Genomic DNA, 57,209 nt, shown 5'->3' on the forward strand with positions numbered 1-57,209 from the left:
GTCGACGGCATGCATCACCTCTTCTATCAGCACAACCCTGCTGGCCCGTACTGGGGGAACATCGCCTGGGGTCACGCGATCAGCGAGGACCTCGTGCACTGGCAAGACAAAACCATTGCGGTGGCGCCGTCATCGACGACCGTCGCGCCCGATGGTGTTTGGAGCGGAAGCTCGGTCACCGCCCCCAACGGTGAACACCTGCTATATCTCACTGCCGGAGATTTCGGCCGGCGCCCTGACCAAACGGTGGCGGTGGCCCGCCCGGCCGGTAGTGGCTGGGCCGTTGATGAACACCCCGTGCTCGAGATGCCGACCACCGTGCCCGGCTCCGCCGAACCCCTCGTGACGGGCCAGTTCCGTGACCCCTTTGTCTGGCGCGACGGGGATGATTGGTTCCTCCTTGTGGGCGCAGGCCTTGAAGGACGCGGCGGCGCGGCCCTCCTGTTCCACTCGCGCGACGGCGATCGATGGGAGCAACAGGAGCCGCTGCTTGTCGGCGACGTTGCCCGATACCCGGCGACGGGTGTGATGTGGGAACTCCCGGTGCTTCTGCCGATCGGCAACGGCAAGGACGGACGGCGCCGGCACGCTCTTTTCATCGCGCCCTGGTGGGCAGGCGAGAGCGAGCATCACCTTCAGCACGTCTGGCACTGGATCGGCGTCTGGGACGGCGCGTCGCGACGATTCACTCCCGATGATCCGGCGCCGAGGGAGTTTGACGGCGGCGGCCATCTCACCGGGCCGAGCGGCACCGTTCTTCAGGATGGACGCAGCATCTTGTGGAGCATCGCGCAAGACAAGCGAAGCCTGGACGAGTATGCCGGGAGTGGATGGGCCCACAACGCCGGCTTCCCGCTGGAACTCGGACTCCACGCAGACGGTGCACTTAGCGTGAAGCCTGTCGCGGAGCTCGGTTTGCTCCACGAATGCCCCGTCGGACCCGATCACACCATCACGGATGCCGAGAGCACAGGGACTGACGTTTCCGTACCACTTCGCGGCAGACATCTCGACCTCGAATTCCGGGTCGAGGGACCCGGGTTCGAGATAGAAGTGCTTCGCAGTTCCGACGGAGTCGAGACGACCGTGCTCGGGGTGACCGGCGCAGAGGTTTGGATCGACCGATCGCGGAGCAGCCGTCGATCGGAGCACACCGAGGGGCGTCGCGGCATTCGCCGCCCCGAATCGCCAGACGTACATGCCCGACTGCTCGTGGACGGCTCGATGGTCGAGCTCTACGTCGATGATCGGGTCTCGCTAACGTCACGCGCCTACCCGGTGAGCGAAGGTGCCGACCAGGTGCTTCTGCGGGTCGCGGACGGTGCCCGAATTCTCTCGTTCTCCGCCCATTACCTCCACTCCGCATACCGACGAAGGAAGGCCGGTTGAATCATGTTCATCCAGTCCGACGTCGCCGCCTCCGGAAGTCCTTGGACGTGGAGTCCTATGTCGCCGCGCAACGGATCCCTGGACTGACCAAGTACGCCATGATCGTCGTCTCCAGACTGCCCCTGATGATCGCCTTGTCGTTCATGTAGAAGCTCTTCACCAAGGGCGCCCTCATCGGCGCCGTCAAAAGTTAGAACAACCCCACCGAAACCCAAATTTGGAACCCCTGAAAGGGAAACCCATGAAGAAGAACCGCGCCCTGGCCACGGTCGGCGTCTTTGTCGCCGGAACACTGATGTTCACTGCCTGCTCCGGGCAAAGCTCGACCGGTATCAAAGATTCCTCGTCGGACTTCGGGCTGAAGCCGACCGGACTGCCCATCGTCGATAAAACCCTGACCTTGCGATTCTCCGGGATGAAGGCACCTCTGGCGCCGGCCTACGAGAGCATGCCGCTGGTCCAGCAATGGGCCAAAGACACCAACATCGACGTCAAGTGGGAAAACCTGCCCGAAAACGTCTACAAGGATAAGAAGAACCTGATCCTGGCCAGCGGGGACCTGCCGGACGCCTTTTTCAACACGGGTTTCTCGGATTCAGACATCTCCACTTACGGAACCAACGGCACTCTTATCCCGCTGGAGGACCTGATCGACAAGTACGCCCCGAACCTCTCACAGATCCTCAAGGATCGGCCGGACATCAAGGCGGCAATCACGTCCTCGGACGGGCACATCTATTCCCTGCCCAACGTCGAGGAACTCGGCTTGGTTGCCTACCCGAACTTCATGTCGATCAACAAATCATGGCTGGACAAACTCGGACTGCCGGTTCCGCAGACCATCCAGGAGTACCACGATGACCTCGTCGCCTTTAAGACGAAGGACCCCAACGGCAACGGCAAGAATGATGAAATTCCTTTGAGTTTCATCAACAACTGGTGGTGCGCGGACATCAGTGACCTGTTCGCCGCCCTGGGCGGCCTGCCGGACAACATCGACCACCGCATCGTCCAAAACGGCAAGGTCATCTTCACGGCTGCGCAGGACCAATATAAGACGGCCGTTTCCGAACTCCACAAGTGGTACCAGGACGGCCTGATCGACCCCGAGTCCTTCTCACAGGACGACAAAGCGTACCTGGCCAAGGGCAAGACCACTGCTGAAAGCCTCGGCTCCTACGTCTGGTGGGAGACCGAAGAAGCCGTCGGCGCGGACCGTGCCAAGGACTACGTGGTGATGCCGGTGCTCAAAGGCAAAGACGGCAAGCAGATCGCCAGTGTCGCCAACGGGCCGGACATCAGCCGCGGCGCGTTCGCGATTACCCGTGCCGACAAGTACCCGGCCGCGACCATGCGATGGGTCGACCGACTGTATGACCCCACCATGTCCGCAGAAACCAGCTGGGGTCCGATAGGCACCGCCTTGCAGAAGGATGACAAAGGTGTCCTCCAGCAGATTCCCGCACCGGCAGGCACGACGGCAGGGGAACAACGTCAGAAAGTAGCCCCGGGAGGGCCACACATCGTCACCGCGCAGGACTTCCAAAGCGTGGTAGCCCCGGAGCCACGGGCCGCCGCACGCCAGCAAACCATCAAGGACGTTTTCAAACCCCACGCCGGGAACGACCCGTACCCCAACGTCCTCCTCTCCAACGATGAACTGCAGCAGCTAAGCACCATCGAAACCGACGTCCAGACGCTCGTTAAGGAAAAGCGCGCCAAATGGATCGTTTCCGGCGGCGTCGACCAGGAATGGGATAGCTACATCGCCCAGCTGAAGTCCATCGGCCTGGACAAAATGGTCAAGATCTACCAGGACGCCTACGACCGCTACAAGAAGAACTCCTAAACACCAGACAGCGGGGTAGGCCGGCGCAAACACGGACCGGCCTACCCCGCCGTATGGGAACCTGCCACCGGATATCACCACACCCACGATCACAGAAGCGAGATCCGACCTTCATGACTGCCGTGACCGCCACGACGGCCGATACTTTCCGACCCGCACTGCACTACGCAGCCCGGAACACCTGGCTCAACGACCCCAACGGCCTCATCCACCATGAGGGCATCTACCACCTCTATTACCAAAACAACCCCCTGGACAATGTCTGGGGAAACATGTCATGGGGACACGCCACCTCCGCAGACCTGCTGACCTGGACCGAGCACCCCGTCGCCATCGCATGCGACGAGACAGAAGACATCTTCTCCGGCAGCGTCGTCTTCGACCGCCACAACACCAGCGGATTCGGCACCGATTCCCACGCGCCGCTGGTCGCCATCTACACCAGCGCGTTCAAGAAGGCCTCCGCACGCGAGGGCATCCAGGCCCAGTCACTGGCCTACAGCCTGGACGGTGGCTACACCTGGACCAAGCACACCGGAAACCCCGTGCTGGACCGCGGATCAGCAAACTTCCGCGACCCCAAGGTGTTCCGCTACGACGGCGACGCCGGTAGCTACTGGGTCATGGTTGCCGTGGAAGCCCAGGACTTCAAGGTGGTCCTCTATAAGTCGAACGATCTCAAGAGCTGGGAGTTGCTGAGCAGCTTCGGTCCGGCGAACGCGACCGGGGGAGAGTGGGAATGCCCGGATCTCTTCCCGCTGCCAGTCGACGGCGACCCGGACAACCTCAAATGGGTCCTCATCGTGAACCTCAACCCCGGCGGCCCCAACAACGGCTCGGCCGGTCAGTACTTCGTGGGAGATTTCGACGGCGTCACGTTCACCTCCGCTTCCACAGTCACCGACGGCCTCCAGGATCCGGCACGGTTGGCCGAGTACCAGTGGCTCGATTGGGGCCGGGACTACTACGCCGCCGTTTCGTTCAGCGACGCCCCGGAGAACCGTCGACTCATGATCGGCTGGATGAACAACTGGGAGTACGCCAACCAGATTCCGACTTCGCCTTGGAGGAGCCCCATGTCCCTGGTCCGCGAAGTAACGTTGCGCACCATTGACGGAAACTTGCGAATGGTGCAGGAGGTCGCAGCGGATCTGACATCACTGAGAGAGCAGAGCCCTTCGTTCAGCCTCGCGGCAGTCGAAATCTCCGACGGCCACCATGTCCTCGACGGCGCGGCCGGCAGCGTCCAACGCATCGACCTCAGCTTCGTTCCCGGAACCGCAGAGGAATTCGGGATCGTCGTCCGCGGCAACGGAGCGCAGGGAACCCGCATCGGCATCCGACCCACCGAAGGCCTCATCGTCGTCGACCGCCGAGAATCCGGGCAAACAGACTTCCACGAGTCCTTCGCTTCCGTCGACACCGCCCCGATCCGGACAACGGACGGCTCCTACGAGCTCGCGGTGTATGTGGACCGTTGCTCCGTTGAAGTCTTCGCACAAGAGGGCCAAGTCACCCTGACAGAACTGATCTTCCCACCCGCGACCAGCAACGACGTCTCCGTCTACGCCGTCGCGGGCACGGCAACCATAAATAACCTCAGTGTCGCTCAATACGCATGAGGGCAGCATTGTCGTCGAACCCAGCGGGCCATCACGGTGCAGCGTCCGTGGCGCAAGGGGCTTGGACGTAGAGGAACTTCGGCTCCCATCCGGAATGGTAACCGGCGCCTCACCCGGGTAGCAAAAACAGCATTCCTCTCACTTTTTAGATCCGCCCCTCGATGGGTCCGTCCTGGGACCACCCACTGCATTTGACACTTGACAAGGAAGAATCGCGACATGGAATACCGCAAACTCGGCTCATCCGGCATGTACATCAGTGAACTGGCCTACGGGAACTGGGTCACCCACGGAGAGCAGATCGACCAGGAAGCCGCCAACGCATGCGTCCGCCAGGCCCTTGACTTGGGCATCACCACTTTCGACACCGCCGATGCCTACGCAGGCACCCGCGCCGAGACAGCACTCGGCGAAGCACTCCAGGGCGTGCGCCGCGAAGGTGTGGAGATCTTCACCAAGGTCTACTTCCCCACCGGCGAAGGCAAGAACGACCGCGGCCTGTCCCGCAAACACGTCATGGAGTCCATCAACGGCTCCCTGTGCCGCCTCGGAACGGACTACGTCGACCTCTACCAGGCCCACCGCTACGACTACGAAACCCCGCTCGACGAGACCATGCAGGCTTTCGCGGACATCGTCCGTGCAGGCAAGGCGCTCTACATCGGCGTCTCCGAATGGACCGTCGACGAAATCCGGGCAGGCGCCAAACTTGCCAAAGAGCTCGGCGTGCACCTCGTCTCAAACCAGCCTCAATACTCCATGCTGTGGCGGGTCATCGAGGAAGAAGTCGTCCCCGCCAGCCAGGAACTGGGCCTGGGCCAGATCTGCTGGTCACCCCTTGCCCAAGGGGTTCTCACCGGCAAATACATACCAGGCCAGGACGCGCCGTCGGGCTCTCGGTTCGCGACGGAGGAAGGCGAGCTGAAAACCGAGCTCAAGTTCATGCGCCCTGAAGTACTCGAACGGGTCCAAGCGCTGAAACCGGTCGCGGAGGAAGCAGGTTTGTCCATGGCCGCCCTCGCCCTGGCGTGGGTGCTGCAGAACTACAACGTCTCAGCCGCCATCGTGGGAGCCTCGCGACCCGAACAGCTCGTGGATAACGCCACCGCCATCGGAGTGAAACTGGATCCGGAGCTGCTGGGCCGGATCGACACGCTCCTCGGCCCTGTCATCGAACGCGACACCGCCAAGGTCGAATCCTTCACCACGCGCCCCTAACTCAAGGCCGACCAGCCCGCTTGTGTGGGGACCAACGGTTCACCTGATTTATTCGCCGAAAGAACAATTAATGAAAGATCAACAAGAGGACAACCCTCATCCTGACAGCGAACATGAGCAGGCGAGTGATCATCCGCTGCTGATCTGGACAAGCCTCTCGCCCGGCGACGTCGTGTCTTTTCGAGGGCCGGACGGCAAAAAATGGGGCGGAACAGTCGAGTCCCGGGCAAGCGACGGGCTCATCATTTGGATGAGGGATGATCTCAACGATAGGAGAGCCTTCCATTTTCGCGAATGCCAGTCGGTACGCGTGACCCGGCAGTCTCATGATTCGATAACTGGACCGATGGCACCTGCTGCGATGTTGCGATGACTCCTATCGAGACCCACGGGGGCACAGCGATAGGCGACCTGCGGCTCAGAGGCATCGACCGCCAGCAGGGTCACTTTCAGAAGCTGAGTGCGCAACCTTCGCCGGCCCTGCAGGAAGGGAACCTGTGTTGTCCGGCGCACATCCAGATTCGGTACCTGTTCCCGGACCCCGGCGCAGCTGCGCGCCGAACTCGATGCCCAGCTGGTTCATGGTCTTGACGTTTGAGTAGCGACCGCACATGCAGATCCAGCAAACCTTGTCTCGTTGACGGTGAATCAGCTGGGCTCCGCCTGGTAGCGGCCCCACCTGACAACAGCGACGGCTAACGTCATGCTGAGGGTGCCCGCGGCAACGTTGCGGGGCACCTTGGTTGTTCGGCGACCCTTCCAGGGCCGGGAAGGAAGCCTCCGGTCAGACGCGGATCCGGGCGCGCGATTCAGTCAAGGGCCTCCATCGGGGGGCACAGGCAAATCACGCATTTCGAAGCCAGGCTTCCGCGCAGTTGGGCGAGGGCACCCCTGCTCGCGCCGGCGCAGGTTCTGGCCGGGACCCGGTCCTAGTGCTGCTCGTACGTCGACTTCGGAAAGCTTCCAGTCCTCGCTTGGTACCGTGATTGCCATACTGTCTTTGGACTGCCGGGTGCCGTGCTCATGTGAGCGAGGAGCGGATCAGAGCCGTGGCTCCAATTGCGATGTATGCGACCGGGGCGAGCCTTGCCGGCATTCGCCGCGCTGTCCCCGGACCCGGAGCAGAGCGGGTGCGGAGGCAGGCGGTTGTGCACCACAAGAGAGTCATTGCCAGGAAGCAGCCCGCTGTCACGACTCCCGCAGCTTCATTGACGCCGTGGAACAGGGGGATATACAGGGCCATGTTGTCTCCTCCGTTGGCGACCGTGATGCCAACGACTGCGAGTGCGGACACGGCCTCTGTTCTCGGGTGCTCCCCGCGGGGCTGTCTGTCCCGGCGCCGGAGTGACTTGAGTCCGATGAAGATCGGGATCAGGGACAAGTACCGGATCCAGGACGTCGGCACATCGTTCACGCCTTTGGCCACGAGGAAGGCTGCGGCAGTGAGCAGTCCGATGCCGATGATCTGGCCCGCCCAGATCCGCACCGTGTTCTTGGCGCCCGTTGCCCTGTCCAGTGCGAAGAGCGCTGTCAGTACCACGAAGTCGTCGAGATTGGTTGCGGCGTAGGTTCCTGCGGCGGTGGCGAGGATACCGGCGTCCATCGCTGCCTCTCAGCGCAGGGCGGAGACTGCGCATGCGCTGCCTGCAAGGCACCCAGCGCCAGCCCGGTCGGAAGAGAAAGGCCGGGCCCGGGCAGAAGCCATGACCTCGACGACCTGGTCCTCGGGCGCGGTTCTAGTGGCTTGCTGGCCGCGGCCGCGCGGCACGGTCGGTTCGCAGCCGGGAACCTTCAGGGCCGTGCCCCCGGGCCGGTCGCCGTGCTCGAGTCTCAACACGTTGAGCAGCCCTTGATCAAACGAGCGGGTGCGAGACCGCTCGACGCCTGTGCGGGGCCGGGGCTGTGTTCTGCGATGCGAGCAGGCATTGCCGGCTCGTCTGAGCGCACGATCTGCAGGTCCATGAGAGTGGGGGGCTCGGCTCCGGCCCGGGAGACGGTGACGGCGGCTGCCTGAGCCGCCAAGGTCCCCGCGGCTGCCAGTTCGGAATTGCTGAACGGCGGTCGTCCCAAGCTGAGGAGTGCTGTGAGGAGGGCGGACATATAACTGTCCCCAGCGCCGACCGTGTCCTGAACTGATGTTGAGACTGGCTCGATCCCGATGATGTCGCCGCCGGATACGAGGAAGGAACCTCCAGCTCCCGCCGTCACGGCGACAACACGACCCTTGCCGGCTATCGTTCTGGCCGCCTCTTGCGCAGTGAGGCTTGGATAGAGGTAGGCCGCATCCTCGTCACTGAGCTTGACGATATCGGACAGGGCCACGAGGCGTTCGAAGCGGGCCAGTGCGCTGGCCGGATCCCCGTTGAGGGCCGGACGAATATTAGGGTCGAAGCTGACAGTCGCGTGCTGGCCGAGCTCGCGGACGATCTCCTCTACCCGGTCTGCGCCAGGGGCGAGGAAGGCCGCCACCGAGCCGACGTGAACGTGGTCAACTTCCGGGAGTAGAGCTTCGACCGGCAGGTGCCAGTCCAAATCGAACGTGTAGCGGGCAGCACCATCGCTCTCGATGTCCGCCAGGGCCGTGGACGTCACCGGGAGGGACCAAGACTCGGGCAGGATCTCGACGTCGGAGGCGCGAAGGCGGGCCGCGATCTCCTCGCCGCGTGCGTCGCGGCCCAGAGCGGTGAGGAACGACGTTGCGACGCCAAGCCGCGCGAGTCCGAGGGCCACGTTCGCCGGAGAGCCTCCCGGGTGCTCGCTGATGCCTTTGGCAGTGTTGATGATGTCTGTCAGCGCCTCGCCCACAACCAACACATGCTTTCCTGGCCAAGCCCCGGACGTCATCTTTTGACGGTTCCCGGGGCTGGTTTCAGTAACTTCCTGGCTCCCGCTATCGGGCGTCCGCTGATCAGCTACGGTCGGGTTTTGCATCTGGACTCCTTATGTTGAATCTGGTTCGAAAGTTGCCGCGGGCTCATGGCGCCGTGAAGGGGTCTGGCGCCGGTTTCCTGCCATGTGGCGCCCACCGGAGAAGATGCCGGGGCAGGGTCTCGTCGCGTGATCCCCTCTCACACGAGACGCCGGCTCTCTCTGCACCTACTTGGGGACAGGAGGTGGCCATTGGCAGCGCTCCCGGTCCGGTTCCGGCAGAGGGCCGATCCGGCTGAGGTACCAGAGGAGGGAACCGCAATTCGGTCGGGAGCGCCCGCCCGCCACAGCAGGCGCCGCTCCGGCTGGAGGGAAAGTGTTTTCAGGTCGACGGGTTCGCGGTCGGGCATTTGAATGACGACGGACCCGTCCTCCCGTCCGCTTCGGAAAGGCTAGGACAGGCTGAAATGCGGTTCGAGCACGCGGTGCCGCGAGAAGGACAGGCAGGTCTCCTCAGGGGTGGGCGTCCCCAGGTCGCGTTCCACGATTGTTCTGCATGGAGCCTCTTCGCTCAGCTCCACGGTCAGCGTCTGACGGTCGTGGCGTGAAACAAGGATTCCCAGGCCAGGGTGCCCGCTGGCTGCATCGATTGCCGTGTCAATGGACCCGGCTTTTTGGCATTGGGGAAGAGCGTGCAGCCGGCAGACCGGGGGTCCGGTCCCACGCCCAAGTGGCTTGTTGGACATGATTTCTTTGGCACGACCCTCACGGGTTGTCCTCCGGACCCCGCACCCGGCCTGCCGAACGGCGGCGGGAATCTTCCATTCAAATAGCGGCAGCCGCCGGAGTCTAGCCTTTGACCGCGCCGACAGTCATACCGGCAATGACCTGCTTCTGGAAGAGCGCATAGATGACGAGCTGGGGCAACAGCACGAGAGTCGCGGCCGCCATCATGCCCCCGTAATCGACCGTGTACTGTCCTTGGAATCGCGATACCGCCAGCGAAACAGTCACCATATCCGGGTTGTTGATCAGGATCGACGCGAAAGGGAATTCATTGAAGACATAGACCACGTTGAAGATGAGGATCGTCGCGATTACCGGTCGCATCAGCGGCAGCACGACGGTCCAGCAGAGCCTTCCGAGCCCTGCACCATCGATGATTGCCGCTTCCTCGAGTTCGGACGGAAACTCCCTCAGGAAACCGGTCAGCAGCAGTGTATTGAACGGAATGGACACCGCGATGTAGGGCAGGATCAGCGCTGCGTACGTTCCGAATACACCGAACGCCAGGTCGAGGCGGTAGACCGGGAAAAGCAGGATGTAAACAGGCACCGCAAGGCCGGCGAGGATGTAGAAACGCAGGCTCGACTGGACTTTCCTGTGCCGGAAGATCATTCGCGTCAATGCAAACGCGGCCGTGAATGAGATCGCCGTTCCGACGGACACAGCAACGACCGCGATCAGGATGGTGTTCCCGTACATTTTCAGCAGCGGCAGCGATCCGATGACCGTCAGGTAATTGTCAAGAGTCAGATTAGTGAGTGAGAACGGGTTTCCGAGGATGTTTCCGCTTGGCTGGAATGAGAGCAGGACGATCCAGAGGAGCGGGAGGACGACGAGGAACGTGATCAAGTAGGCGAGGGCGCCCGAGGCGATTGCCACGGCCTTGCGCCGGGTCCGTTTCGGCTTCTGATGGTCTGGGGTTGTTCCGGGCAAGTCGGTGCTCATGGATTCATCGATGATGTCGGTCGGGGTGGTTCTCATGCTGTCTTCCGCTCGCGCGAGAGGGCCAGGTATGCAACGGAAACGACTGCGCCCAGCACCGTGATGATGACGGCCAGGGCCATGCCCAGGCCATATTTCTGGTTGGTGAAGGTGGTGAAGTACATGTAGCTGACGAGGGTTTCGGATCGGTGGACAGGACCGCCGCCGGTGAGCATGTAGACGAGTTCGAAGATCTTGAAGACGCTTGTGATCATCAGGATGGTGACGATCGCAAATGTCTCGCGCATCATCGGAATGGTAACGTAGCGCAGCTGCTGAAACCCGGTGGCGCCGTCGAGTTCGCTGGCTTCCATGACGTCTTCGGGCAGCACTTGCCGACCCGCGTAGAAGATGGTCATGGCGAAGCCGATGCTGCCCCAGATGAAGACCAGGGCAACTGCGTACGGCGTCAGGGTGTCCCCGCCGATCCATTGGACCGGGGCCACCCCCATGAAACCCAGCAGACGATTGAGAAGGCCGATCTTCGGGTCGAGGATGAAGACCCAGATCAGCCCGACGAGGATCGGCGCGATGATGGCCGGCCCGAAGACGAGGGCGCGAAGAGCCCCGCCACCGGGGACCTTGCGGCGGAGGAGAAGCGCGAGAGCGAAGGATCCGGGGACCAGCAAGACGATACTGACGACGAGAATAATGACGGTGTTCTGCAGCGCCCGCCAGAAGAAGGGGTCCTGCCCCAGCGAAATGTAATTCTGGAGGCCGATGAACTCAGGGTTTCCGAATCCTTGGAACTTGGTGAAGCTGAAGCCAAGGGAGTAGATGACGGGGTAGACGAGGAACAGGGTGAAGAGGATCAGCGCTGGTGCGATCATCACGAGGATCTTCCAGCGGGAACTTATCCATGTCACGGGTTGAGACTTTCTGCTGGTGAAGGGCTGCCGGCGGCTCTGGCGTCGAGAGCCAGAGCCGCCGATCAGTTACTTGGACTGGACGGCGGCCTGGACCAGGTCGACGGCCTGCTGGGGTGTGAGCTGGTTCTGAATCACACCGTAGATGCTGTCGTACATTGCGTTGGCGACAGGGGTCGATACCAGGAGGTCCGGCTGGGACTCCGGGCTCGAAACGCCGGGCGCGCTGGCCGCGTCCAGGGCGCTCTTCAGGGCACTCTGGGTTGCCTGGTCCACCTTGGGCTTGTAGGTCGTGACGGGGGGTTGTCCGTTGTCAACGAGTATCTGCTGGGCCTCGTCTCCGTAGTAGAAGGCAATGAACTTCTTGACGGCGGCGAGCTTGGCGTTGTCCTTCGAGACCTTCGCGCTGACCACAAGGGGCGCGGACGCGACGTTCATGATGATGTTCTGGTTGCCGACGCCGTCTTTGAACTGGGGGCCGGCCCAGAAACCCACGTTCCCTGCAACGGAAGACTTCTGAATGGCGCTGGAGCCCCAAACGCCCGCATCGAGCATGGCCGCCTTGCCGCTGGTGAACTGGTCCACTGCCTGCTGGTAGGTCTGGGTCGAGACGTTGGAAGCGAATGCGCCCGCGTCCCGGAGCTCGGCGATGTGCTGGTAGAGGCGAAGGAAGTCCGCATCGTTGAAGCTTCCAGTGCCTTTCAGGATGCCGTCGATCTTGTCGGCGTAGCCGAAGCGGTCGAGATCCGTGAGGAAGCTCCACACGCTGAAGGCAGACTGATTGGCCCCGTTGGAGATGGTGGTGATCCCCTTTTCCTTGAGCTTCTTGGCAACCGCCAGGAGGTCGTCGAACGTGACGGGAACCTGGAGTCCGTTATCCTGAAGGATCTTCTTGTTGTACCAGAGGCCGGTGAGGAGTCCCTGGTAAGGGACTCCGTAGATGGCGTCGCCGGACGTGAAGTTGGACACCGTGCTCTTGGGGAACTTGTCGCTAAGGCCAAGCTCGCTGAGTACCGGGGAGAGATTCATCAGCTTCCCGCCCTTGAGCATGTCTTCGGCGTTGGACTTGTATACCCAGAAGACATCAGGCAGCGTATCGCTCTGCGCGGCAATGGAGAGCTTCTGCAGATGCTCGGCAACCGCTTCACCCGTGACCTCCACTTTGACGTTGGGATTCGCTTTCTCGAAGGCCTGGATGATGGCCCAGGTGGCCGGGTCGGCCGTCTTGACGTCGGGGTTCTGCATGGACAGCGAGATTGTGGTCGGGCCGTCAGATGCTGACGAGCTCGACGAACAGCCCACGAGGCTGCCCATAGCGGCTGCAGTCACAAGGGCTGCTGCGGCAAGGCGTCGGGCCCGTCCGGGGGTGGTGATTGAGAAGGACACTTTCATCTCCTTTGACGAGCGAGAGGGCGCTGTTGCCATCTCGGATTCGGGTGGTTGGGTGCCCGCCGAAGGGGGCAGTGAACGAGCTACCCAAGTCTTTTTGTCGAAACGTTTGCGCGAAACGTTTGTCTGACGTTAGAACGCGGTGCTGTGATTGTCAAGCATTGGACTAGTCGATGGCCGGTTGCTGGCTAAAGTCTTCCGTGGACTCGCGCCATTCGATGCGCTGCTGGAGCCTGACGGTGCGCGGACTTGCCTCGGGGGAGCGGAGCCGCTCAACGAGCAGATGCACTGCCGCCGCCCCCATGTCGAAGGCGGGCTGTCTGACCGTTGTGACTCGCGGGTGGAACAGATCCGAATTGTCAAAGCCATCGAAGGTTGCGAAAGCGATGTCGCGGGGAGTTGATATTCCCACACGGGCCAAGGTCCGCAGGCTGAGGGCAGCCAGGGGCGTACTGCAGGCTATGACCGCGGTGATTTGGCCGGTGCGGAGTGAATTTTCGAGCTCGTCCGCCACCGCTTCTCTGTCCGTTCCGGTGATGATGAGCTGTTGGTCGAGCCCGAGCCGCCCCTCAAGCGAGGCGTCCGTAAAGCCGCCCATGCGCTCCTGGAGCGTGGGCACGCGGACGTCTCCGGCCACGAGGGCGAAGCGTTTATGGCCGGATACGATCATGTGCGCCACCAGTTGGCGCATGGTTTCCCGGTTGTCTGCGCCGACCTGGTCGAAGGGGAGCTGGGAGAAGATGCGGTCCAGGAGGATCGTGGGGGGCTTCTCCTGTTCCAGGGCCTGGAGCAGGACAGGGTCCGACTCCGCTGCCCTGGCGAGGATCAGCCCGTCCACGCGTCGGTTCAGGAGGGTCTGGACGGCCTTCTTTTCCCGGTCGGCGTTCTCGGCAGAGTTCGCCAGAACAAGAGTGAGGCCGTTTTCCACGGCGGCATGCTCGACGCCGTGGACCATTTCGGCGAAGGCCGGCTCGCCGGCGTCCGAAACTACGAGGCCGATGCTATCGGTCTGGGAACGCCGGAGTGCTCTTGCCAGTGCATCCTGCCGATAGCCCGTGGACGCAATTGCCGCAAGGACGCGTTTTCGCGTCTCCGGCTCCACATTGCGGGTTCCATTCAGCACGTGCGAGACCGTGGATATGGACACCTTGGCCTTGCGTGCAACTTCAACCATCGTCGCCATTGCTCACCTCATCATGTAGCGGCGCATCGTTTGCGCAAGCTTGGAACTACCTTACTCCAGCTCTGGAACCTACACCCCGTCGGGAAAACGGTGGCCCAGTTGCGCTTGTTGCTGGAATGAGCCTATCATCCAGACACGCAAACGTTTCGATGCTTCCGGCCCTTTGCAGCAGGCAGAGACAGACTCGGGAGTACAAGGAAGGACAACGGTGACCGAAAACCACACGCCAGCGGGCATCCTCGGGGACTTGACCCGGGCCCATCGCGCACGAACAGCACGGGCGTCAAGCTTTGACCAGACCGGCCGGAACCGGGATAACTGGATCGTCATGCCCGGTGAGGAAAGGACGCTGGCTGATATTGAAGGCCCGGGGTACATCACTCACATCTGGATGACTCAGTCATGCCGGAACCAGCCGGGGCCCGGACAGATCGATCCGAACGTCGTCGGGGTCCCGATGCTGGAGATCCATAACGCCCTGGGAGTGAGCTGGGAAGTCGTTGACCCTGACTACTACCGGAAGATTGTTCTGAAGATGTATTGGGACGACCAAGAAACGCCGAGTGTGGTCGCGCCGCTTGGTGATTTCTTCGGCCTGATGAACTCCCTCTCCGGCTCGTACGACTCGCTGCCGCTTTCCGTCTCCGCCAAGGAACCGGAGCTCCACACCTTCGGCGGCTCCGCTGCCTTCAACAGCTACTTCCGGATGCCCTTCGGGAAGCGCGCGAGGATCGTCGTCGAGAACCAGAACGACATCCCGTATCTTCAGTATTTCTACATCGACTACGAGCTCGTCAAGGAGCCGCTTCCCGAGGACACCCTCTTCTTCCATGCACACTGGCGCCGTGCCCTACCCAGCGGCTGGGCACCTGACCTGCAGGCCAACAGCATCGAAACCACGGTGGCGAATCTCGACGGGAAGGACAACTACGTCGCACTAGAGACTGAAGGCCGCGGGCACTACGTCGGGTGCACACTGGCTGTCCGCCACTTCCAGGGCTCCTGGTGGGGCGAGGGAGACGACATGATCTTCATCGACGACGACACCTGGCCCCCGAGTCTCCACGGAACGGGAATGGAAGACTACTTCGGGCACGCCTGGGGTATGCAGCACAACGCCTACCAGTTCAACGGAACCATCGTCCACGAGGAGAACGTGCCCGGATTCCATCACAGCTACCGCTTCCACATGGTCGACCCCATCCGGTTCGAAAAGCGGATCAAGGTCACTTTCGAGCACGGTCACGGCAACCACCTCTCGGACGACTGGTCCTCGACCGCGTACTGGTATCAGACCCTTCCCTCGCCAATCCTCGGCATCCCCGGGGTGGAGGGGCGGCTGCCTCTGCGCCCGATCGACCGCGTGATCCAGGCGCCTCTTCCGGAACTGAACGAGGAACAACAGCTGGCCCGTGCCGCCGCCGCGAAGCGAATGGAGGATTTCACGGCCAAGCGCGATGCCCTTCGTGAAGAGCGCAGGCTGCAGATCGATGAGTGGGAGCAGGGAAACGTTGAGATCGCCCGCGCCATCCGGGCCCGTTTCGATGGGCAGGAAGGCTGATGCGGCCGGCGTTTCACTTCGTCGCCGAGAGCGGCTGGATCAATGACCCGCACGGCATTACCGTCAAAGACGGCGAATACCATCTCTTCTACCAGTACGTTCCCGACAGCACTATTTGGGCCCCCAACTGCCACTGGGGGCACGCCCGGGGAGCGGACCTGTTCTCGCTTGAACAGCTGCCGGTCGCGATTGAACCAGGCGACGGTGACGAGGGTATCTGGACGGGCTCTCTCGTCACCGACGACAACGGAGATACCCGCATCTTCTACACCTCGACGGCACAACCGAACATCGGCATCGGCCGCATTCGAGTCGCTTCCCCCAAGGACAAGTCTTGGATCGAATGGCAGAAGGGAGACTTTGTCGCCGATGCGCCCCCAGGCCTCGACATCGTCGCGTACCGGGACCCCTTCCTCGTCAAAGAAGCGACGGGCTGGCGGATGTTCGTTGGAGCAGGGTCATCTGATGGCACTGCCATGGCGCTCAGCTACAGTTCGGCCGACCTCGATACCTGGGATTACGAGGGCGTTGCCCTGCAGCGTTCGACCAATGATCGAGAGCCGGTATGGCTGGGGGCACTCTGGGAATGCCCCCAGATCTTCGACCTCAACGGCCGCCACCTGATGGTCTCATCGGTCTGGGATGATGACGTACTGCATTACGCAGGCTATGCCGTGGGCAGTTACGCCGACGGGCGCTTCGAGGCGAGCTCCTGGGGGCGCCTTACCTACGGCCCCAGCTACTACGCGCCGTCATTCTTCCGTGACGCACAAGGCCGGCCGTGTCTGACCTTCTGGATGCGTGGCATCGCCGATCTGGATTCGGGGTGGGCAAGTGCCCATAGCGTCCCTCATGTTCTCACCCTCGAGGAGAACCAACTGGTCGCGACTCCGCATCCGGACCTCGAGAAGTACAGATCCTCCGCCGTCGTTGGTGGCGATCTTCCCGGACTTTCCGGGGACATCGTATGGTCTCCCTCGACCGGGGAATCGCTGCGAGTTACTTCAGCCGGGAAAACCGTCTTCGTTCTCGACGCCAATTCCCAGAATCTCGTCGCCAAGACCGAAGCGGAAACCTTCGAAGTCCCCTACCTTGGGGGTGATGTCCGGATCATCCTCGACTCCCAAGCCATCGAAATCTCGTCGACGTGGGGAATTCTCGCGTTCGCAGCTGCGCCAGAGGGCCCAACGTTCAGCGTGGACGCGCTCCACGCGACCATCTACCCTCTGGGCCGTCGGGGATGAGCGACGGCCACAGCAAGTCGTCATCATTGTCTGGAGCACCCCCGGCGTCCGCCGACAGGAACGCACCAGCCGACAAGAGGGCGTCTTCTCCTGGCCAGATAGTCCGAGTCCGCAAAAGCAGCCGGTAGCACAGGCCCGAAGAGAGGACACAGGACTGACCCACGGGATGGGTGGGTTGTGATGGTCGTTGCAAGACCCAGGTTTTTTGGGTCTTGCAACGACCATGGCTCGTTAAAGATTTCGGAAGGGGGATGCCCCGATTTCCCGCTCACGGTTTCATTCCATTAGACAACGCCATGGGGATTAATGTCGGGGCGCCTGTCGGAGGATCTTATATCCAAGGTTGTCTCGGGTCCGGCGGTTCCGGCACGGAACCGACCTCGTTTGTAGGCTGGTCTGGGGTGGGTCCATGTGGTTCTCCTTTCGGATTGGGCAGCCGGCGAAGCGGCCGGTTGATGAGCGGTCTGGACCAGCCAGGTTAGGGCTTGGTTTCAGCCCATGTCCCACGAAGCTTGCTTAGCCGCTCCGCCGGTTGACATCGTCCAGTGAAGGACGTGTTAACCGCACCCACGCCGGAGAACCGCAGGCGCCGCCGGCTTGCATCGGCTAGGTTCTGTTCTCATGGTCAACGAAGAGCACGCTCCGCGGGTACTGTCCGATTTGGTGGTGCCGCCGTCGGGTGCGCTGAAGACCACCGGGGATCCCTTCGAACCGTATCGGCTGGTTGACGGCGCCGGGGGAGACGATAAGGCCGGCGGCGGCACCCGACCCCAGAAACGGCCAGTAATATGGATGATTTCCGCGCAATTTTCTTAGTTCGGAGAAGACGCCAAAGACGCCGTCGTCATCGCCGACCAGGCCAGGATGCGCCACGACCTGCAGCCTCTGCGGGCCAGGGATGAAACCAGCACCGGACTGCGGATCCTCACCGCCTGGCGTGCCGATAAGTCTGCGGACCGGGAAGGGGCGATCAACCGCCTGCATGCCCAGCTGCTCGAATACTTCCCCGCGCTTGAACGGGCCTTCGACTACAGCCGCTCCAAAGCCGCACTGTTGCTGCTCACCAACACCGGACCCCGGACGGAATCCGCCGAGCCGGCGAAGCCAGGATCCAAGCCTGGCTGAAGAAACACGGTGCCCGCTCCTCTGCTGCCGTCGCGCAGGCCGCGATAGACGCCGCGAAATCCCACCACCATCGTTCCCGCCCAACACTTGGGGGAGGGGATCGTCGCCGCACTCGCCGGGAAATCATCACACTGGACAAGGAACTGGCAGAGGTGGACGCGCTGTTCAGCGAGAAGGTCACCGAACACCGCCACGCCCAGACCCTGCTCATCATGCCAGGCTTCGGACCCGTCCTCGCCGCCGAGTTTCTCGGCGCCACCGGCGGGGACCTCACCGTCTTCCAGACAGCCGATCGGTTCGCCGGCGTCGCCGGACTGGCCCCGGCCCCCAGGGACTCCGGAAGATCAGCGGAAACCATCACCGGCCACGCCGCTACGACCGACGGTTATTTCGGGTGTTCTATCTCTCCGGCCTTTCTGCGCTAAAAAGTTGCCCAGCGTCGCGGACCTATTGCGACCGCAAACGCAATGAAGGAAGATCTCATATCCAGGCGATGCTTTCCCTGGCCCGGCGACGACTGAACGTTCTCTGGGCCATGCTCCGAGACGGCACGACCTACGCCCCGGCCTCTGAAGGTGCAACCTGCCATCGGCGCTTAGCCACTGAGTTAGGGTCGACGCCGCAGAACGCGCCTTCTGATCGGGAGCGAATCCCCTGGTGAGCTAGGAGCCATCCGGGCTCGACCAACCCCGAGCCCGGAATCTCACTGGTAATCGCGTCGGACCGGTGTGTGGTAGCCAAACGGTCACCGCGACCTGAGCTCGCGATAAGCCGTTATCAGTGCCACCAGGCTTAAACGAGATGTTCATCTGACGTCAGGTGAGTGGAAAGACGAGCAGGGACCCGGTGGCTGTAGCGACCAACTTGCCGCTGACGTCAGTGACAGTGCCGTCTGCGAAGGCAACGCGACTGCCGGCCTTCGATACAACGCCTACACAGGTCAGCGGACCGCTGCCGGACCGTACCGAACGAAGATAGTTCACCTTGATTTCTATGGAGGTGTAACCCACGCCCTGAGGAAGGGTGGTCTGTACGGCGCAGCCCAGTGCCGAATCGAGCAGGGTGCACACCAGCCCGCCGTGGACTGCGCCGATCGGGTTGTAATGGGATTCGTCCGGGTGGCAGGTAAAGGTGGCCGTTCCCGGCGCCGCCTCGACCAGCTTCATGTTCAGCAGTTCCCCCATGGGTGGAGGCGGCAGCTTGTTGCCCATCATTGAGTGCAGGTATTCAAGGCCGCTCATGTTCGGCATGGCTGCCGCACCAACGGCGGGATCATCCCACGCGACGAGTCGTTTACGCTCTGTCACTGCTGCTCCTATCGTTAGGCAATTGATGTTGACGCGCATACTTCCGCTCCGCAGTCGAGCTAAGTTCACGTGAAGCATGGCCCGTGTCAGGGACCGACGCGCCCGGTTTGGTGAGACCAAGGCAGCGACTGCTCGCGGTTCGGATGCGGGGGCCCGGGAAACGTCCGGGCGTCCGCATCAAGAGTGTATCGGTTGCGATCAAAAATGGAACATAATTGTTCCCGATATTGCGGAATCTGTTTCTGTTGAGTATCTATTAGATGGGAATCAACAGCGGAATCCGCCGGGAACAGTTCAATCGGCAACCATCAGCTCCCGCCGTCAGAGCCGACAAGAAATGGAGTGCCCGGTGTCAGTATTGAGGTTTGAACAGGTCCTCTGGACGGATGAGCGCGCTGTTGCGCTCCAGCGGATCCTGGAGGAGGACCTCCACAGCAGGTATGCGCGCCACCTGCAGCCTGGTCCCGCGCGGGACGCTGCGCTCAGGGCCTTGGCCGTTGATCCGGATGATGTGCTTGCGACCGTCCTGGCCGTGTCGGATGACACCGGGCCTGTGGCCCACGCCGCCCTCCGGTCACTTAACGGGGAGTGGGAAGTCAAGCGAGTCGTGGTGCTTGAAAGCGAACGAGGCCGGGGTATCGCCGGCGCGCTGATGGGGGAGATCGAAGCGATCGCGGCAGAGGGGGGAGCCTCGCGGGTCATTTTACAGACTGGGGATCAGCAGCCCGAAGCTGTCGCCCTGTACTCGAAGCGGGGCTACACGCGCATTCCGGTGTATGAACCCTATGCAACTGCCATCCCCTTCTCCCTTTGCTTTGAAAAGCGTTTAACGTAACAAGTCCCCGCCGGCACAAAGTATGGAAGCACCAGCTCTTCCATACTTGGCAAAAATCCCATCCCTTCCGGTCGATACTTAGAACGCCACTAGATATGAGGGTGGGGTCGGTACGCGCGGGAGACGAGGTTTGGTCCTTCTGAAGTCCGTTGTCGTCGGGCGCGTCTCCGGAACGCCAACCATGCGTTGCTTTCCGGTCCCGGTGTTCTTCGTGGCGTTCCGGTCCCCTTGATCCGACTGTGATGGCCTTTGTCAGAAGGACCAGGTGAGTGGCCATGGCCGGGCAGTCGGCGGGGCTGCCACACTGCTTGCACACTCGTCGCCGTCGAACACGCCATGCTCACCTCGTTTTCACGTCAGCAGCCCCTCAATGAATGCCTTCACGCCCGGTCTCGGTACTTTTGGCGGCCATGTACATGGACAGCCCCGCGAACGCGGCGGTAATCAGGGGTGCATCCACACCAAGGAGTTCTGCCCGTTCAAGGAGATCTCCCAGGATCTGATCGGCTTCGACGTCCTGACCCTGCATGAGATCGCGATACATCGACGTCGCGAATCCGGATCCCGGCTGCAGCAGCGTGCGTTCGACACGGTCAAGGGCAGCGCGGCGGGGCGCAAAGCCAGCGGCTGTGGCGATGTGTACGCACTCCCGGATGACGGCTTGCGCTGTCGAAAGCCCCCCGCTCACCCGCGTGATCTCGCCAGCCGTTCCTCTGAGTAACGTGGTGAGCGCACCGCCGGCGGCCAGGAATACCCATTTTTCCCACATATCGAGTTCAATTGAGCCGGAAAGCTCGGTATCGAACCCTGCACCGCGGAGCGTCGCGTCGACGCGGTCGAGACGCTTATCGTGAATGCCGTCGAGCGACCCATAGGAAAGGCTGGCACCGGGCAGGAGTTGACGAATCGCTCCATCCTTTTCCAGCTGGCTCACAACAACGCAGACGCCGCCAAGGACGTGCTCGCGTCCGAAGTGTGCCTGAAGTGTGTCCATGTGCCGGATCCCATTCAGCACGGGCAGGATCGCGGTCTGTGGCCCCACTGCGGGTCCGAGATCTTCGATCGCCTTCTCGAGCGCATACGCCTTTACGGCCAGCAGTACGATGTCATAGGAGCCACCAATCTGCGGGGCCGAGACCGTCTGCGGGCTGATTTGACTTTCCCCTCCAGCCGAGCGAAGAACAAGTCCGCGTTCCTTCAACAGCTGCGCACGTTCAGGACGCACGAGGAAAGTTACATCTCGACCAGCTCTTGCGAGGTGGTACCCGAAAAATCCTCCAACGGCGCCAGCACCCACGATCAGGGTTCGAAGCCCGACGACGCTAGTCGTCTCCCTCGAAACGTCCGATGCGGTGGCTATGGGCGGACTCGTAGGAGTACCGGTTGGACTATTCGTATCTACAGTCACAGCGGCTGCCTTTCTTTCTATCCTGTGGGCTGCGAGGCCTCTACGGTTACGAGAAAGATCTATATCCCGGGCCGACACGTGGTTCGATGTTTAGTGGGTGCAGTCGGCATCTCGGCGGACCGACTTCAGGGGCCAAAACGCCCGCTCCGCCCCGCTCCATTTCCGTTGTGGTCCGCGTGATGAGCCTAAAGGTTGATCAGTTTGGGGTACATGGCCTCGATAGGAGCTGCGAGATTTGCCGTAATGCTGATGCTGAGGTCGTCGGCAAGAATCTCGTAATCGCCTTGTTCAAGTCCGCACCGCTAAGTGCCGTGCGGACAGCGTCAGCGGCGTCGTTCATGGGAGCGTCGATGCTTTTTTGTCATCGGCATCGCGGTGAATCCGAGGTGGAGACCGCTAACGAGGTTGCCCCGCGGCGCATTTTCCGCTGCTACGCGGCTGGCCATCCCCTCAGGTTCGTCTGGCACCCGGTCCGGTCAGGGGGACCACGCGGCGATCCCCGAATGCGACCATCGCGTGCACCGGTGCGGTGCTGGCGCGCATGAGTGCCGCGAGGCCCCGGCGTCCCTGCCGGCGGGCGAGCTCCGGCCCGAGGGTGATCATCAGCGCGGTGAGCGCCGGCATCGGGCGCCCGAAGAGCGTGATCTCTCTGATGCGTGCCTTGTCGTCGAGGCGCAGCAGTTGCGCCTCCTCGAACGGCTGAGTCCCCACTCGTGCCCGGTAGACCAGCGCGTACGTGTCGCCCTGACCGGTCTCGGTGTGGAAGTGGATGTCTTCGACCGCAGTGAATGCCGAGGCCAGGAAGTCGCGTAGTTGGTCAGATCCCTCGAGGCGGAACTGCTCGGTGAGCGGGGAGCTGAGGACGATGTCCGGGCTCAGGCAGGCGACCGCGGCGTCGGGGTCACCGCTTTCCCCGGCGGCGCGCCAGCGGGCGATGGTCGTGGCGGCGGATGGTGGGGTGTCTAGCACTGGTCTCTCCCGGTGTGAACGGTGTGAACGGTGTGTTGGGGTTTGCGGGGTGGGCGGGTGTTAGCCGGTCAGCTGGTTGAGCTTGCGGATCTGGCTGTCGAAGGCCCGGGCGGGGGCGAAGCGGCGCAGTGTGCTGGCACGTCCGGCCAGGGTGCCGGCCGTGTAGCGCAGGTTCGGCTTCGGGTCCGTTGCGGCCTTGACGATCACCTTGGCGACGACGGCGGGGTCGTCGCCGTCCTTGATCGCCGCCGCCATCACGCGGCCGAAGGTTTGCCGCTGCTGCGCGTACCCCGCCAGAGGCATGTCGGGCTGCGTGCTGTTGGCCTCGAATCCGGTCCTGGTGTAGGCGGGTTCGACGAGCAGGGCCCGGATGCCGTACTGCCGGACCTCGTGGTCCAGGGACTGGGAGTAGCCCTCGATCGCGTGTTTGGAGGCGCCGTAGACGGCCATGAAGGGCGCGGGGATGAATCCCTGGACCGATGAGAGGTTGATGATGCGTCCGCGTCCTCGGGCACGCATGTGCGGCAGTACCTCCTTCACCATGCGCATGACGCCGAACACATTGATGTCGAAGACCGCTTGCGATTGCGCGATGGAGCTTTCCTCGGCGGCGCCGATCGAGCCGATGCCGGCGTTGTTGACCAGTACGTCGATCTTCCCGAAACGGTCAATGACGTGTTTCACTGCACCCGCTACGGACTCGTCGCTTGTTACGTCGAGGTCGATGAATGTGATTCCTGCCCCGGGCTTCACTCCTGCCGACTTGCGGCTGGTTCCGACGACCTCGAAGCCCGCCTCAACCAGTGCTGCAGCAGCAGCCTTCCCGATCCCTGATGAGGCACCGGTTACCAATGCGATTTCCCGTGTTGTTGCCACGTCTTGACTCCTCAGTCCGTTCGAAAGCTTTCTTGCCTAATCCTGTGTCGCTAGGGCTCTAGAGGAGAGGCAATAGCGTCTGGGCGTCCTACCGTTTACCCGTAACAAGAGTGTAGCGAGTATTGACTTTAATGCAACACTCTTGTTTCTTTTGCGGTTAAATCTGGCTCTCCGGGGTATCGGTTAGGATGGAGGAACCCTATGGATGGAGATATTTGATGGGCCGAGCATTGCGGGCCGATGCTGAGCGTAGTGTGCGCGCCATTTTGGAAGCAGCCGAGCAGGTATTGACCGATGACCCTGGCGCCTCCATGGAGCAGATCGGTGAAAGGGCAGGGCTGACCAGAACCACAGTCCACCGCAGGTTCGCCAACCGCAAAGCTCTCATGGATGCTCTCGCAATCTCCGCCAAACAGCAGCTTGCCGCTGCCATTGAAGCGGGCAACCCTGATTCGGCCCCTCCGCTTGTTGCGCTGCATCGTGTAACAGCGAATGTCTTAAGGACAAAAAGCGCGTGGAGATTCACTCTTGGCAGTCCCCTGGCGGACGCCAGTGCGGCCGCCGAAATCTGGGATCGGATCAATGCCCGCTGTCTGGATCTCCTCTCCAGAGCCCAACGCGAGGGACTGCTCCATCGGGATGCTGACCTGGAATGGACACGGCAAGTGTACTACGCGCTCATGAGTGAGGCCCTGCAAAGATTCCCGGCGGATGACGATCCGGACGCAAAGCTAACGGATACACTCGCCACACTGGTCATCGACACCTTGCTCTACGGAGCCGGAAAACGCAGCTAGCGACTCGAGAAGACGGGCTGGTTGTTCAGGGCCGTCTTCCTGCCGGGGATGGTCTGTTTGGACAAAGTCAGCAGTTTACTATCACTTCCCTTCGCACTTTCATGTCCACCGTGAGCGCCGATAACGGATGTTTCATCGCATGGGGGAGTCCAGCGACGTACTAACCGCTATCTGCAGACCAGCCTCGCCTACGGTTGGGTGACCTCCGCCGTCGGCGTTGTCGCCTCCATTCTCTGCGCCCTGCTCATCGATAGGGTTGGCCGCAAGCGCTGGTACTCCGTGGCTTTCTTGGCCTGCACCGTCCCGCTTGCCATCCTCACGGCCTTGGGCGCCGTCTCCGCGACACAGGTCGTTGTGTTCGCCAGCGTCGCCTACGCCATCCTGCAAACCATCTCGTTCTCGCTCTACCTCTACTCCGCGGAGCTCTACCGGATCCGGCTGCGGGCCATCGGCACCGGCTTCGGGAGCGCCTGGCTCCGCGCCGGGTCCGCCGTCGGACCGCTCCTGGTCGGATGGATCGTCGACAACTTCGGCATCAGCTACGTCTTCACCGTGTTCGCGGCGGTCGCCCTCATCGGAGGCCTCATCACCATCGTCTTCGCCATCGAAACCAAAGGCCGCGTCCTCGAAGAAACTCTCGCCCTAACCGCCCTCCACCCCGCACACAATAACCAAGCCGCGGCGGCCCAGACCTCAAAGAGGCTGGGCCGCTGTCAGTTGCAGAAGCCGCCTACACGGAAGGTGAGACGTCGTCTGCACCCGGACCAGGACGGGTCCACGCCGTCGTGCGACGGCGTGGGGGCACGACGAAGGCCCACCCATGGGGGACGGTTGGCCTTCGCCAATGAGCGCTACAGCGCTCTTGTATAGCTATCGAGTAGACGAGAGCGGAACCCTGACAGGCTTCGAAATTTGGCTCTCCGACGAGAGAGAGCCAGATACTGCCAGGAAGTTGGAACGGAGGGAAAGCGACCTTCAACGGGCGGACCGCGCGCAGGTTCGGTTTGCACGAGGCGCGAACGTCGGATCCCGGTACCTTCAGCACTCAGAGGACACATTTGGGCTTGGGTGCCCGATTGGCGGCCCCATCGAATGCCGGGCAAGGATACGCCCCGCCTGGGAGAAGTAGATTCGGAAGCTGGCGGCTGGTCGTCCTAGACGAGAGCCGGTGCGTCGTTCCGGCGTTTTTCGGTGTGGCCGGCGATGGCTGCGACCATGCTGCGGGCGGCGATCGTCAGGATGAATGTGGTCGCCAGGGCGAGCGTGATCCAGGCATAGGTGTCCCGGCCGGGAAGGTTCGTTGCGGCGAACCAGCGGACGGCGTAGTTTGCGGTGGTGGCGACGGGGAAGGTGAAGACCCAGAACAGGGGGCTGAAGGGGATCTTGCGGTACTCGCCGATGAGGAACAGTTGCATGAGCAACATGATGGTCAGCACGCCGGTGAGGCCCAGCTGCAGCGCGCCCATGGGTCCCGGATGGGAGACCATCCACGCAATGCTCGCTGTTGCCGGGGCGGCGAGGTAGGCCGACAGTCCGGTCTTGGCTGCCGGGGGAAGAGCGCCTGCGGTCATCAGCCGGACCGTGACGACGGTTCCGACGACGAGCCAGAAGAAGGCACCGATGCCGAAGGCGGCCAGCGCCGCATCGCGGGCGTGGATGCTCGAGAACCCGATGCTGGCAACGAAGGATCCGGCCACGACAGGCAGGAGGTAGCCGGGGTGAATGGATTGCATGGAGACTCCGCCGGTAATCCAGTGGGCGAAGAGCTGGGTGGCCACAACGGTGAGCGCTGCGATGAACGCAACACACACCCATGGACCTACCGCGGGAAGGTATTCGCTGTAGTGGGCTGAAAGCAGGATCCCCACCAGGGGGATGAAGGACGCAAACGGGCCGGCTATCTCGTGCCGGAGATCGGCGCGGAAGGCTCCTTTGCGGCGCAGGCCGCGCACCAGATAGATCGTGGTCAGGATGAGCCAGATGGCACTGGCCGCTCCGTAGAGGACTTCCTCCGGCCAGGCCGGCGCCCCGAGGGTGGCCCGGCCCGCCGACCATCCGGCGCCCAATCCGGCGAGGCCCAGCGGAACACCGAAGAGGCTCAACGGCAGCATGCCCGACGCGGCGGCGGGCGGCGGGTCGGCAGCTGACGGTCGGTCCGGTGAGGGGTCGGCCGGGCCGGCCGTTGCCGGCCCGGTCCTGATGTCGGCAACAGTCATTCCGTACTCCTCGGAGCTGGGCCCGTCAGTCGTGGTGAGATCGCCGTTCGGTGATCGGCAGGGAATGCTTCATTCCGGTGATCGCGGCGTAGAATCACGATACAAGCTTTCTTTAAGAAAGTAAATAAACTTGCTCCAAGAAAGTAAGTACTCTCTGGAAAGGGATCCTGATGCCGCTTCGCACGAGCTGGTCAGAAGACAAGTGCCCCATCGCCCGGGCCGCGGACGTCCTGGGGGATCCGTGGTCCCTGCTGGTGCTGCGGGAGGTGTTCCTGGGCAACAACCGCTTCGACGGCATGAAGAAGGAACTGCGCGTCGCCGACAATGTGCTCAGCGAACGCCTCCGGCGCCTGGTCGGTGCGGGTGTTCTGAACGCCGAACCATACAGCGCGGGAACCCGCCCCCGGAACGAATACCGCCTCACCGCAGCCGGGAACGACGCGCTACCCGTCCTGCATGCGCTCACCGTGTGGGCGCAGAGGCACACGCAGTCGCCGGGCGGAAAATCAATGCGCATTATCTGCACGACCTGTGGCACCGAGTCCGTCTCCGGCGCCTGGTGCCAAACATGCGGGGCGGGGCTCACGGTCGCAACCACCGCGTGGGCTCATCCGAAGTCCGGTGAAAAGCTTATCGAGCTGGCGCGTGCAGGGGCACCGCACAAGGCCTCTGATTGATGTCGGGGCGCGTCGGATGGCAGGCCGTCCGGAGCCGCGGATACTAGGGCCCCTCAGGGGCACGTCACCGCGTAGCTGTGCTTGTGCATGTGCGTGAGACTACGGTCATCGGAGCCGTCCGGGCGGCAGTGGTGGACTGGAGATCACTCTCGAATCCCCAGCAATTCCTCGGGGACCGGAGCCTCGGAGAGCCGCTCTTCGGAGGGGTGATCACAGATGAGACAGGCCGACGCCCAACGCGAACAGCAGGCTCTCCGTGCCTCCCGCAGCCTGCGCCAAGCCCCGAGTCGGCATAGCGCACCTACTGCAGCAGACGGCTGAGGGCGGCATCCATTTTCCCGTGCATGTCCTGCGTGGGATCGAGCAACCATTGCAACTGCAGTCCGTCCCACATAGCCACTAGCAAACGCCCAGTCAGTTCCGGGTCGACGTCCGCCGAAACGCGGCCACGTTCGATGTCGTACTCAAGGAGTTCGGCGAGAGAAGAGGCGAGGTTGGCATATCGGTCCACGAACCACTGGTGAGCCGGGTGTGCTGGATCCGACGCCTCGGAAGACACAATCGCCAGAAGCCGCAGCAGTTCCTGGCGCTCCAGGTTGAAATCTACAAGCGCGAGGATTGCAACCTTCACCCCTTCGCTGCGTGCAAGGCCCAAGGTCCATCCGCCTGTTTGATCGGCGTTGTCCAGAACAGCCGCAAGAAGGTCGCTCTTCGCCGGGAAATGATGGACGACACTGGTCAAACTCAACCCGATCTGCCGGGCGATGTCGCGCAGGGATCCCCCGTGGTAGCCGCGGGAGGCGAAAACGTTCGTCGCCGCTTCGACGATTTCCTGCCGCCGTTGCGCTGTTTTGACGCCGGGGCCCCGACGTGTCGGCGGTTGGGCAGAGGGGGGCATCGTGGTGGTCACTCATTCATGATAGCCAATATTGATCAGAATATTGCAGTTGTTCGGTTTTGGGTGGTACTTTCGTTGGACGGCACACTTCGCCGTACTCAATGAGGAGAAAATCTGCTAATGAAACGCAAAGCACTTCTTGCTACCGTCGCGGGCGGCGTGTTGACAGCCCTTGTCTTTACTGGATGCGGACGAACTGACACCGCGGCCAAGGACGTCCAGCCCGGCGCCGCGGTGGACGCCGGCCCGGCGACGGGCACCGTCAAGATCTGGACGATGGGAACAGAGGGCGAAAAGCTGCCTGAACTCATCAAGGGCTTCAAGGAAGCGAACCCCGACGCGACCGTTGAGGTCACTGCAGTGCCCTGGCAGGACTATGCCAAGAAAATCGAAACTGCGGTCGCATCAGGGTCGACGCCCGACGCGACGATGGTTGGTTCCTCCGACCTTGCTTCGTTCGTCGCGGGCGGCGGCCTGGAGGCGGTGCCTGAGGGCCTTGTTGATAAGAAATCGTTCTTCCCGGGCGCACAGGGCAGCTCCGAAATCGCCGGTGCCACGTTTGCGGTGCCGTGGTACGTCGAAACGCGAGCCCTGTTCTATCGGAAGGACCTTGCAGACGCGGCAAGGCTCACGGCCCCGGAATCGTGGGACAAGTTCGACGGTTTCGCCAAGGGCCTCCAGGGCCAGGGGGCCAAGTGGGGCTTCTCGGTTACGACCGGTGCAGCGTATACGTGGCAGACGATACTCCCGTATATGTGGCAGGCGGGGGCTCAGCTCACGGACGAGAAGCGTACGCAGCTAACCTTTGATTCCCCGCAGGCGTTGGAAGGACTCAATCGATACCGGTCGTTGTTCACGAGCGGAATCGCCAGTCAGAACGGGCCGGTCAGCCTCGGAGAGATCGAACCGAAATTCGTTTCGGGTGAAGTCGGTTCGTTCATCTCCGGACCCTGGGAGATCGGTTTGCTGAAGCAGGCAGGAGGCGAGGGGTTCCTCAGCAAGGTCGGCCTTGCGCCCGTCCCTGCTGGACCAGCGGGCAACACATCGTATATCGGCGGTAGCCACCTCGCGGTATTCAAAAACGCCAAGAACCGCGACGGTGCGTGGAAGCTCGTCCGATGGTTGTCAAAGGCGGAAACGCAGGAGCAGTGGTTCAAGATTTCCGGCGATCTGCCCGCGGTGCAGTCGGCCTGGAATTCCAAGGCTCTCTCCTCCGATCCCTACCTCAAGGTGTTCGGTAAACAGCTCGAGAACGCCCAGAATGCGCCCGCAGTAACGACCTGGACCCAGATTGGTGCGCTCATAGACGCCGAAGCCGAGAAGGTCGCGAAGGGTGCCAGCACTCCCGAGGAGGCGCAGGCAGCGATCCAGTCCGGTGCGAAGAAGATCGGGACAGGCAGGTAACACCCGTGGCAACTCTAATAGCGACTTCCGAGGTGGCAGGCACCAGTCTGCCGCCCCGGAAGGGGAACCGTGCCCGGCGTGGTCGCACTATGGCCGCCTGGTTGTTTTGCAGCCCATTCCTCATCTTCTTTTTCGCGTTCGGTCTGTGGCCGGTGCTTTCCTCGTTGCTGATGAGCTTCACGGACATCAGGAGCCGCGACCTGCGGACCCCGTTCGGTGTGAGCTTTGTGGGACTGGATAACTACGTGACGTTGTTCGCTGACGGCACGTTCATTCGCGCGGTGCTGAACACCCTGTACTTCGTCGCGGTCGGCATACCTGTCACGATGCTCGTTTCCCTTGTCGCGGCCGTTGCCCTCAATTCGGGTATCACCCGCCTGAAGGCTGTGTTCCGCGTGGGCTATTTCGCGCCGGTTGTGACCAGCATTATCGCCATCGCTGTCGTGTGGCGATATATGTACCAGGAGGACGGGCTGTTTAATGCCGCCCTCGGGGCAATCGGAATCGCCGGTCCTGATTGGCTCAACGATCCAGCGTGGTCGATGCCTGCTCTCATCATCATGGCCGTGTGGCGCAACTTCGGAATCCCCATGGTGATCTTTCTTGCCGGACTCCAGGCAATTCCGACCGAGCTCCATGAAGCAGCCAGTGTCGACGGCGCCAGCAAGTGGCGTTCGTTCCGCAGCATCACCCTGCCGCTGTTGAAGCCGACGACTCTTGTCGTTGCGGTCCTGCTGAGCATCGCCTACCTGCAGTTCTTTGAGGAGCCGTTCGTCATGACCGGCGGCGGCCCCCTCGACAGCACGTTCTCCATCGGCTACTACGCGTATAAGCAGTTCGGCTTTGGACTGTACGGGCTTGCGTCAGCGGCATCATACGTTCTTGTACTCGTCATCGCGCTGCTCAGCTTCCTCCAGTTCCGATTGTTCCGTACCAGGAGTTGAAATGACCATCACCGCTTCGGTGCGCTCAGTCCGTAAGAGCTTCCGCGCACGTACCCTCATCTACATCCTTGCCTCCCTCGGGCTCCTCGTCACCCTCGCTCCCTTCGCATGGATGATTCTCGGATCGATCAAGCCGACAGGCGAGATTCTGGCAGACCCCAACGCCTGGCTCCCCAAAAGCCCCACCCTAGGCAACTTCACGGATCTCCTGTCTCGGCAGAACTTCGGGCTGTACTTCTTCAACAGCGCCGTAGTCGCCATCGCCTGTGTCATTGGCAATCTTCTCTTCTGCGCGATGGCTGGCTACGCCCTCGCAAAGATCGACTTCGCGGGCAAACGGCTGCTGTTCTCGCTCGTGCTACTGATGCTCGTCGTCCCCGGTATAGCTACGTTCGTGCCCCTGTTCGTGCAGGTCAGCAACCTGGGCTTGGCCAACAGCTATCTTGGGCTGATTCTTCCCTATATCGTCACGCCACTCGGTGTGTTCCTCATGCGCCAGTTCATCGGCGACATTCCCGATGCCCTCCTTGAGGCGGCGAAACTGGACGGTGCCGGAGAGGTCCGGACCTTCTTCCGGCTGATCCTGCCACTTTCGGGACCCGCCCTCGCCACGCTCGCGATCCTGACATTCCTGGCCCAATGGAACAACTTCCTTTGGCCCTTGGTGATCGCACAGACGGACGACATGTACACCCTTCCGGTGGCTCTCGCGCTCTTTTCGATCGGGGCCAACGGCACAAACTATGGCCTGCTCTTGGCAGGAGCTGTCGTCGTCGTGCTGCCGATCATCGTGGTCTTCCTCTTCTTACAGCGCTACTTCATCCAGGGCATCGCAAACACAGGAATCAAATGACAAACACAACCACCGCAAGCGCCGTTATGGTCCCACATCTCGACCGCACCAGTGGGCTTGCGCAACTCGTAGTCGACGGCCGACACTTTCCCGTGCTCGGAGTCGAACTACACAACTCCACCTCATCCGGGACAGCTGCCCTGAGCCACGGACTTGAGATAGCCCGCAAAGTCAACGCGACAACGGTCTTGGCCAGCGTCACCTGGGAAGCACTCGAACCCACAGAGGGCAACTATGATTTCTCCTCCGTCGACAAGCTCGTCTCGCAGGTCCGCAAAGCAGGTCTCCGACTCGTGCTGCTGTGGTTCGGGGCCTGGAAGAATGGATCCTCCAGCTACGCACCGGCATGGGTGAAGCTCGATTGGGAGAGGTTCCCACGCTGCGTGCTCGACGACGGCCGGCTGTCCGACACGCTCACGCCGTTCGGCCCCACACAGCTTGACGCACCTGCCTTTCAGGCGCTGGTGGAGCATGTTGAGCAGATCGACGCCGAGCACCGGACCGTAATCATGATCCAGATCGAGAACGAAATAGGACTGCTGGGGGCATCCAGAGATCATTCCGAGCAGGCCGGTCGTGCCTTCCATGCGGCCGTGCCGGAAAGTCTGAGGCAATCCCTTCTCCGACGTCCCGGCTTCGAGGGAGACCGCCAAAGCTGGGCAGACGTCACGGACGATCCGCTAGGACGTGACGAGGCGTTCATGGCTTGGGGGTACGCATCCCATGTCGAAGCCCTGGCACGCCGGGCACGAACCGTCTCGCCGCTTCCCTTTTTCGTAAATGCGTGGCTTGACAGCGAGATTGACGTCGAGGTCGAGGGGTTCGCAGTAGCGGGAGGGCAGGTCCCCGGCACCTACCCAAGTGGCGGTCCTCTGCCGCGGGTCGCGGATGTTTGGACATCCATCGCGACAAGTGTGGACCTGTTCACACCCGACGTGTACTTCGGTGACCCGGACAAGATCCTGCCCGCTTTTGCAGAGATGTCCCGGGGCTTGTTCATCCCCGAGCAGCGGCGAGATCAGACGGGTGTCGGGACCGCCTTCCTCGCCATTGGCGAGTACGGCGCGCTCGGCGTATCTCCCTTCGGTGTTGACTCTGCCGGCTGGGAGGATCTTGCTCCCTTGGAGGACGCCTACGCCTTACTGTCTGCGGTGTTTCCGTTGACAAGTCATCCTGAGGGCACGCGGCGCGAACTCATGGGGTTTCATCTCACGGATGCCGTCCCGACGGTAACGCGGTCCCTGGGGAGCATCGATCTGGTGATCACCAGAGCCGCAGGAATCGGCGTAGATCCAGCCGGATCCGATAGCTACGGCATGGTCGTGAATCTCGGCGATGACACGTTGCTGACCGTCGGGCGTGGATTTAGGATCGACTTCGAACATGCTGACCCGGCCTGGCAGGTCGGTCTCGAGGCGGTAGACGAACTTGAACCTGACGGCATGCTCGCTCGAATGCTCAACGGTGACGAGACCGCCGGTGGTACCGCCATAATCCACCCGCCGCTCCAGCCGGCCGAAAGTCCGTTCCCGATCCCCATGAGCCACGCGCACTCAGGTATGTCCCGGTGTCGTCTTTATCGCCTGCCAAGGACCGTTGCCCCAGGTGCGGTTTGAGTGCACCTGCCGCCCAGCACTCCCGAAGTCGCTGGGCACCTGCCATCGCCCTCCCCGTCATCACCCTCGGCGGTTACGCCGCGCTCTTCATAGCCGGCACCGTCGTGGGAATCATCGACGCCGCCCCCGTCCCCCGCATCAATGGAGTCAACTAAATGAACCCCGCCCTGTCACCAGCTGTACTGTCCCAGGCTTCGGATTCCCCGGATGCCGAGGCACGGATCCGCGAACTCGCCCAGAGCCTTACCCTGGAACAGCAGGTCCAGCTGCTGACCGGCGCAGACGTCTGGGCCACCCACGCCATCCCGGAAATCGGACTCAGCCGCGTGGTGATGTCCGACGGCCCTTCGGGCGTCCGCGGCGAAGACTTCGACGAGCGTCACGACTCCGTCTCCCTGCCGTCGTCGTCCGCCCTGTCCGCCACCTGGAGCGTCGAAACGGCGCGCCGGTACGGCCAGGTCCTGGGACAGGAGGCGCGCCGCAAGGGAGCGCACGCCGTTCTGGGCCCCACCATCAACCTTCACCGCTCACCGCTGGGCGGCCGACACTTCGAATGCATGAGCGAGGACCCGCGGCTCACGGCAACCATCGCCGCCGGATACGTCTCCGGCGTGCAGTCCATGGGCGTCGGCGCCACGCCCAAGCACTACCTGGCCAACGAGGCCGAGACGGACCGCTTCACCGCCGACTCCGTGGTGGCCGAACGACCGCTGCGTGAGCTCTACCTGGCAGCCTTCGAGGACGCCATCACCGAGGCCCGCGCGTGGCTGGTGATGAGCTCCTACAACTCCATCAACGGCACCACCGCCAGCGAAAACAAACTGCTCGAAACCCCGCTGTCCACCGAATGGGGATTCGACGGCGTCGTGGTCTCCGACTGGACCGGCGTACGGTCCGTGGAGGCGGCCAACGCCCACCAGGACCTGGAAATGCCCGGCCCGGTGGGCCACTGGGGACCCAAGCTGCTCGCAGCCGTCAAGGACGGGCGCGTCAGCCGGGAAGTTATCCTGGAAAAGGTCGTCCGCATCCTGCGGCTGGCAGCCCGCGTCGGTTCCCTCGAGGGATTCACCCCCGCCATGACGGAGCTTCCCGCCCAGCTGAACGGCGCCGCCGTCGCCCGTGAAGTGGCCGTCCGCGGCGCGGTGCTGGTCCGCAACGTCGGCGGCATCCTGCCGCTGGATGCTTCGAAGCTCGGCAGCGTGGCCGTGATCGGGCACAACGCCGAGGAGGCGCGCACCCAGGGCGGCGGCAGCGCCACCGTGATGCCCAAATACACCGTCTCGCCGCTGGAGGGACTACGGGCTGCCCTTCCCGGCAACGTCGAGGTCAGCTACGCCCGCGGCGCCAAGGTCGCCGAGGGACTGCAGCCCTTCCGCCGCACGACGTTGTGGAATCCTGTGTCCGGGGTCCCCGGGATGCGTGTCTCCTTCCTTGCCGCTGGCGGTTCTGTCATCTCCGGTGAAGACCGGCTTGCCTCGCACTTGATCTGGTTCGGGGTGGGCATCCCCGAGGGCGCCGTCGCCATCCGGATGGAGACCGTGTGGACTGCAGAAACAGCAGGCGTTCACCATCTCGGCGTCGGCACCGTTGGCCAGATTCGACTTGCACTGGACGGATCGGAAGTATTTAGCGGCGAAATCGAGGACGACACGGACGTCCTCGGGGCCGCGCTGTTCGACCCGCCCAAGACCGTCCGCCCCATCGAAACGGCGGCCGGCGAGCGCGTCCGGATCGAGGCGGAATACCAGCTGCCCACGCAGCAGGTCATTCCGTTCACCGTGATCCTGCTCGGCGAAGAGACAGTAGTTTCTGACCCGCAGGCGGAGATCGACGCCGCCGTGGCGGCAGCACGGATCTCAGATGTCGCAGTAGTCGTGGTTGGCACCAATGCGGCCATCGAGTCCGAAGGTTTCGACCGCAAGGACCTGGACCTCCCGGGACTCCAAAACCAGCTCGTGGAGGCCGTCGCCGCGGTGAACCCCCGCACGATCGTCGTGGTGAACTCCGGTTCGCCGGTGCTCATGCCCTGGCTAAACAAGGTGGGAGCCGTGCTGCTGGGCTGGTTCGGCGGCCAGGAATTCGGCACCGCGATCGCCGACATCCTGCTGGGAGCCGAGGAGCCGGGCGGACGCCTTCCCACCACCTGGCCCGCCGCGCTGGCGGATGTGCCTGTCCTCAACACCACGCCCGTTGACGGCAAGGTGGTCTATTCCGAGGGGATCCACATCGGCTACCGGGCGTGGCTCAAGCAGGAAGCCGCCGGAGGCGCCGCCCCGGCCCTCCCGTTCGGCTTCGGGCTGGGCTACACCACGTTCGAGCTGGGTACCGCCCACGCGCCCCAGTCCGTCCTGGCCGGGCAGGACGTTGTGGTGCACGTTCCGGTCCGGAACACCGGCACACGCACGGGCCGCGAAGTGGTCCAAGTCTACCTTGCCCGCGCGGAGTCGGCTGTGGAGCGCCCGGCCCGCTGGCTCGCCGGCTACGCCGGAACGCACCTTGCACCCGCCGGAACGGACAGCGTCGAGGTCCGCATCCCGGCGAAAGCTTTCGGGCATTACGACGGCGGCTGGAAGTTCGAGCAGGGCACATTCCGCCTGCTGGTAGGCCGGCACGCGGCTGACGACTTCCAGGTACTGGAAATCGAACTGCGCTAAGCCTCGCTCAGCACAGGCTACTGCCGGGCTGGATCCGATTGCTAGGTCGTGCCACGGCCACGACGCCATAAGAGTGCTTTATGCGTTCTTGGCCGTCAGCTGTGGGTAGACGGCTTCGATGGGGGCGCTGAGTCCGGCCTTGAGCTGCACGGACCTGTCGACAGCGAGAACCTCGTACTCACCGGCTTCCACGGCATCCAAAACGGTACGTACGCGATCAGCCGGGTCCGTCTTGGGCTCGCTGGCGTGCGCAGCCATCGCCGTATCGACATAGCCGACATGGACGCCCACCACATGGACGCCTGCGGGGGCGAGCTCCAGGCGCAGCGAGTTGGTCGCCGACCAGAGGGCGGCCTTGGTGGCGCTGTAGATGCCGGCGACGGCGTACCAGCTCAGTGCGGAGTGGATGTCGATGATCACAGACTCATCCTTCGCTGACAGGCTCGGTGCGAATGCGCGGGCGAGGAACATCGGGCCGAGGAAGTTCGTCTCGACGTTGGTGCGGATTTCCTCTGTGGTGTGGGTGAGGATACCCGCGCTGCCACGGAGGTTCCGGCGTTGTTGATCAACACCGTGACGTCCCCGGCGGCTTAGACGGCTGCCTGGATCGAGGCAGGGTCTGTGACATCGAGCCTGAGTGGGACGATGCGTTCGTCCTCCCAGATGCGGGGGGTGCGGGCGGTGGCGTAGACCTTGCTGGCGCCGCGGGCGAGGGCGTCGTGGACGAAGTGGGTTCCGATGCCGCCGTTTGCTCCGGTGACGAGGACGACTGCTCCATCGAGTGAAGGCATTTTCATGGCCTTTCTTGTAGCGAGATTATCCGCATCGGTCGGTGCGGATGGTTTGATGGCTTAGGTGTAAGCCGCCTGTCGACTGGCCGGGGAAGCGGCCGGGGCGGGCGGCCCACGGGCATGCGATCAGGCGTGTGCCAGCGCCGCGTAATCGGTGTAGCCAGCTGCGCCGCCGCCGTAGAGGGTGGTCGGGTTTCACCTCGTTCAGCGGGCGCCTGCGCGCAGCCGCTCGACGATGTCGAGGATGGCCAGCGCGAAACGCGGTGCCGGGCGACGCGGTTGGCGAGCAGGATGTCCTTTGCCTGGTCGTCATTTGCACAGCAACGGGTCTGTGTAGAAGATGGAGACTTAGGCTCGTCGTCGTCGTCGCCGCCGTCACGATCCGATCAGCCCACCCACGCATTGATTCACTGGTTCACTTCTCAAGCCAGCGTGCTGTCTTCCGGCAGTGATTTATTCCTGCTGCTGTATCTCCCGCAGGACTGCCTCAGCTACGCGAAAAGACTCAAGGGCAGAAGGCGCGCCACAGTAGATCATTGTCTGTAACAGGACTTCCTGTATTTCCTGTTCCGTTACGCCGTTGTTAACTGCGCCGTGGACATGTCCTGCAAATTCATGGGGACGGTTGAGGGCAGTCAGCATCGCCAGATTCAGCATGCTTCGCGTCTTCAGATCCAGCCCCGGCCTGGGCCATACCTTCCCCCACGCGTACTCGGTGGCAAGTTCCTGGACAGGGCGGCAAAAGTCGCTGGTCTGTCCAAGGCTGCGTTCGAAATGGGCTGCCCCCATGACATTCACCCGGAAGTATTGTTGTTTTTCCAGTAGCCGTAAAACCCGTCGAAATCGTGAAATGGCGGCCGGAAGTCGACACCCAGGCGCTTCAACACAGCCCTCAGCGCAGCCATCACGGCACGGGACTCATGAACCGAGATCCTGGGATTATTTTCAGTGCCACGATTTTGATACGTCAACAGGAGACGCTAAACACCGATCTCATAGAGTGAGATTCTGCGTAGCAAGTACCCTACCCACCTCATAACTCAACAATGAGCGGTCAGTAATGTGCGGTGGCCCATATGGGTCAGCAGCCGGGCGCAGAAAGGTATTGCCGCAGTTCAGAGGCACATTTGCCTACCCATCTGACAACGTTGGTAAGCTTCGCAGAAAGTGCCTTTTTTGCGCTGAGATGAGGGCGTGCGTCACTACCCGTGCAAATCGGGCCCATCAACTGCACATCACGCCGGCACAGGCCGCTGAGGTAATCGCCGGATCAACTCACCGCGCGTCAGTCCCCATGAGCCAGGCCCTTGACGGTGTGGATCTGCTGGGCGCTGCTCGTCTGGCTATCAGATCGGACTCCCCGTGCCAGGAGGTGAGGGAGCATCATGATATGCCTTTGGCGAGGTCCGCGGCTCGGATCGCTCCGGCGAATGGTCCGAGGTGTGCTTCAGTCAGTCGGTTGCTTTCATGGGATGTTCTTTCCTTGCTCGTCATCTACTCACGGATTGCAGTGGCCATGGGTCTGGTCTGCGTGAGTGTTGGCGGTCAGTAGACCCGCTGGCGCTTCGCAACCGGTATTTGCAGGGCTTGCGTCGCTCCGGATGCCAGGAGCGTGGTGTCGCTGTCTGCTACTGCCCAGGAGTAGCCCAAGGCTGCGAAGGCCCTCGCTCGTTCGGCAGATCCGGCGTAGGCCCCAACTGCGGTTCCCCGGCTGTTGCAGGCGTCGGCGATTCTCTTCAAAGGAGAGCCAGGATCGCGGAGCAGCGAGTCAACGTCGGTACCTAGGTCCAGTGCCAGGTCGAATGGGCCCACAAAGATGGAGTCGATACCTGGTGTATCGAGAATGGCCTCGATGTTGGCGAGTGCTTGTCCGGTTTCGATCATTGCGGTGAGTTCGACCTGTTCGTTGGCGTCAGCCGGGCTGCGGACCGGGGAGCCGGCCAGCGCCGTCAACGGGCCCCAGCTGCGACCTCCGCGGGGAGGGTAGCGGGCAGCGAAGGCTATGGCTGCTGCCTGTTCTGCAGTGTTGACCATGGGGACGATCACGTGGGCAGCGCCAGCGTCCAGCGCGAATCCGATGTCTGCGTAGCTGGCACTACGCAGGCGGACGGCCAAGGTTTCCGACGACTGGCCAGCGAAGGCTGCCAGGATCTTCTCTTCGGTCCACAGGCCGTGCTGCATGTCCAGGCAGTGCCATCCGAACCCCAGCGTCGAGGTTATGGACACTATTTGGGTGGACCCAAGAAAGTGCCACAGTCTGTTTTCATATGGTGTGGTCATGGGATTTGCTCACAATCGGTACGAAAGGCCTGCGGTGAAGTGGTGCTTTAGGGCAGATGCGCCGATAGCGGACTGTTGGAAGGACTCGCCCAAGCGCGTCAATCCTTGGACCAGGTGCTCCTGAGTCTTTCCCGCGTAGCTGAGGCATGATTGGCTTCAGTGGACACAGCGTAGAAAAGGCGATCCGGGTACATATGCGACGCGGGCCTCAGGGATCGCTGTCTCTGCAAGGTGCTGCTCGGCGTCGAAGCCCGTTGGGAAGGTGAGCCAGATGAACAGGCCCCCGTCCGGTTTGGTGTGTGCGATCGAGGTCGGAAACGTGGCTTCGATGGTTTTGAGTGCGGGGTCCCGCTGGGCCTTATGAATCTGAACCGATCTGCGCGTATGAGCTTCCAGGTCATATGAGTCCAGGAATGCGGACACGATGGACATGTTCAGGGTGCTGCACTGTGTATCGGCTGCAAGTTTGAGGAGCGCCATTTTTCGGCGGATCTCCGGCGCGGCGACTACCCATCCGAGCCACAGCCCAGGAGCCGGGTCGACGCCGGTCGAAACGTTGTCACGACGTCGGTGGGGGGCGAGGTACAACTCGCCAATCGCACTTCTACTTCGATCTGGGCAAGGGAGAGGGACTTCCATGCTCCTTGACCGCAACTGCTTCAATGTCGACAGCGCCGTCCACGTACGTCCCACTTCTACCTCATTCGTCGGCTCATCGTATTTGAGGGCCGAGCAGGCCCTGTGTCAGCAACCGCAAGATCGTCGGATGACCAAATCGGTGGGAAACAGTTGAATCTCGCCGCTTGGCTCGTCCCTGGAGAGAGCTGCTTTAAGGACTGCGTCAGCGATTTGGTTGATCGACTGTTTCACCGTGGTGAGCTGGGGCCAGCTGAATTCCGATTCGGAAGTTCCGTCGAAGGAGACAACGGCAATGTCTTCGGGTACGGACAGCTTGGCTTCGTGGATGGCGCGAAGGGCTCCGACGGCCAGCAGGTCAGAGCTGGCGAAGATGGCTGTCGGCGGCTTCGGCAGCTCAAGAAGGCGGAGCGTGGCTTCGTAGCCGCCCTGCCTGGTGAACTCGGTAAATTCCGCAGGCCCCTCGGGCAAGCCTGCCTCGCGAAGCGCCTTCCTCCAGCCGTTATGCCGTGGGTCCACGCGTGACGGGTCGATGTCCTTGCCGACCAGAATGCCGATGTCCTCGTGGCCGTGACCGATGAGGTGCCTCACACCCATTGCGGCTCCCTGTTCGAAGTCGGTGCTGATGGTGGGGATGCCGTGCACGGCGCTGGACTGGTCGATGAGCACCCGTGGAATTCCCTGGACCGGCATGGCGGCGACTTCGCTTGGGGTGAGCACGGTGGCGAGGATGATCGCGTCGACTTGGCGTGAGACGAGGTTGAGGGTGTTTTGCCGCTCGGTGTCGGCATCCGTGCGGGAGTTCGCGGCGAGGAGTGCGTAGCCGCGGACGGCGGCCGCCTGCGCAATGGCGTCCGTGAGTTCGGCGAAATATGGGTTGGTGCTGTCGGGGACAATCATCCCGAGCAGTCGCGTGGAGCCCATGGACAGGGCCCGGGCGGTTGCGTTCGGCTGGTACTGGAGCACCTTGATGGCCTCGCGCACCCGTGCCGCAGTGGCCGCCGCGACCGGCTTGGGGCCCCCGTTGATGACATAGCTGACGACCGCCGTGCTGACTCCCGCAAAACGGGCGACATCGGTCCGCGTTACTTTTCCGGTTCCGGCCTGCGCCTGCAGACTTGGCATGAAGACCACCTTAATACTCCGTTGTTCCTCATAGTCTACCCGCGTGGACTCGCAGCCTTTTTGACGACTCGCCCAACGTTTACCAAGGCTGAAAAGACGCTTGCACCAATGAGTCTACCCGCGTAGACTCGTTCCCAAGCCCATGAGTAGTGATCCTTCTCACGCTTCACCTGACGATGTCGAAGGCTTTTTGAACGCTCTCCCTAAATTTTTCACATTCTCCGAAGGGATCAATGATGACCATTCCGAAATCCACGAGCGGGGCGCGGATCCTCACCGCCGCCGCCGCGGTATCCATCGCAACCATGGCGCTCACCGCCTGCGGCAGTCCGGGAACCGGCAGCGCCGGTCCTTCCGTTCAGGCAGGTTCCGGTGAAGGCACTATCAATGTTTGGGCCGTCGACGGTCAGGCCGCCGAGAACAATGCGCTGAAGAAGATCATTTCGTCCTTCGAGAGCTCCCAGAGCAAGATCAAAGTGAACCTGAAGCTCTTTCCCTCTGACCAGTACACCAAGGCCGTGAACTCCGCCGCTCCAGAGGACTTGCCCGATGTCCTGGACTTTGATGGACCGACGTTGGCCAGCTTCGTTTACAACGGCAAGATGGCCCCGCTGAAGGGCTCCGTGTCCGATGAAACCCTGTCCAACCAGACGGATTCCATCAAGGCGCAGAACACTGTCGATGACACCGTGTACGGCGTGGGCATGATGAACGCCGGGCTGGCGCTTTGGGGCAACAAGAAGCTCCTGGATGCCGCAGGCGTTGCCTATCCGACCACACCGGAAAAGGCGTGGACGGCCGACGAATTCACAGGGGTCCTGGGCAAGCTCGCAGCCGTGGTTCCGGGAGGAAAGCCCCTGGATCTTTCGGAACAGTACGGCTTTGCCAACGAATGGGGAACCTGCTGCTCGGCGGGACCGGTCATCTGGTCCGGAGGCGGCACCATGCTCAAGGACAACAAGGCATCCGGTGCGCTGGACTCAGACGCCAACGTAAAATCCCTGACAACCTTCGCCAGCTGGAAGAAGTACACCGATCCGAACGCCGATGGGCTGGCCTTCACCAACGGACGCGTTGCACTGAGCTGGGTCGGACACTGGACTTACCCCACCTACAAAGCCTTGGGCAGCGATCTCGTCTCCATCCCGTTGCCCAACTTCGGCAAAGGCACCAAGACGGCTTCCGGCACCTTCGCCTGGGGCATGGGAGCGAGCACCAAGAACGGCACCGCGGCCGGAAAGTTCCTGGACTTCTTGATGAGTGACCAAAGTGTCAGCACCTACACCGACGCCAATGGTGCACCGCCCGCGACCAAGACCGCGCTGGCCGCGTCCAAGCTCTACGGTCCCGGCAAGCAACTGCAGCTCCTGGGCGAGCAGCTGAGCAAGTCATGCGGCACCGAAGACCAGATCAACGAATCCTGTGTCAGCGTTACCCGTCCGGTGACCGCCGGATACCCCATCGTGACCGACCAGGTGGGCAAGGCCGAAGCCGCCATCTATGCCGGCAAGGACGCCAAGGAAGCCCTGAGCGCCGCTGCCCGCGCCATTGACCAGAATTTCGCCGACAACGACGGATACAAGAAGTAGCCTCCGGTATAGGTCCGGCCGCCACCACAGCGCGCGGCCGGACCGCCCCGGACTCGCTTCAGCGAAAGCCCTCCACCATGACTACTCAAACGCAAGACATCCAGGCATCTGCGGTGACGGCCAAACGGCGGTCATCCCCTAGCCTCACCGGGCACCGCTTCGCAGGCCCCCTCTTTGCCAGTCCGGCCCTGCTCGGCCTCGCAATCTTCCTCGTCGCACCGTTCGTATTCGCGATCGTGCTGTCCTTCTACCGCGTGCAGCTCAACAGCCCGCGCCCGGCCCGCTTCGTCGGTTTCGAACAATACACGCGACTGTTCACTGATCCCGACTTGTCTGCAGCCTTCGGGCACGCGCTGCTGAACAACTTCACCTTCGCCCTCATCGTCGTGCCCGTGCAGACGGTCTTGGCCCTGGCCCTGGCCGTACTCGTCAACCGCAAGCTGCGCGGCATGGTGATCTTCCGAACGTTCATCTTCATGCCCCTGGTGTTCCCGCTGGCCCTGACGGCCGTGATCTGGCGGCTCATCTACTCCCGCGGCGATGAGGGACTCCTGAACGCCATTCTCGGTCTGTTCAGCGGCGGCGCATTGTCGAGCCATGACTGGCTCGGCGACCCTTCCACTGCGCTCGGATCCATCATTGTCATGTCGATCTGGCAAAGCGTGAGCTTCCAGATGATCATCGTTCTCGCAGCGCTGCAGAGCGTACCTGCCGAGCTTTACGAGGCGGCATCATTGGACCGCGCGAACAAATGGGCCCAGTTCCTCAACGTCACGGTGCCGGGCATCAGGAACACCTTGATCTTCGTTGCCCTCATCACGACCATCTTCTCGTTCCGGCTCTTCGACCAGGTGTATCTGTTGAGCCGTTCGGGAAGCGTTGACCGCGGCTCGACCGAGACTGTGATGACGCAGATCATCAACACCGGGTTCGACAACAACAACGTGGGTCAGGCCGCCGCCATGACCGTCATCTTCATGCTGATCATCACCGTGATCGCAATCATTCAGCGCGCCGCGGCGCGCCAGCGAGGGGGCGTCTGATGGCGATGTCAAGGACTTTGAAACCAGGAAGGCAGAGCGGAAGCATGAAACGCACACGACGATTGCAAACCGCCCTCCATTACCTGATCCTGACTGCGGTCTCTCTGTTCTTCCTCCTGCCCGTCTATTACCTGATTGTCGGAAGCTTCCGCCCCTCTGCCGAGGTCCTCAGCGGCCTGAGCGGCTTTGTTCCGACCAACCTGACCTTCGACAACTACACCGGAGTCTTCGACCACCTCAGCTCGGATGCCACCGGATACTTCGGGCAGTTCGCTGCGGTGTCAATCATCGTCACCACTGGGGTGGTTGCCGGCAGCCTCGTCGTGAACTCCATGGCGGCCTACTCTTTCGCCCGGATGCAATGGCGGGGAAAGAAGATCCTCTTCCTACTGGTGATTGTCCTGACGATCATCCCGTTCGAAGCCGTCGCCCTGCCCCTGTACTACATGTTCTCCGGGCAGCGGGACACCATCGTCATCCAGGCGATCCCGTTTATTGCCAATGCGTTCTCGATCTTCCTGTTCTACACCTTCTTCCTCGACGTCCCGGGCGAGATCGAAGAGGCGGCACGTCTGGATGGGGCCGGGCCCTTCAGGACGTTTTTCCAGGTCATTGTGCCTATCACCAAGCCGGCATTCGCCACCGTGGCAATTCTTACGTTCCTGGCCCAGTGGGGATCATACCTGTGGCCGGTGCTCATGGTCTCCGACCCCACCGTTCGCCCGCTCCCGCTGGCCATCAGCATCTTCCAGAACCAACAACCGCCGGAATGGGGGCAGGTGCTGGCCTTTGGAACGATGTTCATCGTGCCGGTCCTGGCAGTCTTCCTGATCTTCCAGCGTTGGTTCGTCGCCAGCATCAGCAGTTCCGCAATCAAGGGATAGCACCAGCTCTGGAGGTCCGGCCCTGCCCGGACCTCCACCAACAGACAAGGCAATCAATTGGTATTCAGTCTCAAGGACTCATGGGTGTGGGACTTCTGGCTCGCCGACGATGGCACCACGTTCCACATGTACTATCTCCATGCTCCGAAGAGCTTGGGCGATCCGGCACTGAGGCATCGCAACGCCCGGATCGGTCACGCCACCTCGCCAGACCTCAGCACCTGGGAGTCCCACGGTGTAGTTCTGCAGCCGGATGATCCGGATGCCTTCGACGCAACTTCTACCTGGACCGGAAGCGTGGTTCAAGGCCCGGATGGACTTTGGCGGATGTTCTATACCGGTGCCCGTTTCTACGAAACACACAATATTGAGGCCATCGGCGTTGCCACTTCTGCCGACCTTCACACCTGGACGAAGCAGCCGGACGTGGTGATTGAAGCCGACAGGCAATGGTACGAAAAATACGGTGACTCAAGCTGGCCGGAGGAAGCGTGGAGGGACCCCTGGGTGTTCGCCGACCCGGGTGGCAATGGCTGGCACATGCTCATCACAGCAAGGGCCAACACCGGCGATGTCGACGATCGCGGGGTCATCGGCCACGCCGTCTCGCCCGACCTTGAGACCTGGGAGGTCAGGCCGCCCCTGAGTCAGCCCGGGGCCGGGTTCGGACACCTCGAAGTCCCACAGACCGGAGTTGCCGGCGAACGCAGTGTCCTGTTGTTCTCCTGCGGGGTGGACACACTCGCGGCGAGGAAGGCCGAAGGATTCGGGGGCGGCGGGATCTGGAGCCTTGAAACGGACAAAGTGGCAGGACCCTACGACGTGGCCTCCGCCACTGTTGTCACCACGGCACCTCTCTACAGCGGACGCCTCATCCAGAACCGGAACGGCCAATGGTTGATGATGGCCTGCCATGACGCCAATAGCGACGGCACTTTCGACGGCGTTGTCTCGGACCCGATGCCGGTCCACTGGGATCTCGAGCGCGACTGCCTGACCCTTAGCGAACCACGTAACAACGTATGAGGAACTCCATGCCAAACGATTGCCCTGACGCGATCCTCCAGCTGACCGCCGACGGAGTATCCGTTGTCGTAGACGCCAGGAACGGCCAGCTACCCGCCATCGTCCATTGGGGCCCCTCGCTGCCGGCGTTGACCGCGGAACAGGCGCAGACCCTGGTCGCGGCCAGCGTTCCGGTGACCGGTTCCAGCTCTGCGGATCTGCCGCCCCGTCCGGGCTTTCTACCCGGACAAAGCACCGGGTGGACAGGCCGCCCAGGCCTGCGCGGTTCTTTCGAGGGCGTCGGTTGGTCGCCAAATTTCCGTACCGCTTCGCTGACCCTGAACGGCACCTCCGTGGCAGAGTTCACGGCCTCCGGCGCAGGCGTTCTCGAAATCAACGCCGTCGACGACGCCGATCGGTTGCGCCTTGACCTGACACTTGAGCTGCTCCCGGGCGGTCTGCTGCGAAGCCGGGCACGTTTGACGAACCTGTCCGATAGAAAATTCGCACTCGAAGACCTCGCTCTGGCGTTCCCTATTCCTGCGGAAGCCACCGAACTGCTGGACTTCGCCGGCAACCACTCAAACGAGCGCGTACCCCAGAGAGGCACTCTGCGAACAGGAACGCATGTGCGCGAGAACCGCAAGGGCCGTACCGGATTCGACAGCGCCTACATCCTGCACGCAGGAACCCCCGGATTCGGATTTGGCAACGGAGACGTCTGGGCCGTCCACACGGCCTGGAGCGGCAACCACCAGCACTACGCCGAGAGGGTCTTTAGCGGCGAGCAGCTTCTCGGCGGCGGTGAACTGCTCTTGCCTGGCGAGGTGCGGCTTGGTCGTGATGAAAGCTACGAGAGCCCTTGGATCTATGCCTCCTATGGGGCAGGACTCGACGAGCTCGCTCGCCGTTTCCACTCCCATGCGCGCAGCCGCCCGCGGCGGGTCTCCGCTGACCGGCCGGTGACCCTCAACGTCTGGGAAGCCGTCTATTTCAACCACGACGCCGGCAAGCTCCGCGACCTGGCAGAGCGTGCCGCCGCCCTCGGCATCGAGCGTTACGTGCTCGACGACGGGTGGTTCGGTTCGCGCCGCGACGACACCTCCGGTCTGGGCGATTGGGTGGTGTCCCCGGAAGTGTGGCCGGTTGGGCTGCACCCGTTGGTGGACCGTGTTCATGAACTCGGCATGGAGTTCGGCCTGTGGTTTGAACCCGAGATGGTCAATCCTGACAGCGATGTTGCTCGTGCCCATCCCGAATGGATCATGGCAGCGCGCCCCGAATGGCCGGTGCAGTCACGCCACCAACAAGTACTCAATCTCTGCATTCCCGAGGCCTACGAACACGTCAAGAAGCAGATACTCGCGATCCTTGCGGAGTACCGGATCGACTACATCAAATGGGATCACAATCGTGACCTCATCGAGGCCGGAAACCAGCTCGACGGCGGACGGGCCAGCGTACACGCACAGACTCTCGCTTTCTACGCGCTGCTTGAGGAAATCCGGTCGATGCACCCGGGATTGGAGATCGAATCCTGCTCCTCGGGCGGTGCCCGCATTGACCTGGGCGTCCTGGAACACACGGACCGGGTCTGGGTATCGGACAACATCGACCCGCATGACCGGCAGTCGATGTTGCGTTGGACCACCCAACTGCTGCCGCCCGAATATCTGGGCTCCCACATTGCTTCGGGCCGTTCCCACACGACGGGCCGATACCACGACCTCGACTTCCGTGCCGGCACCGCCGTCTTCGGACATCTCGGTGTCGAGTGGGACTTGGCCGCTGCCAGCCAGGAAGAACTTGCGAGCCTGCGTGAATGGATTGGTTTTTACAAGCTGGAGCGGGACCTCCTGCTTGCAGGCGACGTCGTCCGGATGGACGGCCCCGATTCGAACGTCCTAGTTCACGGCGTCGTCAGCAATGACCGTTCCAAAGCGATCTTCGCGGCCGCGGCACTCGACAGCCTCTACCCCGACCCTGCTGCGCGCTTGAAGCTGCGTGGCATTGCCCCGGAGGCAAATTACCGGGTGGAACCGATCTTCCTCGGGGCGACTCCTTCCGGACTGGTGCCGCCGGAGTGGTGGGGCCAGCCGACAGCCGATGGCGTCGTGGTCGAACCTTCTACACTGCGCGCAACCAGTCAGCATGGTGTGGTCTTCCCCGGGGCAGTCTTCCCTGGTGATGCCCTCGCGAGAATCGGAGTTGCATCCCCGAGGATCCACCCCGATCAGGTGGTTCTATACCGCATCACCATAGCCAGCTGAACCTATCACCAGTCCACATCGGCAGGACACGGGCCGCGTGCCCTGCCGGTGTCGACATTGGCACACCGACACCTCCGAGTTTGGACGCGCTGAAGAGTCCTTGAGCAGCAAGGAGCACCATGATGATCACCCCGATCGAATCCGGACAAGTCCTGCACGTCACCGGAAACAGCACAAGCCACATCGAGGATGAACTGAGCACTGCGGTCGTGCTCGTGCGCCAACAGGCCCAAGAAGTCCAACAAGGCATTCTCGTCACTCGGCTGGGACCTGCCTCGTACACCGTCGCTCTCGATGAGGGTATCCCGTACGGCGTGACGGATGAACGAGACGAGTGGACCTCACGAGGGCTTCGTGGTGACTCTGGCGACGTGACCGACGAATTCCTGACGTGACTCATTGGGCTGCTGTTCGATTCTCTTCGCCGTCTGCCTACCAGGCTTCCTCCAGTGGAAAGTGGAAAGAAAAACCTATGAACTACTCAGCCGCGGACACCCGCTACGACTCCATGCCCTACCGCCGCGTCGGACGCAGCGGACTGAAGCTTCCCGCCATCTCCCTTGGCCTGTGGCACAACTTCGGCGACGACAAGCGCTTCGATGAGCAGCGCGCCATCCTCCGCCGCGCCTTCGACCTTGGCGTGAACCACTTCGACCTCGCCAACAACTACGGCCCGCCGGACGGCTCTGCGGAAAGCAACTTCGGCCGCCACCTGCGCGAGGACTTCCGGCCGTATCGCGATGAGCTCGTCATCTCCGCGAAGGCCGGCTACTACATGTGGCCCGGCCCGTACGGTGAATGGGGCTCACGCAAGTACCTGCTGTCCAGCCTCGACCAGTCCCTCCAGCGGATGGGCCTGGAGTACGTGGACATCTTCTACAGCCACCGCCCGGACCCGGAAACCCCGCTCGAAGAAACCATGGGCGCGCTGGACCACGCCGTGCGCTCCGGCAAGGCACTCTACGCCGGCATTTCTTCCTACAGTCCGGAGCAGACCCTGGAGGCCGCCCGGATCCTGAAGGAACTGGGCACGCCGCTGCTCATCCACCAGCCCAGCTATTCCATGCTGAACCGCTGGACGGAGGACGGCTCACCGAACCTGTACGAGACCCTGGAGCAGGTGGGGGCCGGTTCCATCGCCTTCTCGCCGCTCGCCCAAGGCCTGCTCACCAACCGCTACCTGAAAGGCATGCCTGCCGATTCCCGGGCGGCCAAGGAGCGGTTCCTGTCCGAGCGGGCGCTGACGGAGGAACGGATGGACCGCGTCCGCGGGCTGAACGCCATCGCCGAAGGCCGCGGCCAGAGCCTGGCACAGATGGCCATCGCCTGGATCCTGCGCGAGCAGCCGAAGGGCTGGCCCGTGACCTCGGCGCTGGTCGGGGCCTCCAGCGTCGCGCAGCTGGAAGACACCCTGGGTGCCCTCGAGCGGCTTGACTTCAGTGAGGAAGAAATCGCGGCGATCGATGCGTTCGCCGACGAATCCGACATCAACCGCTAGCGCCCGGCTCGCGACATAAGGTGAATCTTGGGCCTCGGGCATCCCCGCGGCGGGTGCGTAATCCGTCCAGGTTCACTTCTAGAGTGTCTTCATGACCGGTCACATGTATGCCTGGCTCCCTGAGCGCCATCTCGGGGTCGCCGCGACCCTCTCGCACGCCGACGAGCTCATCGGACAAGTCGCAGATCTGCTTTTCGACTACCAGACCCAACCAAGTGGTGTATTTCAACTGGCGGAGGTGTCCAAGGACCGGATCAGTCAAACGGTTGTGGAAAGGGTGGCCCCGATCCCGCGTAAGGTGCCGCTGCTCGTGGCTGACGCTTTGGTGGCTTTCCGGTCAGCACTCGAGCACACGTTGTTCGCCGAGGTTGAATTCCTGGACGGTGCACCCGTCGATGAGAAGGCCGCCAAGCTTGTCGAGATGCCGGCATCGGATACTTATGAGAAATTTGCCGAGTGGATGAAAAAGCGTGCCCGGAACGGTCCGCCGTCGCTACGCGCCGGTGGCGAGCTGGCTCGTCGGATTGAAGCCTTGCAGCCCTTCCATCGGCATGTACAGGCGGACCTCCACCCGTTGGCGCGGCTCGTGCTTCACACAAACCATGCGAAGCACAGGACGCCGGCGATCACGGCTGTCAGGCTGGCGGTCATGATGAGGGATGACCAGAAGCCTCGCTCGCTGCGCGATTACTCCCCGTTGGCGGAGGAGCCGATGCGCATTGGCGACATCATCGCGGAGACCCCGCTCGGCACCAAGGTTCCTGTCACCTTGTTCCCGACCGTCGGAATTAACCGGCCGGGCACCGACCGGTGGCCGGTGCTGATAAAGGAGCTTGATGAGATCTCCCGTTGGGTCCGCACGCAGGCGGTGCCGCGCCTCATCACGGGTACGGAACCGCCCGTGCCCGCGCTTCCGACGCGCTACGAGATCGCTCTCGGTCATGAAGATGAGCGTGGAGCGATGTCCATGGGGTCAACAACAACCGCCGTGGATCGTTATCAACTGCGTCTCGGGGCGGCGTCAGTACGGATAGATCTGGCTGACTTGATCAGCACGATCGACGGGTCCCCACAAAGACCGCAGATAGTGGCGTGGCTGGACCAGTTGACCGACGTCGAGGTCATGGAGAGAATGAGCCGGCTGGGAGTTACCTTCACCTACGATCCTAAGATCGTTTTCCGTAACGCCGAAGTCTTGAATGGACTGCGGGACGAGGCTCTTGCGTTTCGAGATCAGAACCAACTAGGCACGCGCCCCTGAGAACAGCCCACAGCTATAGGGAGTGATTTAGCTGAAGCCCTCTGGAGGAGGACATGTAATCTTCGACCATGAACGTCAAGGATCGGATCCCAGGGCTTGAACACAGTAAGACGACTCCGCGGTATTCCATGTGGCACATGGATGAACTGGAACTGCGGAGTTTCTTGCTTGCTACGTCCACAGCGATGAGAGCTTGGTTCAAGGCCGAAGAAGAAGCCGCCGAGGATGAGGCCGACCGGAAAATGAACCCGGAGGATTCCTACGGCGACGAGGGCTACAACCTATTCATGGACCGGGTCGGCATCTTCTGGGAACAATACTGGTATCAGCTAGCGACGGCGGTCATAAAGGATGCGTTCACCCTTTACGAGGTTTTCTTAGAAGAGTCCGCCCACGACTTACTACGCCGACACGGCTCCGGACTGCGCAACCTCTTGACCGAGCAGACATGGCTATTGGACCAGTGCGACGACTTCTACAAGCGCTACCTGGGGTTTCCCATCAAACGAGATGAGATTGAGCATGTTCAGTGGATTCGCAACAAGATGTCCCATCTGCGGGACTCCTTGCGCACTCCAGAAGGCAAAGCTGAATTTGAGGGGAAAATCGAAGCACTCGATATCAGCGGAGGTCCAAGCGATGAAGAAAGTGACCTGGGTTTACCCCACCACGAGTACGGGCGGGAACTCGCTTTTGGTCCAACAATAACGCTGAGCCCGCTTGAAGCGTGGCGGGTACTGAATCTGCTTCGCAAACACGTCGAGGAACTGACCTTGATCCTGCACAAAATTCAATATGGTGCCGCGGGACAGACTTTACCGGGTCACCCACAGATGCCAGGGCATGACGCTTTTTTCTGGAACGAAAGTTCACGGGGGGTGAAAATGCCGAGATGTTCGCTAGGCGCAAATTGCAGGATGCCACCGAGGCGTCCGGCTGGTTCGTAAAGCCCTGGAAAGCTTCGTTTGGACAGGCCATGACGACTACAGCCCGCAGCAGCGGCGTGAAAGGCGTGGGACGAGCCGGATCCGCGGACCACGCACAGGTACGTCCAAACACCGAACAACCTGAAAAGTCCGCCGGCTACGACGTCGCGCGGGCGCTGGCGTGAGGACGGGACCAAGTAGTTTGGAGTCGTGAACGAGATGAACGCGGCAGAAGTGAACCCACATGCCACCGAGACCGTGGCGGCAATCTACGAGCTACCCGTTCCCATTTGGGTGAGCTGCGCAGCTCTGAGCGAGACTTACCCGTCAGGATACGGCAGAGTTCAGTTTGATGTGGTGATGCCCAAGGACCGTCCTCCCATTGGCGGTCCCCCGGCGATCGAGGGCGCTGAGGTCCCCGAATCGCACAACGGGGAGTTGGTCGCGTGGACCACAGAGTACGCGGCGCACGTTCCTGAGGAGTTGCAACCTGCGACCGCATTGCGCCGAATAGTGATCACCGCAGTCGAGGCTCCAATCGATGCAGCCCGATCATGGAGGGGCCCTGACCAGCAGCTCGGAGAGATCATCAAATTCTGGTTCGACCAGGTACGCTCGTGGGTCGAGATTTGCACGGGACAGGATCTCGACCCCGGCCATCGGGTCTACGATGCGGAAACGGTCGGGGCCGGGCTGAAGTTCATTGCTCCGCCGCACGAAGGCGATCTGGGTCTTCAACTCACCACGCGTCGCATACAGCCGGTCACCGCTGCTGAGTGGAAATTGATCCTCGCCGCTGTCCGTGACGGTAAGGAGCCGCCCCTGGAGCGTCTCCTTATTCGTGACGCGAATGCGGCATACGCGCGCAGGTTTTACCGGCGTGCGATCATCGATGCCGCGGCCGCGCTTGAACTTACGCTCGTCCGGGCGCTGGAAGAGCGAATTGAGGAGCTTCCGCAGCGACAACGTACCCGCCTAGCGGGCGCAACGCTGGGCCGTTGCATCGACATCGCGAAAGCGTCTGGGTTCGAGTTCGACGTGACTTTCGAGGACCTGAAGCGCCTGAATGATGCCCGCAACGACGCCGTCCATCGGGCCCAGGAACCTAACGACTTCGATACTGTCAGCTTGCTTCATGTCGTCGGTGACTTCCTTCGGTCCTCTGTCCGCATCAGGAGCGTATCGACCGATACAGATTGAGGCGAGTTTCCGCCCCGTCGATCCACTCCCTGGCGCAGGCGAGCGTTCCTGCGCTCGGTGGTGCCCGTTATCAGGATGCCGAGCGACGCCAGGGTGCATCCGGATCGGCCAGGGTCTCCAGCATGAGCTGGCACCAGACCTGCGCCGCTCCGACGACCAGGCGGGCGTGCCGCGGGCGCACCCACCGCGGCACGTCCTCGGCTCCGTGGTCGATGCCGACGTTGTTCCTGAGTTCGGTCACGCTCTGGGTGAGGGTGACGAGGGACTGCAGGGCTTGGCGGAGCGCTTTGTCTTCGTCGCTGACCGACTTGGCTGCCAGGCCGAGTGATTCCTGTGCGGCGTTGACGAGGGCAGGTACCTTCGCTGCGCGGGTGTAACTCTTCCCGCGGGCGGTGAGCACGCATTTGGCGGTTGACTCGATCAGCGCCTTGGCGGTGCTCACCGCGAGCCGAGGATCCGTGTCGACGCTGTCGCCGAGCCTGCGGAGGTGGTCCTGGATGGATTGCGGATCGGGCAGGGCGTTGAGCGCGTGCTCGGTCAGCTGTGCTCCGACCCGTCCAAGTCGCACCACGCCGGTGGCTTCGTCGACCTCGAAGCCGTCCTCGCGCAGGATCCGGCACCACTTGTCCCGCAAGCCGTCGTTGGTGCCCCAACCAGCCGCACTGTCGTTGAAAATTTTCTGCAGCACGTCGCTGAAGACGGCCGTCAATCGCTGTACATCGGTGGAGCCGCTCAAATCGAGCGTCGCGAGGTGCCGGCGCATTCGCTCCCGTCGAACGCTCTCGTCGTTTTCGCGGGGCTGCGGCGGACCGAGCACGATGCCCCGATCATCGAACAGAGCGTCGATCTGGCGCAGCGGCATTGCGGTCAGTTCGTCCGAGAGCAACCGCATCACTCGTGGGGTGAATGTTCCCATGTCCGTCTACTTCGTCTCATCTGAGTCGTAGTTCGACACGTGCTCTGACCTCGTCGTCGATCGTCCGACCAGTGTATTTCTGGACATGCGCGGGGGACTCTCGACGGCAGTCTCGTCGTCCTCGTCGATCCGCTCAACCGTTTGCACTCCCAGTCCCGCTGCGATCGCTGTGGCTGTCTCGCGCCAGCTGGTGAGCGTGGTGATTGCCAGGCAGGGCTGATGTGTCGCAAAGGATGCCCGCGCAGCGTCGATCAGATCCCGAGCACATTCGTCCCGGTCCTCGGCTCTTAGCGCGTACATCCATGGGAACCGGCTGGCCATGTGCTCGGTCAGGGGGCCGTCCTCAAGCGCAGCAGCGAGAAGCAGTTCGGCGATGTTCAGGAGCTCAGCCCGGGCATCGGCTTCGTGCTGAGACATGAGCACCAGTGACTCGCCGTCACGGCGAGTCACCGTGACAGGGTGGTCCTCCGCCTCCGCGAAAACCTCGGCTGAGTGCTTGCTCAAGTCCGAGGACCGCCGAGTGGCCGCAGGTCGGCCAGCAACGAGAGTCATGCCTGCATCGTATTCGGAACGTGTTCGGAAGTCACGGGTTGGGTCGCTGCAGCGCGAAACTTGGGAGCGGATGGTGCTCATCTCCGACGCCCATGCCTCGGCTTCGATGAATCGCATCTGCGCTCGGACGTCGCCGTGCGGGCGTGGACTCGATGGCGTGGCGGAGGAGGACCTCGTTACTGGTCAGGAACCAGGGTCGGGCAAGGAGGAAGTCGATGAGCTCGGTGACTTCCTCGGGCTTCACGATGGTGGAGTCATAGCAGAACACAGTCGATAGGGGAGGACCCATTTCGTGCCTCTAGAGGCACGTCAGCGCTGCCCCTCGCTCGTACGTTCGAGGTACTCCGTAGTCCAATGGTTGAGGAACAGCCCTCGGTCGTCTTTGGAATGCCACAGCTTGTGAATCGTCGGCTGGGAGAGAATTGAACGGCGCAATGGCTCCAGCGCATCGGCGACGATCTGCCCGAGTTGGCCGAGGATCTGGACCTGGCCCGTCGCGTGCCCCAAGAGCATCGGGGACATGTTGCTCAACGTCTGCTCGCCGGGATCTTTCACAGTTCCGAAATGCACTCCACCTTCGACATGCGCGTAGTAGCGAATCACGGCCCGTGCCGTGAGCTCGGCTCCTTCACCGATGCCGACGACGGTCCTGAGAAATTGCTTGAGGGTCATCGGCGACGCGCCCGGGCCGCCGACGATTCTCTCGTCTCCGATCCCGAAATAGCGAGTCAAGCCGTCGCCCGCAAGTCTGTCCTCTAGATCGTTCCACGAATGGATGCGGAAATGCACCGGCACCTCTCGCCTCGCGGCACGAACCGTATGGAGCAGCGGCGCGTCATCGATCAGGAGCTTGCGCAGCAATGGCGCGATGCCCAGTAGCTCGTACCGCGTGCGAATCGCCGGATCCTGGCACCTGCGACGGATGTCGTCGACGGTCTCCACAAACAGCCACTCGGCAAGGATCATCTGCTCGCCGTTGTCCCACGCCATCAGCCGGCAGCCTGTTCGTCGGAGGCCAATGCTACGTGCGCTGAGCCAATTGCCAGGGTGAGCTCCCGCATCGATTCGCCCTTCACCTGCCTCGTTGCCACGTATAGCTCCTCTCGACTGACCTCAGTATCGCACCACCCACCGCGTGTGGGTCCGCCTCGATGTTCCGCCTGACAGAGCCCGGCCGCCAGCGCTCGGAGAGCATCCGACGAAGCGTGCACAGCTCTCCTGATTGACCCACCTCATGAAAGATCTTTGGTGACCATTCATTGGCTTTCCCGGTTCACCGGTCGAATAGAGAATGAATAGGGGTGGCGTTGCTGAACTGGTTTCACCAGCGCTGGAGGAACGAATCTCATAGGCGGTTTCCCCCTGTGATCAGGGGAACAGCCAATATCGGCTACCCACCTCCTCTTTTAACATTCACTGGAGCGACCACAAGAGCTCCGTTGCACCAAAGTTGATATAGGAGGTGGGTACCATAATCCCCGGAATCACGCGGGTTCTGACCTATTCTTGTACCATCTTTGTGCCACTGCAACGACCCACCTCATTAATAACGTTGGTGGGTCGAGTTTCCCGCATTCGCAGGTGTGAGGGAAGGGCCCAGAGACGTCTTTGCTGCATGTGATTGAGGACCTCGCCAGGTGTTTCTCGTCTGAGTCAGCCTGTCGACCGCACCGACGTAGGAGGCCTTATACGAGGCGATGGGCCGCAAGGGCTAAATCGCAGCGTTCGCTCCGCGCAACGAGGGCCCACCCCTGCAACGGGACCGGTGCACCGAGTCCTCGGACTGGCCGCGAGGGACCGTTCGGAAAAAGGACGGCGCGGATTGCCGGGAGTGTCTTCCTCTCAATCTTCGATCCTCTGGTTGTGCCCTCCGAATCGGACAGAGGGGCGCCACCGGCCTCCCCAGGCGGCAATGGCGCGTTCGACATAGGTTGTGACGCTGGCGTGTATGTCGGTTTCGGGGTCGAGGAGCCATTGCAGGCCCATGCCGTCCATCACGGCAGTGAATAACCGCACTTCAATCTCAATCTGCGCGGGGGAGAGGTGAACAATGTCGCCAGCTTCGACCGCTTCCTGCAAATGCCCGGCGAGGGTTGCCAGGTTCGAGGTGTAGCGCTGGGTGATGAACGCGTGGCCCGGGTGGGCCGGACTGGAGGCTTCGGCCGCGATAGTGGTGAACAGTTCGAGCAGGCCGCGGTTGTCCCGGTGGGCGGCCATGACCTCTGGCAACCGCCGGAAGTAGTCCAATCCACTGACATCGATGAGGCCGTTCTCCACGGTCCGTCGGTCCCATTCCTCCAGCACGGCCGTGAGCAGGCCTTCCTTGCTGCCGAAATGCTGGATCAGGGTGGCGTGGTTGACGCCGGCCTGCTCGGCAATCGTGCGGAGGGATCCGCCGGCGAAGCCGTGTTCGCCGAAGACGTCCATCGCGATGCCGATGAGCTGCTCGCGTCGGCGGACGCCTGTGCGGTAGGGGCCCCGTGTTCTGGTCTCTGCGGCTTCTGGCATGTCACTACTTTCTCATGACCATTGCCGAAATATAACCAGTCGGTTATGGTTTAAGTTCGACACGGCTCGTAGCCGCACGGGACCTCCTGACGGAACGCCGCACGCGTCAGCCCAGTCCCGAGACTCGCAGATGGGAATCCTTTAGATGAAGTACTCCGTTCTCGGACCGACCGGCATGCGTGTGTCCCGCATCTGCGTGGGCACGGCGACTTTCGGTGTGGCACCGAGCGCACACGAAGCCGATAGCGTCGTGGGAGCGGCTCTGGATCTGGGCATCAACTTCTTTGACACCGCTGATGTCTACGGCTCGACCTCGACGTTCGACCGGCCCGGCGCTCCGCCGGCGGCAGAGCGGGCGTCCGCCGAGGAGATCCTCGGCCGCTCCCTGGCCGGCCGGCGGGATGAGGTGGTGCTGGCGACCAAGTCGGGGGAGCGGAGGTTCGATCCGGATGCCGGTCTCTCGCGCCGGTACATCATCCAGCAGGTCGAGCAAAGCCTGCGCCGGCTGCGCACTGACCGCATCGACCTCTATTACGCGCATTTCCCTGATCCGAACACGCCCCTGGAGCAGACCCTTGCCGTCTACGACGATCTGATCCGGCAGGGGAAGCTGCGGTATGTCGCTTTGTCCAACCACCCGGCCTGGCAGATGACCGAGGCCCTGTGGATCGCCGATGACCGCCGGCTGGTCTCCGCCCCCGTGGCTGCGCAGGTGATGTACAGCCTCCTGGACCGCAGCGCCGAAAAGGAGCTCGCCGCCGCGTGCGTGCGGTTCGGTCTGTCGATCATTCCCTATGCGTCGCTGCACGGCGGTCTCCTCGCCGACTTGTCGGTCCTGGACCGGCCGATCGCGGGAGGCAAGCGCTACGGCGGGCCCGGATACACCGACGCCGAGATCGCCGTCGCCCGCCAACTCGACCAACTGGCCCGCGGGTGGGGACTGGGGATGCAGCAGGTCTCGCTGGCCTGGCTGTTGTCCCGCCCGGCCGTGGCATCGGTGATCGTTGGAGCCGAGACCGCCGACGAGCTCCGCGCCAACGCCGCCGCAGCAGATGTCGAGCTCACCCAAGAACAGCTCAATGCGGTCTCGGCGCTAACTGCCGAGACCCGGTCCTGACCGGAAGATACGAGGAACTTCGGTGAAGTACTCACGCCTCGGCCACACGAGTGTCAGGGTCTATCAATGACCG

55 protein-coding genes and 1 pseudogene (1 of these 56 only partly in view) are annotated in these 57,209 nt (G+C 62.3%); 32 read left to right on the forward strand and 24 right to left on the reverse strand.

What is annotated here, in order from left to right:
• The 6 genes from AC1DJW_RS09620 to AC1DJW_RS09645 form a co-directional block, all read left to right on the forward strand.
• On the forward strand, positions 1 to 1,389 hold the 3' portion of the coding sequence (locus AC1DJW_RS09620; RefSeq protein WP_476901246.1) for a glycoside hydrolase family 32 protein. It extends 816 nt beyond the left edge of the window; only the last 1,389 of its 2,205 coding nucleotides appear in the window; the start codon falls outside the window, past its left edge; it ends in the stop codon at positions 1,387 to 1,389.
• Positions 1,386 to 1,538: a hypothetical protein gene (locus AC1DJW_RS09625; RefSeq protein ID WP_476901247.1), complete on the forward strand. Its 153-nt coding sequence runs from the start codon at positions 1,386 to 1,388 to the stop codon at positions 1,536 to 1,538. Before AC1DJW_RS09620 ends, AC1DJW_RS09625 begins: the two co-directional genes overlap by 4 nt.
• A 92-nt stretch (positions 1,539 to 1,630) precedes the next feature.
• The gene (locus AC1DJW_RS09630; RefSeq protein ID WP_476901248.1) at positions 1,631 to 3,238 is read left to right on the forward strand and encodes an ABC transporter substrate-binding protein; all 1,608 of its coding nucleotides are present in this window, start codon (positions 1,631 to 1,633) and stop codon (positions 3,236 to 3,238) included.
• Between the two features lie 113 nt (positions 3,239 to 3,351).
• On the forward strand, positions 3,352 to 4,860 hold the full coding sequence (locus tag AC1DJW_RS09635; protein ID WP_476901249.1) for a glycoside hydrolase family 32 protein: 1,509 nt from the start codon (positions 3,352 to 3,354) through the stop codon (positions 4,858 to 4,860).
• A 219-nt stretch (positions 4,861 to 5,079) separates the two neighbouring features.
• Positions 5,080 to 6,078 carry an aldo/keto reductase family protein gene (locus AC1DJW_RS09640; RefSeq protein ID WP_476901250.1) on the forward strand — a complete coding sequence of 333 codons (999 nt, stop codon included), beginning with the start codon at positions 5,080 to 5,082 and terminating at the stop codon, positions 6,076 to 6,078.
• A 70-nt stretch (positions 6,079 to 6,148) separates the two neighbouring features.
• Entirely contained in the window at positions 6,149 to 6,451 is a 303-nt protein-coding gene (locus AC1DJW_RS09645; protein WP_476901251.1) for a hypothetical protein, read from the forward strand.
• Positions 6,452 to 7,099: 648 nt separating this feature from the next.
• Here the strand turns inward: AC1DJW_RS09645 and AC1DJW_RS09650 are convergent.
• The 7 genes from AC1DJW_RS09650 to AC1DJW_RS09680 form a co-directional block, all read right to left on the reverse strand.
• Complete coding sequence (locus tag AC1DJW_RS09650; RefSeq protein WP_476901252.1) at positions 7,100 to 7,681, reverse strand: cadmium resistance transporter; 582 nt, start codon at positions 7,679 to 7,681, stop codon at positions 7,100 to 7,102.
• Positions 7,682 to 7,908: 227 nt separating this feature from the next.
• Entirely contained in the window at positions 7,909 to 9,009 is a 1,101-nt protein-coding gene (locus tag AC1DJW_RS09655) for a PfkB family carbohydrate kinase (protein WP_476901253.1), read from the reverse strand.
• Positions 9,010 to 9,398: 389 nt separating this feature from the next.
• The gene (locus AC1DJW_RS09660) at positions 9,399 to 9,692 is read right to left on the reverse strand and encodes a hypothetical protein (protein ID WP_476901254.1); all 294 of its coding nucleotides are present in this window, start codon (positions 9,690 to 9,692) and stop codon (positions 9,399 to 9,401) included.
• Between the two features lie 103 nt (positions 9,693 to 9,795).
• Positions 9,796 to 10,713, reverse strand: a complete 918-nt coding sequence (locus AC1DJW_RS09665) for a carbohydrate ABC transporter permease (RefSeq protein WP_476901255.1) — start codon at positions 10,711 to 10,713, stop codon at positions 9,796 to 9,798.
• A complete protein-coding gene (locus AC1DJW_RS09670) occupies positions 10,710 to 11,579 on the reverse strand; it encodes a carbohydrate ABC transporter permease (RefSeq protein WP_476901256.1) in 870 nt (289 codons plus the stop codon). Before AC1DJW_RS09670 ends, AC1DJW_RS09665 begins: the two co-directional genes overlap by 4 nt.
• 69 nt (positions 11,580 to 11,648) lie before the next feature.
• The gene (locus AC1DJW_RS09675) at positions 11,649 to 12,965 is read right to left on the reverse strand and encodes an ABC transporter substrate-binding protein (RefSeq protein ID WP_476901257.1); all 1,317 of its coding nucleotides are present in this window, start codon (positions 12,963 to 12,965) and stop codon (positions 11,649 to 11,651) included.
• A gap of 169 nt (positions 12,966 to 13,134) precedes the next feature.
• Positions 13,135 to 14,142 (reverse strand): LacI family DNA-binding transcriptional regulator, encoded by a 1,008-nt coding sequence (locus tag AC1DJW_RS09680; protein WP_476901258.1) that lies wholly within the window; start codon positions 14,140 to 14,142, stop codon positions 13,135 to 13,137.
• A gap of 217 nt (positions 14,143 to 14,359) precedes the next feature.
• Here AC1DJW_RS09680 and AC1DJW_RS09685 point away from each other — a divergent pair, with 217 nt between their 5' ends.
• Positions 14,360 to 15,712 (forward strand): glycoside hydrolase family 172 protein, encoded by a 1,353-nt coding sequence (locus tag AC1DJW_RS09685; protein WP_476901259.1) that lies wholly within the window; start codon positions 14,360 to 14,362, stop codon positions 15,710 to 15,712.
• On the forward strand, positions 15,712 to 16,956 hold the full coding sequence (locus AC1DJW_RS09690) for a glycoside hydrolase family 32 protein (RefSeq protein ID WP_476901260.1): 1,245 nt from the start codon (positions 15,712 to 15,714) through the stop codon (positions 16,954 to 16,956). The genes AC1DJW_RS09685 and AC1DJW_RS09690 overlap by 1 nt, the downstream gene beginning before the upstream one ends.
• Positions 16,957 to 17,562: 606 nt before the next feature.
• Here AC1DJW_RS09690 and AC1DJW_RS09695 read toward each other — a convergent pair.
• The gene (locus AC1DJW_RS09695) at positions 17,563 to 17,829 is read right to left on the reverse strand and encodes a hypothetical protein (RefSeq protein WP_476901261.1); all 267 of its coding nucleotides are present in this window, start codon (positions 17,827 to 17,829) and stop codon (positions 17,563 to 17,565) included.
• Here AC1DJW_RS09695 and AC1DJW_RS09700 point away from each other — a divergent pair.
• The gene (locus AC1DJW_RS09700) at positions 17,821 to 18,081 is read left to right on the forward strand and encodes an IS110 family transposase (protein ID WP_476901262.1); all 261 of its coding nucleotides are present in this window, start codon (positions 17,821 to 17,823) and stop codon (positions 18,079 to 18,081) included. The two genes, AC1DJW_RS09695 and AC1DJW_RS09700, sit on opposite strands and share 9 nt — an antisense overlap.
• Before the next feature lie 152 nt (positions 18,082 to 18,233).
• Positions 18,234 to 18,506, forward strand: a complete 273-nt coding sequence (locus AC1DJW_RS09705; protein ID WP_476901263.1) for a transposase — start codon at positions 18,234 to 18,236, stop codon at positions 18,504 to 18,506.
• Positions 18,507 to 18,896: 390 nt separating this feature from the next.
• On the opposite strand, the gene AC1DJW_RS09710 is transcribed toward AC1DJW_RS09705, so the two are convergent.
• Positions 18,897 to 19,388: a PaaI family thioesterase gene (locus AC1DJW_RS09710; protein WP_476901264.1), complete on the reverse strand. Its 492-nt coding sequence runs from the start codon at positions 19,386 to 19,388 to the stop codon at positions 18,897 to 18,899.
• Between the two features lie 349 nt (positions 19,389 to 19,737).
• Between AC1DJW_RS09710 and AC1DJW_RS09715 the strand changes: the two genes are divergently transcribed.
• Positions 19,738 to 20,223: a GNAT family N-acetyltransferase gene (locus tag AC1DJW_RS09715; protein ID WP_476901265.1), complete on the forward strand. Its 486-nt coding sequence runs from the start codon at positions 19,738 to 19,740 to the stop codon at positions 20,221 to 20,223.
• A gap of 367 nt (positions 20,224 to 20,590) precedes the next feature.
• Here AC1DJW_RS09715 and AC1DJW_RS09720 read toward each other — a convergent pair whose 3' ends face one another.
• From AC1DJW_RS09720 to AC1DJW_RS09730, 3 genes are all read right to left on the reverse strand, one after another.
• Positions 20,591 to 21,520 carry a ketopantoate reductase family protein gene (locus tag AC1DJW_RS09720; protein ID WP_476901266.1) on the reverse strand — a complete coding sequence of 310 codons (930 nt, stop codon included), beginning with the start codon at positions 21,518 to 21,520 and terminating at the stop codon, positions 20,591 to 20,593.
• Positions 21,521 to 22,081: 561 nt separating this feature from the next.
• Entirely contained in the window at positions 22,082 to 22,600 is a 519-nt protein-coding gene (locus AC1DJW_RS09725) for a nuclear transport factor 2 family protein (RefSeq protein ID WP_476901267.1), read from the reverse strand.
• A gap of 60 nt (positions 22,601 to 22,660) precedes the next feature.
• Positions 22,661 to 23,476, reverse strand: a complete 816-nt coding sequence (locus AC1DJW_RS09730; RefSeq protein WP_476901268.1) for an oxidoreductase — start codon at positions 23,474 to 23,476, stop codon at positions 22,661 to 22,663.
• A gap of 218 nt (positions 23,477 to 23,694) precedes the next feature.
• On the opposite strand from AC1DJW_RS09730, the gene AC1DJW_RS09735 reads away from it, so the two are divergent.
• Entirely contained in the window at positions 23,695 to 24,273 is a 579-nt protein-coding gene (locus tag AC1DJW_RS09735) for a TetR/AcrR family transcriptional regulator (RefSeq protein WP_476901269.1), read from the forward strand.
• A 120-nt stretch (positions 24,274 to 24,393) separates the two neighbouring features.
• Complete coding sequence (locus AC1DJW_RS09740) at positions 24,394 to 25,143, forward strand: MFS transporter (RefSeq protein ID WP_476901314.1); 750 nt, start codon at positions 24,394 to 24,396, stop codon at positions 25,141 to 25,143.
• A gap of 284 nt (positions 25,144 to 25,427) precedes the next feature.
• On the opposite strand, the gene AC1DJW_RS09745 is transcribed toward AC1DJW_RS09740, so the two are convergent.
• A complete protein-coding gene (locus AC1DJW_RS09745) occupies positions 25,428 to 26,489 on the reverse strand; it encodes an SLAC1 family transporter (RefSeq protein ID WP_476901270.1) in 1,062 nt (353 codons plus the stop codon).
• Between the two features lie 170 nt (positions 26,490 to 26,659).
• On the opposite strand from AC1DJW_RS09745, the gene AC1DJW_RS09750 reads away from it, so the two are divergent.
• Positions 26,660 to 27,166 (forward strand): winged helix-turn-helix transcriptional regulator, encoded by a 507-nt coding sequence (locus AC1DJW_RS09750; protein ID WP_476901271.1) that lies wholly within the window; start codon positions 26,660 to 26,662, stop codon positions 27,164 to 27,166.
• A gap of 301 nt (positions 27,167 to 27,467) precedes the next feature.
• On the opposite strand, the gene AC1DJW_RS09755 is transcribed toward AC1DJW_RS09750, so the two are convergent.
• Positions 27,468 to 28,076, reverse strand: coding sequence for a TetR/AcrR family transcriptional regulator (locus AC1DJW_RS09755; RefSeq protein WP_476901272.1), 609 nt, complete (start codon positions 28,074 to 28,076; stop codon positions 27,468 to 27,470).
• A 108-nt stretch (positions 28,077 to 28,184) separates the two neighbouring features.
• On the opposite strand from AC1DJW_RS09755, the gene AC1DJW_RS09760 reads away from it, so the two are divergent.
• The 6 genes from AC1DJW_RS09760 to AC1DJW_RS09785 are packed head-to-tail and all read left to right on the forward strand — an operon-like array spanning position 28,185 to position 35,535.
• Entirely contained in the window at positions 28,185 to 29,468 is a 1,284-nt protein-coding gene (locus tag AC1DJW_RS09760; protein ID WP_476901273.1) for an extracellular solute-binding protein, read from the forward strand.
• Between the two features lie 5 nt (positions 29,469 to 29,473).
• Positions 29,474 to 30,412, forward strand: coding sequence for a carbohydrate ABC transporter permease (locus AC1DJW_RS09765; protein ID WP_476901274.1), 939 nt, complete (start codon positions 29,474 to 29,476; stop codon positions 30,410 to 30,412).
• A gap of 1 nt (position 30,413) precedes the next feature.
• Entirely contained in the window at positions 30,414 to 31,265 is an 852-nt protein-coding gene (locus AC1DJW_RS09770; RefSeq protein WP_476901275.1) for a carbohydrate ABC transporter permease, read from the forward strand.
• Positions 31,262 to 32,881 carry a DUF5597 domain-containing protein gene (locus tag AC1DJW_RS09775; protein WP_476901276.1) on the forward strand — a complete coding sequence of 540 codons (1,620 nt, stop codon included), beginning with the start codon at positions 31,262 to 31,264 and terminating at the stop codon, positions 32,879 to 32,881. Before AC1DJW_RS09770 ends, AC1DJW_RS09775 begins: the two co-directional genes overlap by 4 nt.
• Positions 32,878 to 33,036 carry a hypothetical protein gene (locus AC1DJW_RS09780; RefSeq protein ID WP_476901277.1) on the forward strand — a complete coding sequence of 53 codons (159 nt, stop codon included), beginning with the start codon at positions 32,878 to 32,880 and terminating at the stop codon, positions 33,034 to 33,036. Before AC1DJW_RS09775 ends, AC1DJW_RS09780 begins: the two co-directional genes overlap by 4 nt.
• The gene (locus AC1DJW_RS09785) at positions 33,037 to 35,535 is read left to right on the forward strand and encodes a beta-glucosidase (RefSeq protein WP_476901278.1); all 2,499 of its coding nucleotides are present in this window, start codon (positions 33,037 to 33,039) and stop codon (positions 35,533 to 35,535) included. It begins immediately after the preceding gene.
• Positions 35,536 to 35,613: 78 nt separating this feature from the next.
• On the opposite strand, the pseudogene AC1DJW_RS09790 reads toward AC1DJW_RS09785, so the two are convergent.
• The 5 genes and pseudogenes from AC1DJW_RS09790 to AC1DJW_RS09810 all read right to left on the reverse strand — a co-directional run bounded on the left by AC1DJW_RS09790 (position 35,614) and on the right by AC1DJW_RS09810 (position 40,367).
• Positions 35,614 to 36,326, reverse strand: a pseudogene (locus AC1DJW_RS09790) (SDR family oxidoreductase).
• A 453-nt stretch (positions 36,327 to 36,779) separates the two neighbouring features.
• Complete coding sequence (locus AC1DJW_RS09795) at positions 36,780 to 37,115, reverse strand: carboxymuconolactone decarboxylase family protein (RefSeq protein ID WP_476901279.1); 336 nt, start codon at positions 37,113 to 37,115, stop codon at positions 36,780 to 36,782.
• Between the two features lie 756 nt (positions 37,116 to 37,871).
• On the reverse strand, positions 37,872 to 38,606 hold the full coding sequence (locus tag AC1DJW_RS09800; protein ID WP_476901280.1) for an HpcH/HpaI aldolase family protein: 735 nt from the start codon (positions 38,604 to 38,606) through the stop codon (positions 37,872 to 37,874).
• 156 nt (positions 38,607 to 38,762) lie between these two features.
• Positions 38,763 to 39,194: a hypothetical protein gene (locus AC1DJW_RS09805; protein ID WP_476901281.1), complete on the reverse strand. Its 432-nt coding sequence runs from the start codon at positions 39,192 to 39,194 to the stop codon at positions 38,763 to 38,765.
• Between the two features lie 156 nt (positions 39,195 to 39,350).
• Entirely contained in the window at positions 39,351 to 40,367 is a 1,017-nt protein-coding gene (locus AC1DJW_RS09810; RefSeq protein WP_476901282.1) for a LacI family DNA-binding transcriptional regulator, read from the reverse strand.
• Between the two features lie 233 nt (positions 40,368 to 40,600).
• Between AC1DJW_RS09810 and AC1DJW_RS09815 the strand changes: the two genes are divergently transcribed.
• The 11 genes from AC1DJW_RS09815 to AC1DJW_RS09865 all read left to right on the forward strand — a co-directional run bounded on the left by AC1DJW_RS09815 (position 40,601) and on the right by AC1DJW_RS09865 (position 52,043).
• Positions 40,601 to 41,956: an ABC transporter substrate-binding protein gene (locus tag AC1DJW_RS09815; protein ID WP_476901283.1), complete on the forward strand. Its 1,356-nt coding sequence runs from the start codon at positions 40,601 to 40,603 to the stop codon at positions 41,954 to 41,956.
• A gap of 77 nt (positions 41,957 to 42,033) precedes the next feature.
• Positions 42,034 to 42,999, forward strand: a complete 966-nt coding sequence (locus AC1DJW_RS09820) for a carbohydrate ABC transporter permease (RefSeq protein WP_476901284.1) — start codon at positions 42,034 to 42,036, stop codon at positions 42,997 to 42,999.
• 44 nt (positions 43,000 to 43,043) lie between these two features.
• Positions 43,044 to 43,883, forward strand: coding sequence for a carbohydrate ABC transporter permease (locus tag AC1DJW_RS09825; RefSeq protein ID WP_476901285.1), 840 nt, complete (start codon positions 43,044 to 43,046; stop codon positions 43,881 to 43,883).
• Positions 43,884 to 43,940: 57 nt separating this feature from the next.
• Positions 43,941 to 44,909 (forward strand): glycosyl hydrolase family 32, encoded by a 969-nt coding sequence (locus AC1DJW_RS09830; protein WP_476901286.1) that lies wholly within the window; start codon positions 43,941 to 43,943, stop codon positions 44,907 to 44,909.
• Between the two features lie 8 nt (positions 44,910 to 44,917).
• Positions 44,918 to 47,158, forward strand: a complete 2,241-nt coding sequence (locus AC1DJW_RS09835) for an alpha-galactosidase (protein ID WP_476901287.1) — start codon at positions 44,918 to 44,920, stop codon at positions 47,156 to 47,158.
• 119 nt (positions 47,159 to 47,277) lie between these two features.
• A complete protein-coding gene (locus tag AC1DJW_RS09840) occupies positions 47,278 to 47,553 on the forward strand; it encodes a hypothetical protein (RefSeq protein WP_476901288.1) in 276 nt (91 codons plus the stop codon).
• A 77-nt stretch (positions 47,554 to 47,630) separates the two neighbouring features.
• Positions 47,631 to 48,656, forward strand: coding sequence for an L-glyceraldehyde 3-phosphate reductase (gene mgrA / locus AC1DJW_RS09845; RefSeq protein WP_476901289.1), 1,026 nt, complete (start codon positions 47,631 to 47,633; stop codon positions 48,654 to 48,656).
• A gap of 91 nt (positions 48,657 to 48,747) precedes the next feature.
• Positions 48,748 to 49,917 carry a hypothetical protein gene (locus AC1DJW_RS09850; protein ID WP_476901290.1) on the forward strand — a complete coding sequence of 390 codons (1,170 nt, stop codon included), beginning with the start codon at positions 48,748 to 48,750 and terminating at the stop codon, positions 49,915 to 49,917.
• A 137-nt stretch (positions 49,918 to 50,054) separates the two neighbouring features.
• Positions 50,055 to 50,864, forward strand: coding sequence for a hypothetical protein (locus AC1DJW_RS09855; RefSeq protein WP_476901291.1), 810 nt, complete (start codon positions 50,055 to 50,057; stop codon positions 50,862 to 50,864).
• Positions 50,865 to 50,893: 29 nt separating this feature from the next.
• Entirely contained in the window at positions 50,894 to 51,028 is a 135-nt protein-coding gene (locus AC1DJW_RS09860; protein ID WP_476901292.1) for a hypothetical protein, read from the forward strand.
• A 25-nt stretch (positions 51,029 to 51,053) separates the two neighbouring features.
• Positions 51,054 to 52,043 (forward strand): hypothetical protein, encoded by a 990-nt coding sequence (locus AC1DJW_RS09865; protein ID WP_476901293.1) that lies wholly within the window; start codon positions 51,054 to 51,056, stop codon positions 52,041 to 52,043.
• A 70-nt stretch (positions 52,044 to 52,113) separates the two neighbouring features.
• On the opposite strand, the gene AC1DJW_RS09870 is transcribed toward AC1DJW_RS09865, so the two are convergent.
• The 5 genes from AC1DJW_RS09870 to AC1DJW_RS09890 all read right to left on the reverse strand — a co-directional run bounded on the left by AC1DJW_RS09870 (position 52,114) and on the right by AC1DJW_RS09890 (position 56,019).
• Positions 52,114 to 52,959, reverse strand: coding sequence for an abortive infection family protein (locus AC1DJW_RS09870; protein ID WP_476901294.1), 846 nt, complete (start codon positions 52,957 to 52,959; stop codon positions 52,114 to 52,116).
• A gap of 6 nt (positions 52,960 to 52,965) precedes the next feature.
• A complete protein-coding gene (locus tag AC1DJW_RS09875) occupies positions 52,966 to 53,511 on the reverse strand; it encodes a prevent-host-death protein (protein ID WP_476901295.1) in 546 nt (181 codons plus the stop codon).
• A 31-nt stretch (positions 53,512 to 53,542) separates the two neighbouring features.
• Positions 53,543 to 53,800, reverse strand: a complete 258-nt coding sequence (locus AC1DJW_RS09880; protein ID WP_476901296.1) for a hypothetical protein — start codon at positions 53,798 to 53,800, stop codon at positions 53,543 to 53,545.
• A gap of 20 nt (positions 53,801 to 53,820) precedes the next feature.
• Positions 53,821 to 54,501, reverse strand: a complete 681-nt coding sequence (locus AC1DJW_RS09885) for a hypothetical protein (RefSeq protein WP_476901297.1) — start codon at positions 54,499 to 54,501, stop codon at positions 53,821 to 53,823.
• 852 nt (positions 54,502 to 55,353) lie between these two features.
• Positions 55,354 to 56,019 carry a TetR/AcrR family transcriptional regulator gene (locus tag AC1DJW_RS09890; protein WP_461836362.1) on the reverse strand — a complete coding sequence of 222 codons (666 nt, stop codon included), beginning with the start codon at positions 56,017 to 56,019 and terminating at the stop codon, positions 55,354 to 55,356.
• A gap of 145 nt (positions 56,020 to 56,164) precedes the next feature.
• Here AC1DJW_RS09890 and AC1DJW_RS09895 point away from each other — a divergent pair, with 145 nt between their 5' ends.
• Positions 56,165 to 57,136: an aldo/keto reductase gene (locus tag AC1DJW_RS09895; protein WP_476901298.1), complete on the forward strand. Its 972-nt coding sequence runs from the start codon at positions 56,165 to 56,167 to the stop codon at positions 57,134 to 57,136.
• Positions 57,137 to 57,209: the final 73 nt, after the last annotated feature.

The organism is Arthrobacter sp. 05L417, from assembly GCF_056397865.1.

Excerpts from the sequence above, each read along its gene's own strand:
- AC1DJW_RS09630 (WP_476901248.1), top strand. The coding sequence starts at position 1,631 with ATGAAGAAGAACCGCGCCCTGGCCACGGTCGGCGTCTTTGTCGCCGGA.
- AC1DJW_RS09825 (WP_476901285.1), top strand. The coding sequence starts at position 43,044 with ATGAAACGCACACGACGATTGCAAACCGCCCTCCATTACCTGATCCTG.
- AC1DJW_RS09745 (WP_476901270.1), bottom strand. The coding sequence starts at position 26,489 with ATGACTGTTGCCGACATCAGGACCGGGCCGGCAACGGCCGGCCCGGCC.
- AC1DJW_RS09640 (WP_476901250.1), top strand. The coding sequence starts at position 5,080 with ATGGAATACCGCAAACTCGGCTCATCCGGCATGTACATCAGTGAACTG.
- AC1DJW_RS09750 (WP_476901271.1), top strand. The coding sequence starts at position 26,660 with ATGCCGCTTCGCACGAGCTGGTCAGAAGACAAGTGCCCCATCGCCCGG.
- AC1DJW_RS09655 (WP_476901253.1), bottom strand. The coding sequence starts at position 9,009 with ATGCAAAACCCGACCGTAGCTGATCAGCGGACGCCCGATAGCGGGAGC.
- AC1DJW_RS09875 (WP_476901295.1), bottom strand. The coding sequence starts at position 53,511 with ATGACTCTCGTTGCTGGCCGACCTGCGGCCACTCGGCGGTCCTCGGAC.
- mgrA (WP_476901289.1), top strand. The coding sequence starts at position 47,631 with ATGAACTACTCAGCCGCGGACACCCGCTACGACTCCATGCCCTACCGC.
- AC1DJW_RS09890 (WP_461836362.1), bottom strand. The coding sequence starts at position 56,019 with ATGCCAGAAGCCGCAGAGACCAGAACACGGGGCCCCTACCGCACAGGC.
- AC1DJW_RS09895 (WP_476901298.1), top strand. The coding sequence starts at position 56,165 with ATGAAGTACTCCGTTCTCGGACCGACCGGCATGCGTGTGTCCCGCATC.
- AC1DJW_RS09795 (WP_476901279.1), bottom strand. The coding sequence starts at position 37,115 with ATGGGGGCAGCCCATTTCGAACGCAGCCTTGGACAGACCAGCGACTTT.
- AC1DJW_RS09785 (WP_476901278.1), top strand. The coding sequence starts at position 33,037 with ATGAACCCCGCCCTGTCACCAGCTGTACTGTCCCAGGCTTCGGATTCC.
- AC1DJW_RS09680 (WP_476901258.1), bottom strand. The coding sequence starts at position 14,142 with ATGGTTGAAGTTGCACGCAAGGCCAAGGTGTCCATATCCACGGTCTCG.
- AC1DJW_RS09880 (WP_476901296.1), bottom strand. The coding sequence starts at position 53,800 with ATGGGTCCTCCCCTATCGACTGTGTTCTGCTATGACTCCACCATCGTG.
- AC1DJW_RS09690 (WP_476901260.1), top strand. The coding sequence starts at position 15,712 with ATGCGGCCGGCGTTTCACTTCGTCGCCGAGAGCGGCTGGATCAATGAC.
- AC1DJW_RS09860 (WP_476901292.1), top strand. The coding sequence starts at position 50,894 with ATGACGACTACAGCCCGCAGCAGCGGCGTGAAAGGCGTGGGACGAGCC.
- AC1DJW_RS09800 (WP_476901280.1), bottom strand. The coding sequence starts at position 38,606 with ATGACCACACCATATGAAAACAGACTGTGGCACTTTCTTGGGTCCACC.
- AC1DJW_RS09665 (WP_476901255.1), bottom strand. The coding sequence starts at position 10,713 with ATGAGAACCACCCCGACCGACATCATCGATGAATCCATGAGCACCGAC.
- AC1DJW_RS09660 (WP_476901254.1), bottom strand. The coding sequence starts at position 9,692 with ATGTCCAACAAGCCACTTGGGCGTGGGACCGGACCCCCGGTCTGCCGG.
- AC1DJW_RS09770 (WP_476901275.1), top strand. The coding sequence starts at position 30,414 with ATGACCATCACCGCTTCGGTGCGCTCAGTCCGTAAGAGCTTCCGCGCA.
- AC1DJW_RS09810 (WP_476901282.1), bottom strand. The coding sequence starts at position 40,367 with ATGCCAAGTCTGCAGGCGCAGGCCGGAACCGGAAAAGTAACGCGGACC.
- AC1DJW_RS09815 (WP_476901283.1), top strand. The coding sequence starts at position 40,601 with ATGATGACCATTCCGAAATCCACGAGCGGGGCGCGGATCCTCACCGCC.
- AC1DJW_RS09840 (WP_476901288.1), top strand. The coding sequence starts at position 47,278 with ATGATGATCACCCCGATCGAATCCGGACAAGTCCTGCACGTCACCGGA.
- AC1DJW_RS09820 (WP_476901284.1), top strand. The coding sequence starts at position 42,034 with ATGACTACTCAAACGCAAGACATCCAGGCATCTGCGGTGACGGCCAAA.
- AC1DJW_RS09885 (WP_476901297.1), bottom strand. The coding sequence starts at position 54,501 with ATGGCGTGGGACAACGGCGAGCAGATGATCCTTGCCGAGTGGCTGTTT.
- AC1DJW_RS09635 (WP_476901249.1), top strand. The coding sequence starts at position 3,352 with ATGACTGCCGTGACCGCCACGACGGCCGATACTTTCCGACCCGCACTG.
- AC1DJW_RS09870 (WP_476901294.1), bottom strand. The coding sequence starts at position 52,959 with ATGGGAACATTCACCCCACGAGTGATGCGGTTGCTCTCGGACGAACTG.
- AC1DJW_RS09735 (WP_476901269.1), top strand. The coding sequence starts at position 23,695 with ATGGGCCGAGCATTGCGGGCCGATGCTGAGCGTAGTGTGCGCGCCATT.
- AC1DJW_RS09700 (WP_476901262.1), top strand. The coding sequence starts at position 17,821 with ATGCGCCACGACCTGCAGCCTCTGCGGGCCAGGGATGAAACCAGCACC.
- AC1DJW_RS09855 (WP_476901291.1), top strand. The coding sequence starts at position 50,055 with ATGGATGAACTGGAACTGCGGAGTTTCTTGCTTGCTACGTCCACAGCG.
- AC1DJW_RS09645 (WP_476901251.1), top strand. The coding sequence starts at position 6,149 with ATGAAAGATCAACAAGAGGACAACCCTCATCCTGACAGCGAACATGAG.
- AC1DJW_RS09850 (WP_476901290.1), top strand. The coding sequence starts at position 48,748 with ATGACCGGTCACATGTATGCCTGGCTCCCTGAGCGCCATCTCGGGGTC.
- AC1DJW_RS09760 (WP_476901273.1), top strand. The coding sequence starts at position 28,185 with ATGAAACGCAAAGCACTTCTTGCTACCGTCGCGGGCGGCGTGTTGACA.
- AC1DJW_RS09650 (WP_476901252.1), bottom strand. The coding sequence starts at position 7,681 with ATGGACGCCGGTATCCTCGCCACCGCCGCAGGAACCTACGCCGCAACC.
- AC1DJW_RS09775 (WP_476901276.1), top strand. The coding sequence starts at position 31,262 with ATGACAAACACAACCACCGCAAGCGCCGTTATGGTCCCACATCTCGAC.
- AC1DJW_RS09835 (WP_476901287.1), top strand. The coding sequence starts at position 44,918 with ATGCCAAACGATTGCCCTGACGCGATCCTCCAGCTGACCGCCGACGGA.